Below are 54,931 nucleotides of genomic sequence, written 5' to 3' on the forward strand. Positions count from 1 at the left end.
GGTTGTCTGCGCGTCAACGGCCGTGAACCATGGTTCGACTTCGGTCGGCGTCCCGGTGACGTTCCAGGTCACTGTGAAGCCGGCAGGAGGATTCCAGGCCAGGTCCAGCAGACCGCGCAGCCGGAGACCTCCTGGTCGGGCCGTAGGACACCCTACTCAACGGGTCAGTTCGGTGGTCACTCGCGGAGAGCTCAGCCACCGACGTCAAGACAGGGTATGTGAAGCCCTCCGCTTGGGATGGAACGAAGAGTCGATGATCGGCCTCAGGTGAGGGCGCCAAGGACGGCAACGATGTCTCTGTGGTTGAGGTAGGCGAGGATTCTTGGCCCGCCGTCCTCTCGGCGGAGCAGGAAGGTGGACTCCAACCGCAAAGGTTCCTCATCGCCACGGTCGGCGTCCCAGTCCGATGTGACGAGAACGTGGCGGTCATCGAGGTCGAGTTGTGCTGCGCCGACGCATCGAGCGTTTCCGACACCCGCCGTTTCGAACATCCCGCGCCGATAGGGCAACGAGGCGACGAACGCCTCGCGCGCGAGCACCATCGCACGGTTGGGGTCGGCGACAACGAACTGATCCGCGAACTGCTCGCCGCTGTCCGATTCTGGTTCCGCGCCACGGCGCTCGAACTCGGTCAGGAATTCGCGGATATCGGAGTCGAGTGGTTTCCAGGCGGAGGTGATCACAGTTCTGCGGCCACTTTCTCTAGGAGGTGGATGGTCGTGACAAGATGGGCGCGTTCGGTGTCGTTGAGCTGGCTCTGTAGGACCTCGTGGATGCGTTCGAGCACCACGGCGTCACGATCGCCCAAGGATCGGCGCCCGTCGTCCGTGATGGTGACGACCACACGGCGCCCGTCCGAGGGGTCCTTCGTTCGTTCGACGAGTCCGAGGCGTTCGAGGTGCCTGAGGGTCTCGGCGATCGCAGGCCCCGTGACTCCCTCGCCCTCGGACAAGGCCCCCGGCGACGTCGGCCCTGAACGGTCGAGACGGTCGAGGATGCCGAGTTCGAGGAAGGCCAGACCCTCCCCGCCATCAACGAACAGTCGCCGTATCCGGCGGGCCAGTCGCCCGACCGCGAGCCGAAGTTGCCGTGCGGCGACCGGATCGACCCCGCTGCTATCTGCCATATACCTAGTCTAGCTTAAGTAGTTCAGATTAGCTAATGACGACGTCACGGGCTGACGCCGCGAGGGAGGATGGACGGGCCCGCCTTCGTCTCCGCGACCGGCGTGCGCGTGGTCCGTTCATTACCGCGAACCCCATCGCGACCAGCCGCTCATTCACCTTGTCCGGCCCGGATCCGGCCCTTCGACGTCTCGACGTCGGCCACGTGGTTGGTGCCTACGACCCAGAACTGGGCAACGAAGTCGTCGGCCTCCATGGTCCCGGGCGGGCTACCGCCCTCGCGCAGCGGCGTCGCGTATCGGGTCGATCGCACCCGGCGCAGCGTCTTCGGTTCTCGGAGCACGCCCCTACTCTGCCGGTCCGACTGCCGGTCCGACTGCCGGCTCAGGCTGCCGGCTCAGGCTGTCAGGTCGACGAATCGGGCCCAGCCCCGTTGTGATCATGGCTAGCCCTCCGGCTCCGAATGGAACGGAGGCCCCGTTCTACCCCGGTCACGCGATTCTTCAGGCTGGCTACCTGGCCGTTCACTTTGTGCATCAGAATGCGATTACTACTTATCCGCATTCGCGCCATCGAGCAGCTTCACTCCTTCCTGACAGGTGGTCCAGTTCAGCACTCACCAACCCTCCGAGCATCGAGCCGGCACCCGGCGGGCCGCCCACCAGGTCGGGCTCAGCGACCCGGCCAGCACCGCGCTCGCCGGCCCCGGCTCCACCCAGGTGTCTTGCCTGCTGATGCAGGACGCCGTCGCGGCGAAGGTCCTTTCCGCGGCGCAGGGTGCGAACCCCGGCATCCTGACCGGCAAGGTCGCCCTGTTCGCGAACCCCTTCCTGGACGGCAAGGAGGAGGCCCTCGTCGTCGACACCAACGACCGGCTGACCTACCTGCAGCGCTCACCCACCGAGACCAGCTGGCTCCAGGTGCTGGTCACCGACAGTACCGGGGTGCTGAAAGCCGACGAGGTCGTGGTGGTGGTCCATCCGCGCGATCTCACGATCTGGGCGATCTACACTCCTGGGAAAGGCGGTCCACCCGAGGCGCTCAAGCTCGTTGCCACCACCAAGGACGGCGTGACGAGCTGTAGCTGGCAGAGCTTGCCCGACATGATTACCGGCGGGCTGGGGTACCCGGTCGTTGGTCTCAGCAAGATCTCTGTCTCTTACGACGCGCGGACCCCGTGGATCACCGGCATCGACACGAGTACCGGCCGTGTCGTAGCGGTCTCGGCGATGATGAGCGGAATTTCCTGGTTCAGCTGCGTCGCCTACGGTACGTCGTTCACGACGCAGGGGCCCGTGTCCGAGCTGGCGGGTGGCCGGGCGGGCGTGCGGCCGAGCAGGAAGGGCGGTAATGCCTTTTCCCCCTTGTGCTACCTGCGCATCGGAAACAGGCTCGTCCGCTACGACCCCGCCACGGAGGACCCGCAGACGATCGCGACCGACGTGTCCCGGATCGTCGGGGTCTTCCGGTCTTACTCGGTGCCCGACGTCGGCTGTGTCTACCTCGACACAGCTGGGAACCTGATTACCGTCAACTTCTACCAGGGCGGCTTCCCGTCTCCGTACCCGGTGACCAGCACGACGCCCGGCCTGGGCTTCGTCACGGCGAGCTCCTGGGTCGACGTCAACCAGATGCTGCACGTCTACGGCATCGACGCCGCGGACACGCTCAAGGTGCTGCACCAGGTGTCCTGGGCCGCCAAAGGCATACCCGTCTGGTCCCGGTCGCGGGTCGAGAATCCGGCCGCGGGCACCGTCACCGTGCCCTCCTGCGTGGGGCTGGTACCCAAGGTGGCGGCGTTTGCGCTGGACCCGTTCCCGGACGAGCTGCCGAACCAGCTGGTGAAACTCGCGGACACCGCGTCGCCCGACGAGCAGGTCAGCTTCTACACCCAGGACATCACCTCGGCGCGCTGGTCGCGGGACAAGGTCCGGCTGCCGTCCACCGGCGACCCGCAAAAGGTGACCCACTACGTCAGCTCGGTCACCGTCCTGGACCGGCGCGGCACGGCGATGCCCCTCCTCCCGGTCAAGGTGTCCGCCGAAACCCTCGCCGAGATCCAGGTGGATGGGGCCTCCTACCTGGTCGGCCCCGGCCACAGCGCCTCGCTGGCCACCAACGCTTTCGGTCGGATCACCATCGCGACACCCGCCGACAGCCTGCTGCCCGCCACCTTGCACGTCGACGCGGTCGGCCTGCGAAACGGCGCGGTCATCCAGCCCGCCGCGGCGGTCCACGACTACCTCGGCGGCACCGGGACGCTGCCCTCCCAGCAGGGGTTGTTCGACGAGGAGGCGCTCAAGAAAGCTAAGATCGTCGAGCCGGGGCACGAGGACTCGATCCACGCCGTGGTGACGCATTCCAAGCAGGTCTTCGCCCTCGCGGACGGCAAGCCGCTGGTCTCGCACCTGTTCACCGGGGCTGGCCCGGCACCGGGCATCCACGGCTTCGCGGTCGGCCCCACACCCGGCGCGCATCTGGGCCAGGGGCCGCACCCGGTCGTCTACCGCGAGTTCGACACGCCAGAGGCGCTCGCCGCGCACCTGGACGCTATCCAGGCGCTGCCCCAGTACGGCGGCGTCTGGGAAGACTTCGCCAACTGGGCCGGGGACGTCTGGCAGGGGATCAAGAACGGCGCGATCCGCGTCTACGACGTCGCCGTGGGCGCGGTCACCACGGTCTTCATCTGGGTCGGGGAGAAGATCCTACGGCTGGTCAACTTCGTCATCAACACCGTGGAGACCGCGGTGCGTGCCGTCGAAGCGGTGTTCCGCCAGGTCGTCGAGACGGTCGGCAAGGTCGTCGACTGGCTCAAATCCCTGTTCGCCTTCAAGGATATCTGGGAGACCAAGCAGGCCCTGACCGACGGGATGAAGACCATCATGTCCTACGGTGCCGCGACGATCGAGCACTTCGGGGGCGTGGCCGACGGCTGGTTCCAAACGAAGGAAGCCGAGGTCACCCGGTACTTGAACGAGCTCAAAGTCCAGTATGCCGGGCGTCCCCTCGGTGACGCCGGCAACCGGGTCCCGGCGCTGACCGACGCCTCGGGCCATGGCCTGACCGCATCCGACCTGCGGGGCAACTCCACGGCGCGGGGCCGCTCGCCGACTCGCCAATACTCGCGGCCTGGAACGCCTTCCTGAAAAAGCTGTCCGAGACCGGTATCACGGACACGGTCACCAGAATTCTGGGCGACCTGAACGTCATCATCACCTCGATCGTCGACCCCCGGGACTCCGACGGCGCGGCCAAAACCACTGTGCCCGCGTTTATCGACATCCTCGAAACACTGACCGTCAAGGTCCTGCAAGCCCTGGACAGTCTGTTCAAGCTGTTCGTGAGCCTGATGCGGGTCATCGCGGACCATCTGGCGGACGTGCTGGACCATCCGCTGCCCGCCGGCCCGCTCAACACCCTCTACCGTTGGATCCAAACCGAGAGCGAGATCGCGGATCCCGAGGACGTGACGCTCGGCGGTCTGGTCTTCCTGATCGCCGGGTTCGCCGTCACCACGTCATACAAACTCATCCACGGCGTCGACCAAGCGCCCTTCCCTGGCGGCCGGTTCCCCGCCATCCCGGCCCCGCCGTGGCACTCCGCCTATGATCCGTCCCAGGAGCTCGAGACGGTCCCGGACCCCGAGATGAACGCACGCATGCAGGGGCTTCAAGGCGTGTGTGGTTTTTGCGGCCTGTTCGGCGGTTTCTTCGATCTGGCGGCTGACCTCGTCCCTGCCGTCGGCGCAGGAACGCTCCCCAAGGGGTTGGACGCGTTCGTCGCGGCCGGCTCGACAATCCTCACCGGATTCATGTTCGGCGCGGTGACCTCCTGCCCGCCGGTCACCGGCACCAGCTGGAGCGCCGCGGGCGGGAAATGGTCGCAGGCGTTTCTCGTCTCCTGCATGAGCGTGCTGGCGTCCGCCGGCGCGATCTTTGCCGACCGGAAGGACGATGCCGACACCTCGATCCTGAGGAACACCGGCAAAGTGGTCATAGGGCCAATCACCGTCGGGACCCTGTCCGTCGCCTACATGATCCTCTGCGGCCTGGCCTCCGATATCGACGGCACCAACCCCTACACCGAGGCACAGATCCTCCTTTCAGCGCTGCCCGGAGGGTTCCAGTTCCTCCGGATCGGGATAGGCAAGGGTTCCCTGATGCGAGCCGGCGCCGTCGCGGCGCTAGACGTCGTGTCGACCGAAGCCTCGGCCCTCATGCTCATAGTGGCCGCCCTCACAGAGGGCCCGGCAGTCGACAAGAGCCAAAAGCTGCCGAAGGGCAAAATCGGGAGCCCGTACTCGACCCCGATCAAGGCAACCGGCGGCACCCATCCCTACAACCAGCCGCTGAAGGACTGGCAGATCCGCACCGGCTCGCTGCCCCCGGGGCTACGCCTTGACGCGAAGACCGGTGTGATCAGCGGAATCCCCACGACCGCCGGCACGTCGAGCTTCTCGGTCTGGTGTTCTGATTCCTACGGGCCGCCGCAGTTCTCGAAGCCCGTCACACTGTCCATCCAGACCGAGGCCTGAGCGCATGTCGCCTCCGCTGGTCCACACTGCGTCGTCACGAACAGTCGCACCCCGGTGAGAGGAATGCTTGGAACCTGTGGATCGGTCGGGAAGGTACGGTCCGTGTTCACGGTGGTCGAAGACGGTGGATCGGATGAGAGCGGCTCGGCGGGGAGACCGTCGCTGATCGATGAGATCGTGCGGGAAGGCGCCTGCCGGATGCTCGTGGCGGCGTTGGAAGCGGAGGTGGATGCCTCCCTGGCCGGTGAGCGGGATGAGCGGGGCCGGCGGCTGGTTGTGCGTAACGGTCCATGCCCAGCCCAGGACGGTGATGACCGCCGCCGGCGCGGTGCAGGTGACCGCACCGCGGGTCAGCGACAAGCGTGTCGACCCGGTCACCGGCGAGCGGCGGCGTTCCTCCTCGGCGATCCTGCCGCCGTGGTGCGGTAAGTCCCCGAAGATCGCCGAGGTGTTGCCGTTGCTGTACCTGCTGGCACTGATCGGGGTCCGTGCGGATGGCCGCAAGGAACTGATCTACAGGTCTTGACAATTTCTTACTTCTACCTGCCAGCTGAGGCACCCGGCCAGGAACTGGGAGAAAAGGTTCGACCACTGTACGGTTCGGTGCCCCTGGCAGGAATCGAACCTGCGGCCTACCGCTTAGGAGGCGGTCGCTCTATCCACTGAGCTACAAGGGCGGGTGGGTCGCGAGGAGGTGCCGAACGTCGGGCAGTACCTGACGACGCTCAAGCTTACGCATCATCGTCGTTCACGTGCGCCCGGCATGTCGCCGACCCCGGTCGGTCACGAAGGCGGCACCGGAGGCGGCACCGGAGCCCGTCCGCGACGACACGGACGCCGAAGTCCTCACGAAGATCGAGGACGTCCGTGCCGTGGCACGTCGCCCGTCCGGTCAGCCGAGCTGTTCGGCCATCTCGACGAGTTCCTTGCACCTCGGGCACACTGGGAACCGTTGGGGATCACGCACCGGCTCGAACTTGTAGCCGCAGAGCGCCGTCACCCTCCCGCCTTCGATGGACGCCCGGACGATCTCCTCACGGCGTGCGTAGTGCGCGAAGTCGTTACCCTCGTCCGTACCACTGTGGGTGGTCTCCGGAACGATCTGAGTGGAGCTCATACCCCGAGTGTAGGACGCCCCAAGGTTGTGGAGACCGCCGAACCACCCTGCCCGCACGCCTCCGGCGACCCGTCGGCCGATGCCCTCGACCCGCCCTCGATCGATTCCACGCCCACCCGTCGGTAGACCGTCCGACGTGCACCCGACGGCCTGCGTCCAGCCTGGATTCCCGCTGACGGGCGTACTCTGGAAGCTCGACGAAGGAGCCCGGTGACTGGACTAATCGACAGTACCGAGATGTACCTCCGCACCCTCTACGAGCTGAGGGAGGAGGGCATCCCACCGTTGCGTGCCCGCCTTGTCGAAAGGCTCCACGTCAGCGCGCCCGCAGCCAGCGAGTCCACCTCTCGGCTGGCGAGCGAGGGTCTGGTCGCGCTCGCCGATGACCGCACCGTGCAGTTCACCGAGAAGGGGCTGACCCGGGCTACCGCGGTCATGCGTAAGCACCGCCTTGCGGAGCTTCTCCTTACCAAGGTCATCGGTCTTGACTGGGCGCTGGTCCACAACGAGGCGTGCCGGTGGGAGCACGTGATCTCCGACGAAGTGGAGACACGGCTCACCAAGATCCTTGGTGACCCGAAGAAATGCCCGTTCGGCAATATCATCCCGACCGGCTCCTTCGACCGTTCGGCAGGCCCGCGCCCGTCCGCGCCGCTGAGCCTGCTGGCCGCCGCGGACATCGCGGGCTCCAGGACGACCCCGGTTACCGTCAGCTGGATCTCCGAACGGCTACAGACCGACGAACGGGCCATGCGCCAGCTCCGCGACGGTGGCGTCGTACCAGGTGCCACGCTCGCCGTCCGTGGACACGGTGACGTCATCGAGATCACCTCGCCGGAGCAGACAGCGGGGAAGGCTGCTACCGCCATCGAGATCCCTCGTCGGGGAGCGGGACTCGTCTACGTCGAACGTTCCACCGCGAACGCGGCCTGACCCCCCGGCTCCCCTGCCGGGCCATCCCGCCTCGTCCGGAGACGGGGTTCACCCACCGGGCCGGACCGCTCCCACGTACGTCGTCCACCAGACCGGTTCAATACGGATCACGGTTCCCGTACGCGGCGCATCGATCATCTCCCCATCGCCGATGTAGATCCCGACATGGTGCAGGTCCGCACCGAAGAAGACCAGGTCCCCCGGTATCAGCTCGTCCCTGGAGATTCGGCGTCCCTCGTTCCACTGGGCACCGGTGAAGTGGGACAGGGCGACTCCCGCCTTCGCCCACACCCACTGGGTGAGCCCCGAGCAGTCGAAGGTGTCCGGGCCGGCCGCGGCCCACACATACGGCTTGCCGAGTTGTGCGCGGGCCTCGGCGACCGCGACGGCCGCGCCGCCTCCGCCGCTGACCGCGGGCGGCATCGACGCCGTGATCGTGGCGGCGGTGAACCCGCGGCTGGCACGGTCGGTCTGCTCACTCAGGCTGCGTAGCCGCTCCTGCTCGGCCGCCGCCTGTTGGGCCTGGACGGCGGCGGCTTCGGCGGCTGTCTGCTCGCGAGCCTGGCGCGCGGCGGCCTCGAGTTCCTGCGCCTGACGGACGAGGTCGGCCTGCCGCGCAACGAGTTCGTCCAGCAGAACCTGCTGTGCTGCGACGGACGCCGTGATGCGCTTCTTCTGTTCCTCGAGGGATGCGACCTGCCGGCGTTGCTCGTCGAGGGTCGCCTCGGCGACGGCACGGGCATCGGTGAGGTCGTGACGAGCCGACCGCAACGCCACCTCGGCCGTCTGCCCGCGCCGGGCGAGCGCATCCATTGCGCCTGCCCGGTCCAACGCGGTGCCGGGATCACCGGACAGCAACACCGACAGCTGTTCAAGGCCACCGGACTGATAGGCGATCGATCCCAGGGCGCGGCGCTTGTCCACGGCGGCCCGGACAGCGGTGTCAGCGCGCTGGACACTGTCCGCGGCAGCCGACGCGGCCTCCTCGGCGGTGGCGAGACGTAGCCGCCCGGCGTTGAACGCCTCGGTCGCGGCCTCGGTCGAGCCGGCCAGTTCGGTCAGGCGCTCCTGAGCACCGGCCACGTCGCCGACGATCTTGTTCATGTCGTCGTCGGCCCGGGCTGGAAGTGCTGCGGCCGGTACAAGCATGATCCCACCGGTGATTGCACCGAGCAGACCGACGGCAACCGGAGTCCCCGCGAGAGCGCGGCGTCGGGGTCTCAGAAGATCGGGTGGCCGTCCACGGGATCGCACAAAAGCATATGAATCCCCATAACCGGTATAATTACATTCGACGTCCGAGGTGTCACACACAGAGAGGCACGGTAACTCCTGGCGGCGGTAGCATCACGCAAACGCGCCGGTCGACACAAAGAGTCATGCCATGTGCGACACATAGCTACCCGATCAGACCATGGGCTACCCAATTCGGCGATTTCACACATCAGAAACGATAAAGCTACCAATTCGCAACAGATCCAATCGACTCTTCGGCCGAAGGATCCGGGACGGCGGATGTGGCCTCGAACCGGGGCGAGCATAGGCCGCGCAGGCGCGCGGGGCGACCGACAGGAGAGATATGAACCCACAGGAGATACAAGCGGGCATCGCAGGCGCGCTCTCGGCCGGCAACACCGCATGGATTCTGGCCGCGTCGGCGCTGGTGCTACTCATGACCCCCGGTCTGGCGTTCTTCTACGGTGGCATGGTCCGGTCGAAGAATGTCCTCGGCATGCTCATGCAGAACTTCTTCTGCATGGGAATCGTAAGCGTGGTGTGGGTGCTGCTGACCTACAGCATCGCTTTCGGTGACGCCAACCAGATCATCGGCGGCTTCCACTTCGTCGGTCTCCAGCACATGACCGAAGCGGTACCAGGCGGACTGGGCGCGACAATCCCTCCGATCGTGTTCGTCTCCTTCCAGCTCATGTTCGCCATCATCACGCCAGCACTGATCACCGGCGCCACCGCGGACCGGTGGAAGTTCGGGCCGTTCATCGTCTTCGTCACGGTATGGGCGATCCTCGTCTACGCCCCGGTGGCGCACTGGGTGTTCGCGCCCAGCGGCTGGCTCGCCAAGCGCGGCGCCGAGGACTTCGCGGGTGGAACGGTCGTGCACGCCAACGCCGGTGCCGCCGCTCTCGCCGTCGCACTCGTCCTGGGTAAGCGGCGCGGCTGGCCCGGTGGCGACTTCCGGCCCCACAACGTCCCGTTCGTGCTTCTCGGTACCGGTCTGCTGTGGTTCGGATGGTTCGGCTTCAACGCCGGATCCGAGCTCGCCGCGGACACCCGCTCCGGCTACGCGTTCATCAACACCAACACGGCGACCGCCGCGGCGCTGCTGGGCTGGCTGATCGTGGAGAGGATCCGGGACGGCAAGGCCACCGCACTCGGCGCCGCCTCCGGCGCGGTCGCCGGCCTCGTCGCCATCACTCCCGCCTGTGGTTTCGTCTCCCCCCTCGGCTCGATCTTCATCGGACTGATCGCCGGCTCCGTGTGTGCCCTGGCCACCGCCATCAAGGGCAAGGTCGGCATCGACGACTCGCTCGACGTCGGCGCCGTCCATCTCGTCGGCGGTGTTCTCGGCGCTCTCCTGATCGGTTTCTTCGGCACCAGGGACACCTACGACAACACGACTCTCAGCAGCCACGGGGATGGCATCTTCTACGGCGGTGGCGCCAGCCTGCTCGGCAAGCAGGCGCTCGCCGTCGTTGCGGTGGTCGCCTACTCGTTCGCGGTGTCCTACGTCCTCGCCTTCCTGCTCAACCTCGTCTACAAGATGAAGCTGACACCGGACGAGGAGCAGGAAGGTATGGACACCGTGCTGCACGACGAGTCCGCCTACGAGTTCGTCTCGCTCGGCGGCGGCTCGGCGGCGTCCCTGTCCGCGGCCAAAATCGCTGAGGAGTCAAAATCGTGAAACTCGTGACCGCGGTCATCAAACCGTTCAAGGTGGAGGACGTGAAGGCCGCGCTGGAAACCCTTGGGGTGCACGGCCTGACCGTCTCCGAAGTCCAGGGCTTCGGCCGGCAGAAAGGCCACACCGAGGTCTACCGGGGGGCGGAGTACAAGGTCGACTTCGTCCCGAAGATCAAGATTGAGGTCGTCGTGGATGACGAAGCCGTCGAGGATCTGGTGACCGCCATCGCCACATCCGCACAGACCGGCAAGATCGGCGATGGCAAGATCTGGGTGGTACCGGTCGACACGGTCGTACGGGTCCGCACCGGCGAACGTGGATCGGACGCGCTGTAGACCTTGCGCCTGCAATGGCGACCACCCTGCGAACGGCCTCGGTGACGACCCTGCGCATGCAGCGGTGACGAACCGACTCGCAACACTGCTGGGCCGGTCCGACGAGTTCAACGGAACCGTCGGACCGGCCTTGCGTCACGCCCTGGTGGAAGTGGCCGACAGTGCGCTGCTCGATCTGTTCGGCGACCCGGGCGCCGGCATTGCCCTCATCGCGGTCGGCGGCTACGGGCGCGGCGAACCCGCCTTCGGCAGCGACCTCGACCTCGTGCTCGTCCACAACGGCCACCGGGACGACATCGCCCGGGTCGCCGACGAACTCTGGTACCCGCTCTGGGACGTCGGCGTCGGCCTCGATCACAGCGTTCGCACCATCGAGGAGGCCGTCACCGTTGCGGAAAATGACCTCAAGGTCGCTCTGGGTCTACTGGATGCCCGCCTGATCGCCGGTGATCAAACCCTCGCGGCATCCCTGCGCGACCGCGTCCGGACCCGCTGGCGTGCCGGAGCACCCCGCCGGCTACCCGAACTCGCGGACATGGTTGCCGAGCGGGCCCGGCGCCACGGCGATGTCGCCTTCCTGCTCGAACCGGATCTGAAGGAGGCCCGCGGCGGGCTGCGGGACGTCCACGCCCTGACCGCGTTGGCCGCCGCCTGGGTCGCCGAAATGCCCTCCGAGCGGGTGCTCGCCGCCTACCGGATGCTCCTCGACGCCCGCGGTGAGGTGCGCAGGCTCGCCCGCGGCCGGGCCCACGACCGGCTTCTCCTACAGGACCAGGACACCATCGCCGCCGCCCTGGGCTATCCCGACTCGCTCACCCTCGCCCACGCCACCGCGGACGCGGGCCGCACGATCTCCTGGACCTGGGACGTCACCTGGTACCGCGTCGCCTCCGGTTTGCGGTCGTCCTCGCGGTGGCGCCGCGGCCGTCCGGTCCGCCGTCATCTCGACGACGGTGTGGTCGAGCAGAACGGTGAGGTGCAGCTCGCCCGGGAGGCCGACCCCACCCGCGACCCGACCCTGGTGCTGCGAGTTGCCGCCGCGGCCGCGCGGGCCGACATTCCCATCGGGCGGTTCGCACTCGACCGGCTCGCCCGGGAAGCCCTACCGATGCCTGCGCCATGGCCGGCCGCGGCGCGCGACGCACTCGTGACCCTGCTGGCGACCGGAACACCCGCGGTCGGTGCCCTGGAATGCCTTGACCAGGTCGGACTGCTCGTCCGGCTGATCCCCGAGTGGAGCCGGGTACGCAGCAAGCCGCAGCGCAACCCGTATCACCGTTTCACCGTCGACCGGCACCTGATGGAGACCGCCGCGGGGGCGGCGGCGTCAACCCGTACCGTGGACCGGCCCGATCTGCTGCTGCTCGGCGCTCTGCTGCACGACATCGGCAAGGGCTGGCCCGGCGACCACACCGACGCTGGCGTCCGGGTCGTGGGTGATCTCGCCCCTCGGCTGGGCCTGCCCCCCGAGGACGCCGATGTCCTGGTCACGATGGTGCGCTACCACCTGCTGCTTCCCGACTCCGCGACCCGCAGGGACATCGACGACCCCGCGACCATCGAGGCGGTCGCGCGCGCCGCAGGCAGCCCGCGGGTACTCAGCCTGCTGCATGCCCTGACTGAGGCCGACTCGCGCGCCACCGGCCCGACGGCCTGGAGCCCATGGAAGAGCCGACTGATCGGCGATCTGGTGACACGTGCGCTGGCGATCTACCGTGGCGAACAGGTACCGAGTCCGCCCGCGCTCAGCGACCGGCAGCGGACGCTGCTCGCGCTCCCCGACGACTGCACGGACGACTACGTGGTGGAGGTCAACCCGCTCCCGGACGACGGGATGTTCGAGATCGTCGTGGTGGCGCCCGACCGGCCCGGGCTACTCGCCGCCACCACCGGGGTGCTCGCCCTGGGCCGCCTGGACGTGCGTCGCGCGTCCGCCCGAAGCGCGGGTGGACGCGCCCTGCTGCAGGCGGCAGTGGCGACCACGGCCGGGTCGGCGAGGATGCCCGGCGAAGCGCCCAGCCCAGCGAAGCTACGCGGTGACCTGCGGCGGGCCCTTGACGGAACACTGGACGTGGAGGCGAGGATCGCCGGCCGAGAACAGGCATATGCCGGGGTGCGACGCTGGTCCACACCCGCACCACCCCAGGTGATCTTTGACGACTCCGCGTCCCTCACCGTGGTCGAGGTCCGCGCCCCCGATCGTGCCGGCGTGTTGTTCCGGATGGTCCGCGCGCTGTCGGACGCCGGGCTGAACGTCCATACCGCGATCGTTGCCACGCTCGGCCTCGACGTGGTGAACGCGTTCTACGTCCGGGAGACCGGCGGCGGCACGGTGACCGGCCGGACCCGGCGCGAGGAGGTGGCGAGCACGGTCCTGGATGCGCTACGGGTACCGTCCGAGCCCTGAAGGTCGGACCTGCCGTGGGTACGGCCTGCTCCCACACGCCGGGCCCGTGCCAGATGGTTGCTGGGAGACGGCACCACCGATGATCCACGTAGTGTGCGTGACACAGCTCACAATAGTGGGAGGATGCCAACAAGATCGCGGCAGACGTGGTGGCTATACTCAGAACGCACGTTGGAGGCTTCGCCTAGTCCGGTCTATGGCGCCGCACTGCTAATGCGGTTGGGGGTAACGCCCCCTCCCGGGTTCAAATCCCGGAGCCTCCGCCCTTGGTTACTGTTGTCACAACTCTCGATCAAGGCTCTGGCCAGGAGGAACGTCAGCCCCGGTCGGGGCCTTACTCGTCTCGGCGGTCGTTGTGGGCACGTTGTGGGCACGTCTGCGCGGGACGGCAGCCGCGACGACCTCGGCCGCGCGCTGGCCGGACGACCTCAGCAGGTGGACGTAGAGGCTTCCCGTGATCGCGGGCGACGAGTGACCGAGGCGCTTGGACACGAGGGCGATGTCGACTCCTTCGGCGAGCTGGATGCTCGCGGACGAATGGCGAAGATCATGAAGCCGCCGGCGTGACAGCAGCCGCTCGCCGAGATCGTCACCCACCCCGAGGTCGACCGGCAACGGCTCGGCCAGGTGCAGCAGCGCCCGCGAGCCTCGCATCCCGGTCACCCCGATCACGGTCATCTCGCCGATCGCCTCCCGGTCCCGGTAGAGCGTCCACGTACCCTCGGCCGGGCGGTAGCGGACACCCACGACAACCTCTGTCGCCCCCGCCGGTGCCGCCTCGCGGATCGTGGTGCACAGGCCCACGCGCCGCGCGATCTGCTGCATCCGCCTGGTGACGAACTGCGGGTCGAGGTACCGGCCGTCCGGCCGGGTGAACATCAACCCGGACAGCTTCACCGGGTGCCCGTGCTCGTCGGGCAACGTGCCATTGTCCCAGCCCGGACCGACGACATCTCGTTCGTTGTCCTGGCGCAGCTTGTGGGCCAACAGCGACCCGAGCGTCGTCGCGTCGAGATCGACCAGGCGCTTGCCGCTACGCGTCTTGGGCGGCCACACGCCGTACTCGGTGTCGCGCTTCACGATCTGCTGCGTGATCCTTAGAACCGACCTGTCGACGGCCAATCCCGGCCAGCTCGCCCCGCACGCCTCGCCGCGTCGAACCCCGTGTAACGCGATCAGCTCGTACATCGCGGCCAGGCGGTCGCTCGCGGCCTCATCCAGGAACGCCCCGACCTCGTCGGCCTCCCAGGGCTCGACCTCTTGCCGGGCGTACTCCGGCAGCTCGACGCCGTCAGCCGGATTGAACGGGATCATCCGCTGGTGGACGGCATCGGTGAGTGCCGTCTTGAGCATGGCGTGCACGTCGGCGATCGTCGCTGGACCTACCGGCCGGGCGCGGGTCGCGTTGGACTCCTCGATGCGTTGGTAAGCGGCGGCGAGGTGGTCGGACCGCAATGCGGCCAGCGGCATTATGCCGATGTAGGGGCGGATATGGAGTCGGATGTATTGCTCGTACCGACTCAGGGTCGTCGGCCGGAGCCTGCGCTTCCCCGGTAGCCACAGGTCCGTCAAATAGGTGTCGACGGTCAGGCCGCCGATCGAGCGCTGCCCAGCGCGAACCTTTGCCAACTGCTCGAGGCCGTCGTCCTCCGCCGCTTTTGACGTTGCGTACCCCGAGCCACGCAGCCACTGTTTGCCGACCAGAGGGACGAGTTCGTCGGGCACTCGCAGCCGGAACGACCACTTGCCGTGGCCACGCTGCTTGAGCTTGGGGCATGCAAGGCCAAGCTGCTTGCCCAATTCTGAGCGGCACCCACATCGCTTCTCCGTGGTGACCTTCACCGGGCCACCCCGACCAGAGAACCGCTGTAACGGATGTCGAGCTTCATCAAGGTTTCTCCTCGGTCTCGGGGCGAGAAGGCCAACCACCCTCCGCCGCCCCGTTGTGCGTTACTGTGCGTAGCCGCATGCGGTGGCGTTTTTCTTCTGTTTTTCGGTGGGCGGTGCGCGAACGAGGCGAAACACCCCCCGCAACCCCCCGCAGAGGCCGAAAAACCGTCTGCTACCTGCGGAGACTGGTGCGGGGGGTTGGCCCGGGAACCCCCCGCAGTGCCGCACAACCCCCCGCAAGATCGGCGATCTGCGGGGGGTTACCCCCCGCACTGCGGGGGGTATGCAGGGCCAACCCCCCGCACTGAAAACCGTTGCGGCACAAAGCTTTCCAGTCGGTTGCGGGGGGTTGCGGGGGGTTGTTGCCGGTCGTCTGGCAGTGTGGAACGGTTCGAGAATCTTTCCCATGATCATGTGTTGTCGTCCCGTTTCTCGACCTTCCACCGCTGGACCTTGCTGTGACTGTCCGCTGTCGCGCGCCGGAGGACGTACGGGCCGTACCAGCGGCCGACGTGGCCGCCGAGCCGTCGGCCGAGTTCGACGGCGGAGGGCAGGTGGCGGCCGCTCATCAACGTGTCGGGGACGGTTCCTTCCCACGGGTCGGTGCCGTCGGGTTCGCGGTCGAGGCTGGCCCGGGCCGTGGCGGAGGTGAGTGCCTGGGTGCCGAACTTCTGTTCCCACCGGGCGAGGAACGCCTGCCACATGGCGGCCTGGTCGTCCATGTCGCGGACGTCGGTGGTGTTGTCGAGGAAGCCGGGCAGGCCGTGGTGGGTGACGAAACCGCCGGCGGCCTGCGCCCAGGGGGTGAACTGGCGCATCACGTGGCTGGAGCGGGGAGCGCCGGCGGCGACCCAGTCGGCGACGAGGACGAGGACGTTCCACATCAGCTCCCGGCGGTTTGCCGGTGCGGCAAGCCATGTTTCCAGGTCGGGGATCGCGAACCCGGTTCGCTGGTCGGGGTTGGGCATGTTCGGGTCGAGTCGGACCACGGCGGTGCGTGTGGCCATGTCCCCGCCGAGGCGCACGTTGTTACCGGTCGCGAGCCACATCCGGTCGTTGGCGCGTTTGGCGGTCTTGGACGAGCCGAGTAGCCGGTCGGACCATTCGGTGGCCGTGAGGAGCCCGGCGAGGATCGGGGATTTGACCTGCGTGCCCTCTTCGACGTTGTCGAAGACGATCACGGCTTCGGGGTTCGCGAGTACCGAGGTGACGACTTTGCGGAGTTCGTCGTCGGTTTCGGGCCACGGCTGTTGGCGTTTGCCGTGCAGCGCTCCGGCGATGTCGGTGAGCAGGGTCTTCCCGGATGCCTGCGTGGTCGCGGTGACGAGGCCGAAGGGGGTGAGCGCGCGGGTGTGGGGCCGCAGGATCGGTGAGACGAGGAGGCCGAGATAGTTCGCCTTGTCGGCCGGCGCCACCCAGGGGAAGTCGTGCAGGACCCGTTCGACGAACTGTTTCGCGGTGACGACCTCGGCGCGGGAGGGTCGTTCGGGGACGGGTCGTAGGGTGACTTTCGGGGCGTAGTGCAAGCCGGTCGCCGGGTCGTAGCCGGGGGTTTGGAGCAGGGTGCCGTCGGGTCGCAGGACGGGGGAGCCGACGATCCCGCGCAGTGTTCGGACCCCCGGCCAGTGCCGGGCGGACAGGACGGCGGCCAGGACTCTTTCCGCCGGGACGCATTCCTCTTCCCAGGTGGTGCCGTTCGGCCCGCGGGCGGTCCGGTAGACATAGGCCTGGTGGGCGAGGGCGGCGGCGAACCGGGCCGGGGTCAGTGGCGTGGCGGCCAGCGGCAGGGGGTCGTCGGTGCCGATGGCGGTGTCCCCGGAGACCGGGCCGACGTGGACGATCTCGCCGTTGGTGACGTACAGGTCGTCGAACAGCCCGTCGTCAACGGCGGCGGTCAGGTTCCGGATGCCGTCGGGTGCCCCGCCCGCCTCGATATGCGGTTTGCCGTGGGGCCGGTCGGCCGCCGGTCCCGGGCGAGCGGCGCTGGTGCCCTTCGCTGCGTCCCGGGTGTCGGTCACCCCGGCTTTGTGCGCTTTGTCGAAGCTGGTCCTGCTGAGGAGTTTGTCCGCGGTGAGGGTGTCGCGGTGTTCGGCGACGGTGAGCTCGTCGGCGCCGTGGCGGCCGAGGAGGTAAGCGTGTTCGCGGGCTGTTTTGGCGCGGGCCAACTCGTCGACCTGTCCCGTCAGCGTGGCGACGACGGCGGTGAGATCAAGCTCGACGGGGGGCAGGGTGGCCGGCTCCACCGTCTCGGCACTCATCCGGCACCGCCTGTGGTCCGCGGTGACCGCATCCCCGCCGCCAGTCCGGACATGACCGTCCGGGACGCTTCGGTTTCGGACAGGCCCGCCGTGACGCCGGCGTGGACGAGCGCGCCGTGGACGTCCTGCTCATCCAGCAGGCCCCCAGCAACGAGACGGCCCAACTTGTACGCGGCACCGTTGAGCGCATGGTTCCGGCCGCTGTCCGGGGGCATCGCGGCGATGTCGGCGCACTCGCCGTGCAGGGCGGCCAGCGCCCACCGTTCCCGTCTGCCCCCGTTGGACGTTTGCAGCCGCCGGACGTCGACGGCATCTCCCTTTCGGGAAACCCCCCGGGTGGTTGGCCGCTCGTCGGGTTGTGGCCGTTGGTCCAGCGGCACCCACGGCGGGATGATGGTCATCGGGTCGCCTCCACCCGACACCAGCTGTACCGGCGGCCGGAGATGTGCACGGACGGCGGAGCCACGACATAGCCGGATTTCCCCCGGTAGTCGAGTCCGGGGAGGAACCGGGTCTTGTTGGTGTCCCCGGAGACGGGCACGAACAGGTGCCAGCCGATCTCACGGCCCGTTTCGGCGATCCCGAGGATGTTCGGGCGGTAGCCGGCACGGTCCATGCCCGCGAGTCCCGCGAGCCCTTCCGGCCCATCGACATCGATCACGTCGAAGTGCACACCGGTCGGCAAACCGATGTTGGCCTGCGGCCAGCGGGACCACCACGACCGGATCGTCTCCGGGTCGAGGCTGGCGTCATGCAGCCCGCGGGGTGCGGCTCGCCCGATCGGGTGCTTCGCCGGCCGGTCGCAGTCGGGTTTACCGCAGGCGCACCGGCCGCCGTTCGGCCACCACAGCGGGAACACCGGCCAGCCGCGCCGGGTGTACGCGAGAGCGGCGCTCACCCGGCCGCCAACCGGGTGAGTCGCTGCGGTGACCTCGGGGGCTTCGATGGCCATGCCGGTTCAGCCAGCACGAGCGCTGAGGTAGACGACAGGAGTTCCGGTCTGGTGGGCGTAGGCGATGTCCCTCCACGCCCGGCGGATGCGGTCGGGGAACGCCGGGCGTTTGTCGCCGGGCCGCAGCGGGAAGACGTGCCAGCCGCGGGCGGCGGCGTCCAGCGCGGCGGCGAGGAGACCGCCTGGTGGGTGTGGGGTCATGCGGTGGCTCCGTCCAGCGTGGACAGCAGGTCGGTGGCGGGGGCGGCTGGTTGAGGGTTGGTGGAGGGTGACCCCGACAGACAGCGACGCCCGGTGATCGTCGTGGGCGGGGCAGCGCACGCACTGCTGGGTGCGGTCGGTACGGACGTGGCCGGCGCCGAGGAGCTCGTAGGCGGCGGCGAACGCTTTCAGCGGCGACCGGGTGCCGGGTGTGGGCGGGGTCATGCGCTGGCTCCGTCCAGCACGGAGAGCAGGTCGCCGGTGGGCGGGGGCTGGTTGAGCCACAGCACTTCGACGCGTGCCCGGCGGGTGTGGGTTTGGCCGGTGGTGGTGGGGATGGTGATGCGGGTCCAGTCGGCGTAGAGCTTCTGGTAGAGCGGGCTGTCGTAGCCGGACAACACGACCGTGGCCTGGGCCGCACGCAGCGCGTCGGCGAGTTCGCGGTGCTCGTTCTCGCTGGTCATCTCGTGCCGGTAGTTGCGGGCCCGGGTGGAGCCGAGATAGGGCGGGTCGGCGTAGAGCAGCACATTGGGGTGCCGGCCGTAGGCGTCGATCACTTCCAGGGCGGGGCGGCATTCCAGCGAGACGGCGGCGAGTCGTTCGGCGACGGCGGCCATCCGTTCCACATAGGCGGCGAGGTAGCCGGGCATGGACGCGGAGGATCCGGACGGGTCGACATAGTGCCGCCAGCCGGTGCGCCGCAGGGTGCCGGTGCGGGTCTGGGCGATACGGACCCAGACCCGGCGGGCCTGCTCGATCTCGTCGTGGGCTGGGGTGTGGCAGGCGGCGAGCTCGGCCCGGGAGTGCGGGGTCAGCGCGCATGCACGGGCGAGGGCGTCCGGCCGGTCGCGCAGCACCCGCCAGAACGTCATCAGGTCGTGGTCGAGGTCGTTGACCGTCTCCATCCGCGACGCCGGTTTGGCGAGCAGGACCGCGAGGCTGCCGGCGAACGGTTCGACGTAGTGGCCGTGCGGGCCGAACAGGGCCACGATCCGTTCGGCCAGCGTTGTCTTCCCGCCGTAGTAGGCGAACGGCGGCTTCACAATGCCACTGCGTGTGCTCACCGGCGGATCCTGTCGGTGAGTGGCAGCACGCCTGCGTCCGCCGGATGGTCGAGCCGGACTGTGTCGTAGCACCGCAGGTCCTCGCCGATGTCCTTGGTCAGGACGTCCACCGCGGCTTCGGACCACGGCGGGGTGTCCTCGTCCACCGGGTTCCGACTGCCGGCGGGCAGCGGCGTGCCGGTGGTGTCGAGGACCGCGGTGACTTCCAGCCGATAGTCGTCGGCGGTCAGCCGCAGCGCCGCCGCCTGCGGCCACCACGTCCGTACCCGTGCGGTGATTCGCCGCAGCAGGAGGTCTGCGAGGTGGCGCCGGGCGTCGTCTACCAGCCGGTCCAGCACCGACGTTCCCCCGTTCACTGGGCACCCCGGTTGGCGAGGTCGTGTAGCCAGCCGGGCCATGCCACGCCGCGGGCGGGTAGGCAGATCACGACGGCGTGGCCGGCGGTGAGCCGTTCGGGCAGGTCGTCCGGCGCCCAGCCGAGCGCGGTTATCCGGGCAGCGTCCAGCCCTCGGGCAGGCCGATCGGCCACTCGACGGCCTCGGGCGTCGGCCGCCACCCGCCCGTCGCCGGTCAGGAGGCGCCTGAGAACGTCCTGGCGCTCGGCGTGGCCGCCGGGAAGTGCGCGTTCATGACCTGGGCAGAACGCGGCCGCCTCGCCCGCGAACCAGTTCCACGAGGCTGCCTGGGTGAACCGAGCGGCATCCTGCGGGTGGCGGTCGGCTTCGGCCCGGAGCCAGGCGATGACGTCCTCGGTGGTCGCGGGGGGTGCTGGGTCTGCGGTGGTCATGGGTCTCCTGTCGGGGCTCTTTCTCGCGGTTCGGGGAACGGTGCGGGCGGACGCCCACCCGTCTGGCGTGGCTCCGGCTGTGGTCATGCCTGGCGGCTCCTGTCGTCGGGGTCAGGCGGCGCGGGCGGTGGGTTCCCACTGGCCGTGGCGGGGCTGCCTGATCAGGCCGTCGGCCGCCAGGGCGTTGAGCACCTCGTGGACGCGGGCTTTCGAGTAGCCGGACTTCTCACGGATGTCGCCTGTGCCGCCGACGCCGTCGCCGATGAGGGCGTAGATCTGCTGGCCGGCGTGGGTGGCCAGCGACGGGTAGCCGCCGGCCTCGGCGGAACCCGTCTGGTGGGTGTCACGGGCGGCGAGCGGGACGACGGTCGTCCAGGGGGCGGCGGTCAGGGTGGTGCCGGTGGGTGTGGTCCGGGTAGCGGGTTCCCGGTTGGTGGGCGGTGGTGTCCCGGGTGGGGTCCATAGTTCGGTTGACGGGATGAAGAGGTCGGTGTCGAGTGCGGATTGGCGGGAGTGCCGGTCGGTGAACGTGGCGCCGAGCGCCTGGATGGCGCCGGGTTCCAGCCGGGACCGCAGCGGGCTCGGGCCGAGTGCGTCGTAGGCGGCGCGTAGGGCGGGCTGGGTTTTCATGTCGGAGCCCAGGTCGAGGGGTTTCCAGGACCGGGCGGGGACGTCTCGGGTGGCGGGGATGCGGAAGCCCTGGCCGGGCAGGGTGAGTTCAGCGGGGTTGCCGCGTAGTCCGGCGAGCAGCTGCGGGCCGATCTTCGACAGGATCATCATCACGAATGCGTTGCCGCGTAGCACATTGCTGCGGATCTTGTCGCTGCCGCCGAAGACGCCGAGTTCGGTCATCTGGCTGGCGAGCAGGACACCGAGGCCGCATTTGCGGTACATCGCTGCCAGCCGTTCGATGATTTTCGTGTGGGGGTGGTTCTTGTCCGGCAGGACCTCGTGGCACTCGTCGATGATCAGGAGCAGCATCGGTGCGTGCGGGGTGATGGGGTGCACGGAGCGCTTGTGGCGGCGGTTCTCGAGCTGCCGGTACCGGCCGAGGGTGTCGACGGCCTGCATCATCAGACTGATCTCGGTGGGGTCGGTGGCCGCCCAGGGGGCGTAGTCGGTCAGGACGGGGAGGGATGTCCCGAACTGCGGGTCGATCATCCAGATCTCGACCAGGCCGCTCTCGATCAGTGTCAGAGCGAGCAGTTCGATCATCCGGGATTTGCCGCTGCCGGTGCCGCCGAGGACCAGGCCGCTGAACGCGCCCCAGTCGTCGCTGAAGACCCGCCAGGGCAGGAGTTCCCCGTCGGCGTAGCGGCCGGTGTAGGCGGTGGCTTCCCCGTGGAGCAGTTCGAAGGCGGCGGCCACGCCGGGGTAGGTCATGTCGGCGGCGGCGTCGGATCGGTCCAGGACGAGGAGCCGGGCGAGGTGTTCCCGGCGGTCGGGGTGGACGTCGACCTGGCATTCGTCGAGGCCGAGTTCCAGCGCGCTGGCGATTTTCGTGGCCTTGGCTTGTAGTTCGGTGCGGGTCATCTCGCCGGGTGGGATGAGCACGGTGTAGGTCTCCATCACCTGGCCGGCCGGGGTCAGGTTCCAGTCGGTGAGCGTCGCGCCGGGGGCGACGCCGCCGGGGCAGCTCACTCGGGCGTCCCATAGGGCGACGGTGCGGGGCCGGCGGTCGACGACGACCGGCGGCGGTGCCGCGTCGGGTTCGGGTTCGGGTGCGCTGTGGGCGGGCGGGTCGGGGATGTGCCGGCGGGCCCAGTGCGGGGCGGTCAGCGTGTAGCCGCCGGCCCACAGCACGACGGCCCGCCAGCCGCCGGCTCCGGTGGCGGCGGCCCACCACAGCCAGCCCGACCCGGCGAGGGCGATGAGGGTCGTGTACCGGCGGCGCTGGCGGCGGCCGGCTGGTTCTCGCCGGCCGTGTGCCCACCAGCAGGCCACCGCTACGGTCAGGGACAGTTCGGCCAGCCCCGGGCCGGAGCCGGGGGTCAGGTGTGCGGCGGCCGCGCCTGCCCACAGCACGCCGATCACGATGATTGGGATGATCTGTCCGTGGATCCGTAGCACCCGGCCCGGGTGGCGGTCGAGTGCCTGGTGGGCGGCGGCGAGCAGCCGGGCGGCGTCCTGGTCGCGGCCGTCGGCGGCCGCCTGTTCGGCTTTCGCCAGCAGTTTTTGGACCAGTGGGTCGGTGCGGGCACGGGCGGTGGCGGCGTCCTCGGCGGCCTGTTCCCGGGCGTGCCGGCGGGTTTCGGTGGCGGCGGCGAGCAGGCCGGTGGCGGTGGCGGTGTCGCTGATGGCGGCGGCCCGGGCCAGCAGGTCGCCGGGGTCGCGGCCGGTGCCGGCGTGGTGCGGCCGGGTGGTGTCGGTGCGGGCCACGGGAAGCCTCCTGTCGTGTCGTGGTGTGGTGGGTGCCGGGTGGTCTGCGTGCGGCCCGCGCACCCGGGAATGGGGTGTGCGGGCCGCACGGGCACGGCCAGGGATCAGTGCTGGTGGGGGATCAGTGCTGGCGGTAGAACTCGGTGTCGTTCGCGGCGTCGACCGCGGCCACGGTCTCGGCGACGGCCGAGTGGCCGCCGTCGAGTGCGGCCAGTGCCGCGTCGGCGCCGTCGCGGGCGCTGGACAGCAGTTCGCGGAGGGTGGCGATCGGGCCGAGGACGGCCGGGTCGGTCAGGCCGGCGTTGGCCAGCCCGGCCAGTACCGTCTCCAGCTCGCCGGTGACGGTCTGGTCGATGTTGCCGCGCAGGCCGGACAGGTAGTCCTTCGTGCCTTGCAGGTCGACGATCTCTGTTGCGGTGGTGTTCATGGTGGTGCTCCTTCTCGTGCGGGTTCGAGTGTGTGCGGTGCGCCCCCCGGGGGGTGCGTCTCCGTTCGTCTCGTCCGGGGGTCGTGGGTGCCGGCTGGGTCCGGCGCCTCCAGGTCGGGTCACGCCCCGCCGTCGGGGCGGTGGGTGCGGACCGACGCCCAGCCGCCAGCCGGGTCCGCCGGTACCAGCGCCAGGCGCGGCGGGGCGCCGGCGGTGGCCGAGTCGGTGGCCGCCGACTGCTCGGGCAGCGCAGCCGAGGGGGGCGAGGAGTTGGTGGGGGTCGTCGGGTTGCCGGCGGCGTCGATACCGAGGTGGTCGTTCACCAGCTCGGCGATCCGGCGGGTGACCCGGTCGATCTCGGCCGGGTCGCCGTGGCGGTTGGCGGCGACCGTCCGGTCCCACAGGTCGCGGTCGGCGGGCGGCATCTGCTCCCACCCGACGCGGTCCACGCGGCCGGTCTGGGTCCGCACGGCGCCCCGGTCATCGACGGCCCAGTCGACGGCGACGACGTTCGCGCCCCTTGTGGTGGTGGTCCAGGCCGCGAACGAGCGCCGGGGGGTGTGACCGGTCGCGGTGCCGTAGCCGTCGACGTGAACGACTGGGTCAAGGTGGATCCACTCGGCGTCGTCGAGGTCGACGGCTACGCCGGTCTTGACGTGGGAGCGGTGGACCCATGCCCCGCCGTCGAGTACCAGCGGGTCGCCGTCTCGCGGGCTGTGGCCGCAGGCCGCGCAGTGGGTGTCGAAATGGACGCCGCAGACCGCCCCGCCGTCGACGTAGCGGACGGATGAGTTCTCGTCCAGCTCGGCGCCGCAGCGGGCGCAGCGCCACACGCCGTCGTCCTCGTCGTCCTCGTCGTCGTCCACCACGTCCTGCGGGTCGATCCCGTTCTCATCCAGATCGTGGGTGTCCGGCGGTGGGATGGTGCGGGTGTCGGGAGTCGGTACGGCGCGCTTCGCGGCGCGCCGGGCACGGAACTCCTCGGCCTGTTCGCGTGCCCAGGGCCGCCCGGAGTGCCAGCCCTCGACGAGGGACTGCCACAGGACGCCGAGGACGGTGCCGAGTGTCCGGCCGGCGCCGGAGTAGGTGCGTGCCCGGTCGCCGCCGCCGACCGTGACGTCGCGGCCGCGTGCCAGGCCGTAGCTGTTGACGGCGGCGGTCAGGCTCGCTTTGTACATCGCGTACGCGAAGTACAAGATGATGATCAGATCCATTTGGTGCCCTCCTAGACAAAGATCCACAACATGGACAGCAGGGTGGCGGCGGCGAGCAGCCGGCCGGGCCGGGCAGCCGTCCAGGCCATGGCGTAGGCGGCGGCGGAGACCGCGACCACAAGACAGCCGGCCAGCCGCCGGTGGGTGGTCGGCGCGTCGGTCACGGCGCCGGCGGTGACGTCGGCCAGCGGCGGGGGGTGCGGCAGCGCCGCCGCCCACCGCTCGACCCGGCCCGCCGCGACGCCCACCTCGCCGGGCAGCCATACCGGCCCCAGCCCGGCCGGGGTCTGCACGAGACGTGCCAGCCCGTACGCCACCGCGGTGACCGGCAGGCCGACCAGGAGAACGTAGGCCACACCGGCGCGGCGCCAGCCGACGGCGTAGTCGGCGCACCAGGCGCCCCGGGTGGCGTAGCGGACCAGGGCGGGCGGGGTCGCGGGTGGCTGCGCGACCGGCGTCCACCCGGCGACCCGATGGCGCAGGGCGACTGTCCACCGGTCTGGGGCGGCCGGACTTTCCAGACCGGTAGCCTCGCGCGCGCGGGCCTGCGCGCGGTGGCCGTCCGCCGTCGGGCCGCCGTCCCCGACGGAGGCGTCGATCAGACTTTCCGGACTTTCACGCATCGTGGTCACAGTCCCTGCTCGGCGGCGAGCCGGGCGGCGACGGCCGCCAGGTGGTCGGCGACCTCGGCGGCGACCCGCAGCCGCCGGGGTTCGGGGGTGTCGCCCAACGCGCCGCGCAGGTAGTCGTAGGCGGCCACGAGCCGGGCGTCCGGCCCCGCCCCTGCCCGGCGCCGGTCGTAGCGGGCCCGGCGCCGCGCCCAGCGGGCCTCAAGCCCCGACCGGGTCTGCGAGGTTGTCCGCGGGGCGCTCATGCCAGCACCGGGCTGTCCGCGGACCGGGCGGCCGGTACACCATGGACGGGTACGGCCGGCGGGATGGGTTCGGCGCGCAGGACGGCGAGCAGGGCACCGGCGCGGCGGGTCGACGCGGGATGCCCGCGCTCCTGCAACCCGGCGAGCAGGTTGTCGCGGGTGAGCCGCTGGCCGGCTGCGGCCAGGGCACGGGCGACCGCACGGCCGGGCACGAGAAGGTCGGTGATGTCAGGCGTCGTGCCCGCCGTGCCCGCCGTGCCCGGCCCCGGCCCCGTGCCCGTCGTGCCCGTACTCGTCATGCCCGGCCCCGTGCTCGTGCCCCGTGCCGGAGAGCGCATCGCGTTCGTGCCCGTCGTGTTCGTGTTCGTCCGGCGGGCACGGGGCTCGGTGGCGTCTCCCGGTGCTGCGCCGAGCGGGCCCGGCGCGGTGCGCTGCCAGTCCGAGACCGGGACGACCACCTCGACGACCGGAGCGGCCGCGGTCTCGGTCTCGGTAGTGCGGCCGGGCAGCCAGCCGACGGCCGCGGTCGCCCCGCGATCCGCGATGGCCGGGTCCGGGGACGCCGGGGCGGTGCCGGTGGCCGCGGGCGGCCGGGCGGGTCCACGAGTGCCGACCAGGGAGAACGCGAGCAGGTAGAGGCCCGGGCCGAGCAGCGCCACCAGCACACCCCAGCCGCCGGGCGTGGCCGTCTCCAGGTTGCAGGCGATCGTCAGCCCGACCCCGACCAGCAGGACACACGCCGGCCACGTCGTCGCCTGTCCCAGCCGGGTACGCCGGCGGCGTTCGAGGAACGACACGATCGCCAGCGCCTCGACCCCGATCGTCAGCGACCACGACGACACGTCGTCGGCGCCGTGCTCGACCAGGACATGGCGGACATGGCGGAACGACACCGCGAACGCGAGGACACCGAGCAGTTCCGGGAGCACGGTGCTCACCCCGTGCTCCACCCGGCCGCCGGCGGCCGGCACGCTCATGCGACACCCCACGCCGCCACGGTCACCGACCGGTCCGCGACGGGCCGGTCGGTGACGGCTGTCATCAGGCGGCCCCGAACGCCAGGGACAGCAGCCACGCGAACGCGCCGCCGACCACGTTGAGGACCGTGAGCACGACCGCCCCGGCCGACCCGGGGATGGTGACAGCCACCGACGGCAGCACCAGACCGACCCCGGCCGCGCCGAGCTTGTCCGGCACCCGCCCCCGGATGCGCGTGTCGTAGCGTCGGGTTGACCCCGACCCGAACGGCACCAGAGCCCGCGGATCGTCCCGCAGCAAAGCCAGCTTGCCGACCGTGTCCGGGCCGGGTCGCAACGCCACCACAAAGTAGATCAGTAGGACGATCGCCAGGGCGCCGTGCACGACCCCGCCGACCGTGTGCCTGCTCACCAGATCGATCAGTTGGATGATCCAGCCGAGCAGGTGGCGGATCGCGGTGTGCAACCAGCCGGCCGACAGCGCGGCGCCGGCCACGAGAGCGAGGCAGGCGGCGGCCCGTGGCAGTCTTCGTAGGCCCATCAGCACCCCCATGACGAACAGGGGCAGCGCGGCGGAAATGGCCTGCGGGGACGGCAACCCCAGATCGGCCGCGGTGACCGGCGCGAAAGCAACACTCATCATGAGGGTTCTCCGATCAGATCAACGAGGGTGACAGCGGCCGGGCGAGCGGACACTGTCGCGGGACGGGTCGCGGTGGCGACCATTGCGGTGATCGACCGGACGTAGGTCGTGGTCTCCGGGAACGCCGGAACGCCACCCGCCGCCCACACGGCACCGAACCCGGCGTTGTAGCCGGCCAAGGCGAGCTGGACAACATCGCCGTGCAACCGGCCGGCCTCCCGGCCGCGGCGTGCCTGCGCCGCCAGAGCACACATGAACCGGCCCTGCGCGGCGATCGCGTCGGCCGGGTTCCACACGTCGGCGATGCCGTCGCCATCGCCGTCCGTCGCCCACGTCTCCCACGTGCCGGGCATGAACTGGGCTATCCCACGGGCACCGACGGAGGACACCGCACGCGGGTCGAATCCGGACTCCTGGCGTAGCTGCGCGGCGAGCAGCGCCGGGGTGATGTCCGTGCACCGCGACCCGGCCCGGGTGATCCACGGCCGGTACACGGCGGGCACCGCCGTGTCCGCCGCCCACCCGCCGCCCGCCGGCCCGTCGTCGCCGTGCCGGGAGGACAGCACGGCGACGACGACCACGGCCGCGACCACCAGCACCACACCGGCCGCCGTCGGCGTCCCCGACCGTCTGCCCGGCCGGGGCCAGCCGGCCGCCCGCCGGACGGTGACCGCCCGACGGCGCACGCGCACCACCCGGGCCGGACGGCGTACCGGTCGACGAACCGCCGGCCGGCGGGGCAGGATCCGGGCGGTCACGACCCGACCCGCTTGCCGTCCCGCAGGACGAGCCGAACCTGATCGTCGACGCCGATCAGGAGCCGGGCCGGTTCGCCGGTCTTGTACCGGGTGCCGAACACCAGCCGGACCGGGATGTCACCAGGAACGTCCGGGTTGTGCTTCGACAGGGCGGCGCCCAGCGTGGACAGGCCGACCCGGTCGACAACCACACGTATGTGCGGGTTGAACAGCGGCGAGACGACGTCACCGGCGCGCAGCCCGCGGGGATCGATGCGCCGGCTCATGCCGCACCCCCACGCGCGACGCCCGGGTCCACGCCGGTGCCCCCGCAGCGGCGGCAGCCGCCGGGGCCGGGCTCCCCGACGCACAGGTAGCACTTCTCCGCGGCGACCAGCGGCCAGCGCCGGGTGGGAACGGGACGTACGCCCGCGGCGGGCCGGGCAAGCAGCGCCCGGCGCTCCTGCTCGCTCAGCCCACCCCAGATCCCGGACGGCTCCCGGGTCGCCAACGCCCAGCCACGGCAGGCGCCGATCACCGGGCAGTGGCCGCAGACCGCTTTCGCCGCCGCGGTCTGCGCCAGCGCCGGCCCGGTCGTCCCGACCGGGAAGAACAGTTCCGGGTCAACACGGGCGCAGGCGGCCCGCTGCCGCCAGTGCACGGCCGGCACGGCGTTCACCGCTTCGCCCCGGCCAGCTCGTCGGGATGGGCGTCGGGGGCGTCCTGGTGACAGCCGGGGTGCTCCGGCCCGTAGCCGTACAGCGGGTGGATCACCGGGTCGTCACAGTCACAGTCGCCGATCGGCGCGCCGCAGTCCGCGCAACGTTCTATGGTCACGACCTGCTCGAACTCGTCGAACTCGTCGGGCTCGTCGCAGTCCTCGCCGGCAGCATCGGACATCTGCTCTGCCAGCCGGGTGAAGTACTCGGTTACTCGGGCAATCAGTTCGTTATCTCCAGGTTGCGGCACGTAGCCGAACCGGCCGGTGTGCGCGCAATGCGCCCGGAAAACCTCAGCATCGGTGGGAATGGCCGACGCGGTCTGCGCCGCGATGGTGTCGAAGCAGGCCCGAGCATCCCGCCACCGGTCGGCGCACTCGCCGTGCAATGGACCCACGCCAAGATCCTCAACAGGGCCGTCAATGCCGCGAGTGCAGTGGACGCAGATCAGGGTGTCGACGGCGGTCATGCGGCCACCTCCCGTGCACGGGGGGGCAGGGCCGCTGCCGCGCCGCCGACCGGCCACCCGGCCGCGGCCCACAGGTCGGCGCGGGCAGCGACCAGCGCGGCCGGGAGGGTGGGGATGCCGGCCCGACGGCCAGCGGCCCGGCGGGCCGCGATCGTCATACGGCGGATCCGCCGGGCCACAGCGATCTCGTGGCCGGGCGCACGGTCGGCGAGCGCGAGCGCCAACGCGACCGTGGCGTCAGCTTCCGCGCTCACCGCATCGGTGTACTCCCGCAACACCGGGTCAGCGGTCACGTCCGCGGCGGTGCGGACCGCGGCCCAATGGTCGGCGGCGGCCGTCAGGAAACCGGCCAGCGCATCCGCGAGCGGTGCGGCGGCGGTCATGCCGCACCGCTCGCGGATGCGCTGGCCGGCAGCAGTTCAATCACCCCTTGCATGATCAGTGACGGGTGGCGGTCCGCGAGTGCGTCCCCGGCCGCCTGCGCCGCCGGCTCCGAGGCGTGCAGCCCGGCGGTATACCGGCCGCCTCCCACTTCAACAACCGGGGCGAACACCGGCGGAAACGGAACATCCGGGTCGGTCGGCAGCACCAGGCCACCCGAGGTGCTCATCGCTTCGCCTCCTCGGCGAGGCGGCGGGCGTGGGCTTCGTCGGCGGCGGTGAACAGGTTCGGGAGGTGGCGGCGCTGCTCGGCCACCCAGGTGAGAAAGGCCGTCTTCGCGTCGGCCGGGCTGCTGGCGGTTGCCTCGCTGATCTGCCGCCAGGTCGCGCCCGCCATCAGGGCCCGCAGAACACTGGTCTGCAGCCCGCGCCGTGTGGCGCGGGCCAACGCGACCTCGGTGGCCAGTAGTTCCAGCACCTCGTCGGCGTCAACCCGCTGACCACGGGCGTAGCGCACGGCGATGTCCAGACCCAGGTCGGAGGCCCGGGTCGCCAGCATCAGCGGTGTCGTCGCCCGGCCCGGCCCCGTGTTGAGGATGTCCTCGGGCCGGCGGTGGCGGCTCACTTCTCACCACCGCGGCGCAGCAGTTCCCGGGCGATCCGCTCAACCTCACGGACCGTGGCATCCGCGAGATCCTCTGCGGCGTCACCACCCGATCCGGGAATGAGGATCGGCAGCGACCGACGGCCAACCATCCGCTGGCGGTTCATACGGCACCCCCCGCAGGCACGGGGGCCAACTCCGCGGCAACGGTCGTCTCGAGGCCCAGCAGCCGCAGGATCGGCGCGACGGGCACAACCCAGCGACCGCCGGCCCGGATCGCAGGCACCGGGAACGCGCCAGCGGCGGCCAGGGCGTAGGCCTTTGTCTCTTTGATGCTCAGGACTGACCCGGCGGTCCGGAGGTCGGTCGTCACGCCGAGGGCACGGACTCGGTCCGGTGTCCAGGCAGGTTCTGGTTGGCGGGTGGACAGGTCGGGCATGCTGGTAGCCACGGCTCGGGCACTCCTTCAGATGGCGGGTTCTGGGTCGAGGCCCCCGGCCGGTGTTGCACCACCGCCGGGGGCCGTGTTCTGTCTCGCGGAGCCACCGAGGATCGCGGCGATCTCCGAACTCCGGTAGCGGCGGTGCCCGTTCGGGAGCGCGATCGAGGCGATCCGGCCGGTCCGCGCCCAACGCGCCAGGCTCACCACGCCGATCCGCAGTGCCTTCGCAACCTCGACCGGGGTCATCAACTCGTCCGTCTCGTCCGCGGGCGAGACGGTGGGCATCTCGGTCATGACGTGGTTGCCTCACCGGCGATGGCCGCCTGCAGCGAGGTCATCGTGCTGTCGACTTCGTCGATGCAGGTGCCGAGGTCGAGGAGCAGGTCCCCGTCGTACTCGGACTCGTCGAGCGCCTTGATGGCCTCCATCAGGGTGCCGATCGCGGCGAGCAGGTTGCCGCGGATCGAGACCCGGTCCAGCTCGGGCACGTGACTCACGGTTGCGATCTCCTTTCCTTGATCGGTATGACGTAGGACGTAGGACGTCCTGTGTGCTGCACGGTGTCACACGGTTTGGGCGTTCGTCAAGAGAGAGGTAGGACGTCCTGCAGGACTAACGTTGGGTCCGCGGGAGCAAGCAGTTGATCCGGAGAGATGAGGTGCAGGTCGGGATGACCGTTGAGGCTCCGAAGTCTCGGTATCGGCAGGTAGCCGATCTGATCAGGCGGGACATCACCCTCGGTGAGTACCCACCTGGCTCTACGCTGCCCAGTGAGCAGGAACTGGCCAGCAAGGTGGGCGTGTCCCGGGTGACGATCAACCGGGCTCTCCAGATCCTCCGGGCAGAGGGCATGGTGCGGGTTCTGCGCGGACGCGGGACGGTAGTGCGGTCCGTCCCACCGATCTCCCGGCATAGCAACCGGCGCTACGCGCGAGCGGTTCGCGAGGAACACGGTGCCCGTGGCGCGTTTGATGCCGAAATTCGGAAACTTGGGTTGATACCTCGGTCCGACATTGTCCAGCTGGAGCCGGTCGACCCGCCCGAAGCGGCGGCGAAGGCACTGGGGCTTGCCCCAGGAGAGCGGGTCCTCGTGCGCAAGCGCCACATGTATGCATCTGATGAACCGGTGCTACTGGCGACGTCCTACATTCCCTGGCCACTCGCAGAAAGCGCCGGCCTGACCAAGGTGGACACCGGTCCGGGCGGAACCTACTCACGGTTGGCGGAACTTGGACAGGGGCCGGTGCGGTTCACTGAGGACATCCGGGCACGCATCCCGACGGACGACGAGGAAGTGTTCTTCGGCCTGGCTGAGAATCAACAGGTTTTTGAGATCATCCACATGTCATGGACGGCCGACCATCGGCCGGTAGAGTACCGCGTCGATGCGCTACCCACGTTCCAATGGGTCCTGCACTTCGAGTGGCCGGCCGAGGTCGTCAACCCGGGCAGCCCGTCGTGACGGTCCGGCAGATGGAAGTTCGTGTTGCCGAACTGCCGGCTCAGGCTAGGCAGGGCCAGGACCGGGTCCTGATCGGTGACAACGTTGTTGTTGTCCTGGACGGGGCGTCCGGATCTGACGGCACAGTCAGCGTGGCCGCCTATGTGGATACGCTCGGCGTTCAACTGCTTGGGGCACTCGAGCGCCGACCGACGGCTCCACTGCGAACCGGGCTGCGCACGGCACTCATGGGTGTCACGCAGGTGCTGAACCTGCAGCCGGGCGATTCACCGTCCTCAACCGTCAGTATCATCCGGTCCGCTCTCGGCCACGTCGACGTGCTCGTACTCGGCGATACCCCCGTGTACCTGGCAACCCGATCCGCCGGCGTTCTACGCATCTTCGATGACCGCCTCGCCCAGCTTCCCGTAACGCACCGGCCGGCGGCCCTCGCCAGGCTACAAGCCGGAGGGGGGTACGACGACGAACATCAGCGCATTCTCCGCAAGATGAGGAACGAGAAGGCGCCCTACCAGAACGCCACCGGCGGCTACTGGATTGCCGCGGCCGACCCTGCGGCCGGCTGCGAGGCCCTTGTGCGATCTTTTCCCGCTGAGGATGTGCTATGGGGCGCCATCCTCACCGACGGCGCCGAAGACCCGATGCGACACCTCGGCATCAGCATCGACCACGTAGCCGAACTCAGCGAGGGGGATCTCGGCACTCTGCTCTCCCAGTTTCACAACTGGGAAGAGCGTGAAGACCCCCAGGGTCAGCTACTGCCACGGTTCAAATGCCACGACGACAAGTCGATCGCCGTGGTGACCTTCCGATGACCGCGACCACCGCCACACCCCCCCGACACTCGGTCAGCGTCGCCGGCGTCGTTGTGAACGAAAACGGCCGCGTTCTCGCCATCCGCCGTCGAGACAATGGCCAATGGCAGGCACCGGGTGGCGTGCTCGAACTACAGGAAACCTTCGAGCAGGGCGTTCGCCGCGAGGTGCTCGAGGAGACCGGCGTCACCGTTGAGGTCGACCGGCTCACGGGCGTCTACAAAAACCTACGGCTCGGCGTCGTGGCCCTGGTTTTCCGCTGCCGACCGATAGCAGGTACGCCGCAGCCGACAGCCGAGAGCAGCGAGGTGCGTTGGCTGACGGAGTCCGACGTACAGCAGAGCATGAGCCCGGCCTTCGCCGTCCGAGTGACCGACGCGCTCGCGGGCGATGCGCCCGTCGCCTTCCGCGCCCACGACGGTGTCAACCTCATCAGCTCGCAGATCCCGACTTGACACCCCGGCCCAGGACTTGCCATCGGCGACAGACCACAGTCTCATCCCGCAGAGATCTCGTTCGCCGGAGTCGCCGACGACGACACGCCAACCACCCTCCACCGCCCCGTTGTGCGTTACTGTACGTAGCCACATGATCTGACGGGACACCAAGCGCATCAAGAGCGCCTACGGACGGTTCTTCGGACTGGCTGCGCCACTCTTGACCCGGACCGGCGACCCGCGCAGAGGAAGCCCTCCGGAGGGTCGGACATGTCGACCCCCGAAATTCAAGATCGCCGTGGGCACGTGGTGGACACGGGACGTCCGTCGACCATCGTTCAGGACTGGTGGTACGGACGACGAGAGTAGGCGGTAGTGACTGGTACGTAAGGACTCCTGGCGCCAGCCGTTTACGGCTGGCGAGCGGTTGGGCGGGTTCAAATCCCGGAGCCTCCGCCCTTGACCTGGGAGTTCACGCAGATGCGCGGGCTCTCAGCGTCACGCCGAAGATCATCTATTCACCTCGGCTGGCACATTGATGGCACCAACGGCCGTGGAACGCTGCCGGCGAGGCACAAACGCTGAGATCGCTGCCGCAGCCTGCTCGGCCAGTTCCTCGGCTACCACGGCGTACACGTCCGAGGTGAACGCCACCGAGGCATGCCCCAGCACATCCGAGACCAGCTTCATCGGCGGACCCGCGGCGATCAACATCGTCGCTACGCCATGTCTCAGATCATGGAAGCGGATCGGCGGGAGCGGCATCGTCAGCGCGATGTGCACCGCATCCACCGGCACCCGGTGCCGACGCGCGATCCGCTCAACCGGCCAAGCCTCCGCATGCCGGCGACGGATCGCCGCGTACCGCTCGATCGGCAAGGCGAAGCGCTGCGAGACGTACGCGGGCCGCAGAGAACGGCCGTCCTCGTAGGTGAAGACCCGGCCGGAGTCGGTGTACGCCTCACCCCAGCCCACGCGCTCCTCAAGCTGCTGTTTGCGGCAGGCCAGCAGGATCTTCGCGGTTTCCTCGTCGAAGACGATCTGCCGGTCGCCGTTCTCAGTCTTCGTGTCGTCCAACTCGTCGTCGGCCTGCGCCTGGCGGACGTGCATACGCCGGGTGTTGACGCTCAGGTCCGCCCGTTCCAGGACCACCAGTTCGCCACGTCTCAGCCCCCAGTAAAGGAAACGGCTCTGGCACAGGCGCTGCGCGCCAAAAGACACCCACTCGCGTCGAGCCGGGTCCGCCCGCTGGCCGACGCCGTGGCCGCCGAATGAGCCAGCGCCGGACCAACCCTCATCCCCGTTCCGGCAAGACCGGCGGAGTTGAACCTTCCGCCTGGAGTTGCTGTGCAATGCGTGCAACGGACGTACTACGTGGGTGACCGTCCGGTGGAAACGGCAGACATCGCGATGGCCGGGCACCGGACAGTGCTCGCGAACCGGTTTACAGTCGTGTAACGCGGCGCCTCTACCGCTCGAAGATGTCGTGGGTACCGATCCGCAACCAGATGATGTGCGGGCCGGGCTTGCCCGGGATCGGATCCCCGTACCGCCACAGTGCCCGGCCGTTGCGCGCCCACGTCATCTCGTACACGCCAGGCTCGGACTTGAAGCCCTTCACGCGGAGTCGGGGATCAAACTGGCCAGTCGCCACGCCCGCGATGAACAGCGGTAGCGCCGCGCGAAAGGCGGCCTTGTCCTTCTGGCTCAACCGGTCGTACTCGGCCCGGAAGCGGCCAAGCGACTGGAATGTGGGCACGACCGGACCGTACCGACCTGCCCGCGGTTATCGCCATAGAAGTGCGGTACTGCGTTGCGCGTGTCGCGCCTAGCTTGCGCGGGGACGCGCCTCCAGCTCGCCAAGGAATGCGTCGAACGAGTCGAAGTCGTCGTGGATGACGAAGTCGCCGGCCGCGATGTCCTCGCGCGCTTCGTCGATCGCCTGCTGGGTGACGGGGTCGGGTTCATCCGCCCACTCGTACGGCTCTGGGTACGGCCAAGCGTCGGGTTGTGTCACGTCCCTCCTCGCCTCCCCTGGGCAGTCGGCTTCCGGATCGTCCCCACGGGCGTGGGGACGGCCCTCCTCGTTGCAATCCCTCGTAGGGGCGATTCGAAGAGCATGCCCACACATGAGGGCACTTACAAGAACCGCGCGGGGTGACTCTCGCGCTGCCGCACAAGGGATCCAAACGAGGGTCATCGGTCGCGCCCTGCGAGCGTCAGACCGGTGACGTACCGGCGACCGATCTCCGACAATGCTGCGTCGAACAGACGGAAACGTTGCGGTGGCTGTCTGCCCGGATCCAGGGAGGCCAACCACTCGTGCGTTCATGGCCGTGGATGCGGACCGCGGGCCGGGCGATGATCCGACCGAGCCTTCCTGCTCCGCGGGGGTCATGGTCGCGCCTCCGCCCGATGGCACACGGATCTATCCGCCACCTGAACGGATCGCGGACGGGGTGCGACGGTTGGCTCAGGTGATCCGCGATGAGCTTGACCTGCGGGAGACGTTCACCCACGCGGTCCGAGCTGACCGCGATGCACAGCTATGGAGGACACGACGATGACCGACCTGGGCCGAGTACTCATCCTCGCCGGCGGCCTGTCACCCGAGCGGGAGGTCTCCCTACAGTCTGGTAGACGCCTGCGGGAAGCGTTGAAACGCATCGGCGTCGACGTCGAACTCAGCGACGTCGACGCCATGACCCTGCCCGCGCTCGCCGGTGACCCGCCAGCGGTCGTGTTCCCTGTCCTCCGCGGGACCTCCGGCGAGGACGGCACCATCCGTGAGGTCCTCGACCTCTACGGCATCCCCTACGTCGGCGCGTCACCGACGGCGTGCCGCACAGCCTTCGACAAAGCGACCGCCAAGGCTGCCTTCACCGTCGCAGGACTGGCGACCCCAATATCGGTAACCTTGCCGCGTGAAGCATTCCATGATCTGGGCGCGACGGTGCTCATCGAACGGATCGTGGACCGACTCGGCCTTCCGGTCGTCGTCAAACCCCGCTCCGGAGGATCCGCGCTCGGCGTCACCTATGTGGCCGAGGCGGACCGGATCGCCGAGGCGCTCATGGCCTGCTTCGGCTACCACGACTGGGCGCTGATCGAGCAGGCGATCAGCGGTGTGGAGATCTCGATCGGTGTCATAGACTGCGACGACAGCCCAATGGCCCTGCCCGCAATCGAGATCGAACCGACGAACGGCGTCTATGACTACGCCGCCCGATACACCGCCGGCGCCACCACCTTCTTCGGCCCCGCCCGGCTCAACGCCGCCACCGCGCGAACCGCCGCCCACGCCGCGCTCACCGCCCACCAGGTACTCGGCCTGCGCGACCTGTCCCGCACCGACCTCATCGTCACCATCGACGCAACAGCGCACATCCTCGAGACGAACGTCGCACCAGGCATGACCTCAACCAGCACCTGGCCGATGGGCCTGGACGTAGCCGGCATGGACTTCTCCGTGGTCTGCCGGGACCTCGCCACCCGCGCCCAGAACCGCCCACCCGCCGCCTAGAGCCGGGGGTCGGCTCGCTTTCCCGGCCCGCAAGGCCTACGGACCCGTATCGAGTTGCTCACCTTAAGTTGCGGGATCTCACCTACGAACAGCCATCACCAACCATCGGCACCTATACGATCACAGTAGAAGAACTACAAACCCTCACGGCTCACATGTGGTCGCCCCCTTCGCAGGACACCATCACGCTCGGGAGCGACGATCGCTGCATCCGGGCGGACCGGACCGTCGGGAAGGGTGGAATCCGGTGGCAACCGATGACCTGGCGTCCGCGGTTCTCGACACCCTGCCGACAGCGGTTGCGGTACTCGACTCCGACGGAACGGTTCTGCGTCTCAACCAGGCATGGCGACACAGCGCTGCCACCGCAATCGCGCTCGCCCCCATCCGGCCGGGCGGAAGCCTGCTTGCCGCGTGCGAGGCCGCGAGCGACCGGCTTCCCCATCTCGACCGGCTCGCGGCCATGACCCGGCAGTTACTCGACAACCGTCGCGATCAGGCCACCATGGAGGTCTCCTACTCCGGACCCCATGGACTCCGGTGGCTAGATGTCCGGCTGCGTCCCCTGGCCGGCGGCCGTGGCCTCGTCATCATGGTCGACGATGTCACCGAACGTCACGAAATTGAGAACAGGTTGCGTCATCATGCGACGCACGACCTGGTGACCGGTCTTGCGAACCGGCTGGCGGTCACGGAACGGCTCGCCGCACTCGCGAACGAGCCCGCCAGCGGGCACGACGACCACCCGGCCGCGTTGTTCTTCCTGGATCTGGATGCCTTCCGAAACATCAACAACACGTTTGGCTACCGCACCGGAGATGCGGTCCTGCGCGCGGTCGCGGACCGGCTGGGGTCCGCACTGCGGCCGACCGACCTGGCAGCCCGGTGGGGCGGAGACGAGTTCGTGGTAGTCGCGAGCCACTTGACCAGCACGGATGCGGCGGCATTGGCCGAACAACTGACCCAGACCCTGACGGAACCGCTGCATGTGGACGGTCACCAGATCAGGATGTCGGCGAGCATCGGCATGGCCCTGTCGGTCGCCAGGCCTGATGTTCCGGACAGAATCGACAGAGTTGACGGACCGCGTCGCTCAGCCCACGGCTTGTTCGAGGCGCCATCGTCAGGAGACGCCGTTGCCCTCGTCCAGTTGGCGAGCGAGGTGCTCGTCCGCAGCCGCGCCCAGGCCCAGCATCGGCGACGGCCGCGACCACGTTCATGACGAGATGAGTGTTCGTTATGAGATGAGCCATTTCGACGAGACGGGATATGCTTTGCCGGTATTGCACCGTATCGTACGTATATGCGCCTGACGCTGACCGTAGCCGATCCGGCTGGTGATGTCAGCGCGACCGTGCTGCTCGACACCGACCCCGACACGCCTGTCTCAAAGATCGCAGACGTGCTGGTGAGGCAGGTCCGTCCCACCGGCGTCGTGCCCGCGGAGCCGGCCGTGGGCCTCCGGGTGACATCGAAGCCCCCGGTGAGGACGAGCTCCCGGCCGGCATCACCGACCGGTCATGGGACCTGGCTGCCCGGTATGGATGACAGCGACACACCCGCTACTACCAACAGCGGCATTAATATTACGCATCGCTTCGACCGTCCGGCCCTCGCCACAGGTCGGCCGGCGCTGTTCATCGACGGCCATCGGGTGATCGAGACGCTTACCCTCGCCGAATCCCCGATCCGCGAAGGCACCCTGATCAGCGTCGGTTCACCGGCAGGATGCCTGCCCCGCGAACCACCGGGCCTGCTCGAGGTCCGGGTGGTCGGCGGACCGGGCGCGGGGGTGGTCCACCGGCTCGGTCCCGGCGAGCACATGGTCGGTGCCGGAGCGATCTGCGCCGTACGGCTCGACGATCCAGATGTCGCCACCGAGGCCTTGACAATCACCGTGATGGTCGACGGCTCGTGGAGCATCACGCCGACGGGCACCCCGAACGACCACACGCCCGGTGGGGTACTGATCAACCGCGAACCTCTACGCACGGCTACCGCGATGCCCACCGATGCTCAGATCACGATCGGGTCCGTCCTGCTGGAGCTGGGCATGCCCAGCCGAGCGGACGCCGCATTGAAACCGTCCGACGACGGGGTGGGGCTCGACTTCAACCGGCCGCCCCGCCTGCTCCCCCCGATCCGGCGGACCCGGTACAAGCTGCCGGGCGAACCGTCCGAGCCGGAACGGCGTCCCATGCCGATCCTCATGGCGACGCTTCCGCTCGCCGGGGGTGTCGCGATGGCCCTTGTCTTCAAGCAGTACTACTTCCTGCTGATGGCCGTGGTCGGCCCGCTGGGGATGATCGGGATGCACATCTCCGGCGCCCGGCACGGCAGACGCAGCTACCGCAAGCAGCTGGCCGACTACCGCAGACGCCGGAAGGAGGTCGAAGCCGACGCGCGGGACGCACTGGTCATCGAACGCGGGGCCCGGCGTGCCGACTTTCCCGACCCCGCGACCGTCCTGCTCACCGCGGTCGGGCCCCGCGGACGCCTGTGGGAACGCCGCCGGGACAACCCCGACTACCTGCACCTGCGACTAGGCACCGCCGATCTGCCCAGCGAGGTCGTCATGGAGGACCCGGCCGCCCAGGAACACAAACGCGAGATCACCTGGACGGCGCCCGACGTCCCGGTGACCATCGCGCTCCCCGAACGGGGAGTGCTCGGCATCGCCGGCCGCGGCGAACTGCCCCGGGTGCTCGCCTGCTGGCTGATCGCGCAGGCCGCGACCCTGCACAGCCCGCGCGACCTCGCGATCTGCATCCTCACGGACAGCTCCGGTGAGCAGGCGTGGAACTGGGTGCGGTGGCTGCCGCACTGTCGGCCGAACGAGGGTCAGGACACCGTCGTGCTGCTCGGGACCGACGACGAGTCGCGGGCACGGCGCGTCGGGGAGCTGCTCGCCGCGCTGGCGACCCGCGCTGACGCGCAGGCGAAGTCGAACGGCACGGGTCTTCTCACCGACAGTCCGGACGTGCTGGTGGTCATGGACGGTGCCCGCAGGCTGCGGTCCATCCCCGGCATGATCTCGATCCTGCGGGACGGGCCGGCACTTGGCATCCGTTCGATCTGCCTGGACCGCGACATCCGGCTGCTGCCCGAGGAATGCCAGGCTGTGGTCGAGGAAACCCCGGCGGGTCTGCGTGTCGTGGAGATGCGCACCGAGATCGTCAACAACGTCCGCCCGGACCTCGTCGCGACAGCGCCACCCGGTGATCCTGGTGAAGCCGTGCCGGTCGGTTCAGTGACGGTCAGTTCAGTGACGGTCAGTGGTGTCGCGGCCTGGTGCGAACGTCTCGCCCGCGCCCTGGCACCGGTGCGGGATGTCGGTGGCGACGACGAAACCGCCATCCCGACCTCCGCCCGGCTGCTCGATGTGATCGGACTGGAACCCCCGACGGCGGCGGCGGTGGCCGCCCGCTGGCAGGTCTCCCCGCGTAGCACCGCCTTCGGCGTCGGAATGTCCCTTGACGGTCCGTTCGCGCTGGACCTGCGGCGGGACGGACCGCATGGGCTGATCGCCGGAACGACCGGCTCCGGCAAGTCCGAGCTGCTGCAGTCGATCGTGGCATCGCTCGCCGTGGTCAACCGACCGGACGCGATGACGTTCGTGCTCGTCGACTACAAGGGCGGCAGCGCCTTCGCCGACTGCGTGAAACTGCCTCACACGGTCGGCATGGTCACCGACCTCGACACCCATCTTGTGGCCCGTGCCCTGGAGTCCCTGTCGGCCGAGCTTCGACGCCGCGAGCACATCCTCGCCGACGCCGGAGCCAAGGACATCGAGGACTACACCCTCCTGGTCACCCTCGGCACCGCGCGGACTCCAGCCGGCCGGCCGCTGACGCCGCTGCCCCGGCTGCTGCTCGTCATCGACGAGTTCGCCTCCCTGGCACGCGAGCTGCCCGACTTCGTCACCGGTCTGGTCAACATCGCCCAGCGAGGCCGTTCGCTCGGCATCCACCTCCTGCTCGCAACGCAGCGCCCCAGCGGGGTGGTGTCCCCGGAGATCCGCGCGAACACGAACCTGCGGATCGCACTGCGCGTCACCGACACGTCGGAGAGCTCGGACGTCGTCAATGCCCCGGACGCCGCCCGCATCTCGCCGTCCACCCCCGGTCGTGCCTTTGTGCGGTTGGGACATGCCTCGCTGGTTCCCTTCCAGTCAGGCAGGGTCGGCGGACGCCGGCCGACCGGCGCGGCCGGGGTGGGGACCGCCACCGACGCCGGGACGGTGACCACCGAGCTCGTCCCGCCGTGGGTCACCGAGCTGAACTGGCCTGCGCTGGGTCAACCCGTGCCAAGGCCCCCGCGGCCGCGGACGTCGGACAATGAGATCACAGACCTCAGGGTGCTGGTCAACGCGATCCGGGAGGCCGCCTCGACCCTGCGGATCGCGCCGCAGCACAGCCCGTGGCTCGCGCCCCTGCCGGAACTGCTCACCGTGCAGGCGCTCCTCGGGTCCGTCTCCCACGACTCGCACAGCGGCGGCCCTCATACCGGCGGCCCTCATACCGGCGGCGGTCCGTATACGCTGCCGCCCGTCCCGATCGGCCTTTCCGACCACTGCGACCGCCAGGCGCAGCATCCCTACACCGTGGACATCGAGCACGGGGGGCATCTGCTGTTCGTCGGGTCGCCGCGGTCAGGACGATCGACGGCCCTGCGTACGCTGGCCGGCGCGATAGCCTCGACCATCTCCTCCAGGGATGTGCATCTGTACGCGCTGGACTGCGGCAACAACGCGCTGGCGCCGCTTGTCTCGTTGCCGCACACCGGCGCCGTGGTCAGCCGGGACACTCCGGAACGCGTCCAGCGGCTGTTCACCCGGATCATCGCCGAGGTCGTCGAACGCCAGGAGACCTTCGCGGCCCGCGGATACTCCGACCTTGCCGAGCAGCGATCCGTCGACCATGACCACCCGCTGCCGTACCTGCTCCTGCTCATCGACCGCTTCGAGGGCTTCCTCGCGTCCTTCGAGGACGTCGACGGCGGAACTCTCGTGGAAATGCTGACCCGGCTGCTGAGGGAGGGGCCGTCCGTCGGCCTGCGAATCATCATGACCGGTGACCGGCGCAGCGCGTCGGGCCGGTTCAGTGGGGCGATCGAGAACCGATTCGTACTGCGGATGGCGGACAGATCCGACTACACCATGGTCGGCCTTGCCTCAGGCACCGTGCCGGACGGCCTGCCGGCAGGCCGCGGATTGCGCGTCGAGGGTTCGGTGGAAACGCAGCTCGCGCTGCTTGCCGAGGATCCCTCCGGCCGGGCGCAGGTGGCGGCCCTGCAGGAGCTGGCCCGAGCCGCGGCCGTGCGTGACGGTGTGCCACCGGGACCGGCCGCCGGAGCCCGAACCGACTACCGGCGGCCGTTTCGGATCGACATGCTGCCCGGACGCATCACCGTTGCCGAAACCGAAGCGCTGCGGCCAGCTCCACGAACACGACGGGTCACGGACGTGACCGGACCGCTTGTGCCACTGATCGCCCTGGTAGGTGCGGGAGGTGACGAACTTGCGCCCATCGACATCGACCTCGCCTCCGACGGGCCGGGTTTCGTCATCGCCGGCCCCTCACGATCCGGCCGGAGTTCGGCACTGCTGACCATGGCGGAGTCTCTGCTGGCAGGTGGTGCACAGCTACTACTGGTAACTCCACGTCGGTCACCGTTGTCCGCTCTCGCGAACCGACCTGGTGTCATCGAAGTGCTCGGGGCGGACGCGAAGGCCGCCAGCATCGATGCGGCCTGCCTGTCGGTCGGACCCGCAGGCGGCCTGGTTGTCATCCTGGACGACGCGGAACTGCTGGCGAACGCATCCGTCGCAGATCGCCTGACCGAGTTCCTGCGGACCGCGCGCGATGCCGGATGCGCGTTCGTGGCGGCCGGCACCACCGAGGACCTGACCAGCCAGTACCGGGGGTTCATGGTGGATGCCCGGCGATCGCGCTGCGGGGTGATCCTCGCTCCGAGCACACCGAACGAGGGGGATCTGTTCGGAATGCGGCTGTCACGTAACACCGGTGGGGCCATGCCGGTCGGCCGCGGGCTGTTCGTGCACCGGGGCAGGACGACACCGGTCCAGATCGCCTTCCCCGTGTCCACAAGGCCTGCTTCTCACCACGGATGACCAGCCCACGGTGGGCGGCCGGGCGCCCCTACGAGGGAATTAGCCGAAATAATCAAAAAAGGGTGTTACGACCATTTTCTGACAGTATGATTACATCGAACAGTCAACACGTTCTGTGTGCATGTTCCCGTCCGGCGACGTCAACCCCGATCCACCGGAAGGAGTGTCGATGCGGACCGTGACCACCTCCGCCGCGCAGGATGCTGCCCGCCAGCTACAGTCCGAGCTTTCCGCTCTGAGGACGACCACCGACAATCTGCTCGACAAGGGGGCCATGCTCAGCAACCCACTGACCTGGGACGGCCCCGGGGCACAACTCTTTCGAAACCAGCTCTGGCCGAATATCGATCAGACGCTGCGCTCACTGGGCCAGGAACTCACCGAACTCGCCGACACGATCTCCATGGTCAACAGGCGTACCGCGGATGCCGGAAGCTGACCGACCTCTGGAAGGAAATGCCCATGCCAACCTCCGCGCCCATGACCGTCGTCAGTTCCCCGGAGGCGCTGGCCACGATCGATGAGATGGCCGGGATCATCAATGGAGCACTGCAGACGCATTTCGACAATCTGAGGCGACATGCGGGTGTCCTGCGGGATCCCGCGAACTGGGACGGCATAACAGCGGTCAACTTCCGCGACACCGTCTGGCCGTCCTACGAAAGAATTTTGAACGACGTCCACGCGCAGCTGGACAAGCTCCGGCTTCGGCTGAACGAGATGCTCAACGAGATCCAGAACGCTGGCTGAGTCCCCGCACGGGCAGCTCTCCCGCCCACCGAGAAACGGCAGGTATGATATCGATGGGTAGGTGAGCGACGACTCTCCACCTCCCACCGCGCGAGGCTGGGAGGTCACGGCATCCGTCGACATTTCCACCCCCGGCCAACCGGCCGATGTCGACCGGGCCGGGCAGACCAGCACACTCAGGCGGCATCTTGGTCTGGGCAACGCGGTGATTCTCGGCCTTGGCTCAATGATCGGCGCGGGTATCTTCGCCGCGTTCGGGCCGGCGGCCCGCGCAGCCGGAACAGGTCTTCTCGTCGGCCTCGCGATCGCTGCCGTAATCGCCTACTGCAACGCCATATCGTCCGCCCAGTTGGCGGCCCGCTACCCCGAGTCCGGCGGCACCTACGTGTACGGACGACACCGCCTCGGCGCCGGCTGGGGATACCTCGCCGGCTGGGGATTTGTAGTCGGCAAAATCGCAAGCTGCGCGGCCATGTCTCTGACCGCCGGCTCATACGCCTGGCCGCAGCATCCGCGTCCGGTCGCGATCGCCGCCGCGGCGCTTCTCACCACAGTCAACTACTTCGGGGTGCGCAAGACCGCGGGGCTAACCCGCATCCTGGTCGCGCTCACCCTGGTCGCTCTTGCCGGAGTGGTCGTCGCGTGCCTGGCCGGTGGAACCGCCGATGTCGGACGGTTGAGCCCGTTGTGGTCGGGCGACGGGCTGGGCGCGGTCCATGGACTTCTCCAGGCCGCGGCGCTGCTGTTCTTCGCATTCGCCGGCTACGCGCGAATCGCCACCATGGGCGAGGAGGTCCGCGACCCGGCTCGGACGATCCCGAAGGCAATCCCGGCCGCGCTCGGAATCACGGTGGTCGTCTACTTCCTCGTCGGGTTGTCCGCACTCCTGGCGGTCGGCCCGAGCCGGCTGGCCGGCGCCGTCGACCCACTGGCTGTCGCGACCGGCGCCGGCAGCCTTGGTGGATTCACTCCCGCCGTCCGCGTGGGCGGAGCACTCGCAAGCCTTGGAGTACTGCTGTCGCTGCTCGCGGGTGTCGGGCGCACCGCCCTCGCCATGGCACGCGAACGGGATCTCCCGAACTGGCTCATCGCGGTGCATCCCCGGTACGGCGTTCCGCACCGTGCCGAGCTGCTACTCGGCGGCATCGTCATCGCCATCGTTGCCGTCGCGGACATCCGGGGTGCGATCGGGTTTTCCAGCTTCGCAATCCTGGTCTACTATGCGATCGCAAACGCCAGTGCCTTCACCCTGGACGGTCCGCAGCGCCGGTGGCTGCGTCCGTTGACGCTTGTAGGTGCCGTCGGCTGTGTCGTCCTCGCATTCACCTTGCCGGCCACCAGCATCCTGACCGGCTTCGGCGTCCTTGCTCTCGGCATCGTCGTCCGCGCCGCACACCGCACGCCACGCGCAGGTCGTAAGGCGTAGATCAGATCTCTTACCTCGGGCCCGGCCGATCACAGGGGCGCGGCGAATCCCCTGCCATCAAGGACGAACCGGAAGGTCGAGGTCACCGCGTCGAACAGGTCGTGCAACGCATCGACAAGCACCAGGTTCGGACTGGAACAGGAGATCAGGGCAACCCGGTCCGACTGCGGGATCGGGATGAAGGTCTGCATCATCGTCGTCCTGATCCAGCCGGCCCGGTCGGGCAGGTTGACATCCTCCACACCATAGGAACGCGCGGCCTGCCCGACATGCGGAAGATCGACGAAAGTCACCGTGGTCCATGTGTCGTCCGGCGATCGGGCAGCCTTCTCCGACAGGGTGGCCATCACCGCGGCCGGGGTCACACCTACCGTCTGGTCACCGTCAGGCGCCGGAAGGACCGAGACGGTCACGCTGGCGGACAGCCCCGCACCCTCCACCGCCTCAGCCATAACGCCACAGAACAGCGCGCCGCCGGCCGCGGCATCACTCGCGGCGGTGCGCAGCATCCGGGAGATCGCCGCACGGTTCGCCGCAAGCTCGGGAACGCCTCGGGTGCGCTCACGGACCAGAGTGTCGATGGAAGCGCGTCGGGTCACCGGGTTCAGGTCGATCTCGAACCAGGTATCGGGAACGGTGATCGAGAATCCGTCGGCGACGGGACGGCTGGAGGCGGCGTACCTGCTCAGGCCCCTCGCCCCCCTTCGTCCGCCGGTTGCGACCCCCGCACCAGTTCGGCGTTCAGGTCGGAGTCAACCTGGCGTAGAGCCTGTGCGGACTCCGACGCCATCGTGGCCAGCTTGTTCGCATTGTTATCGATCTTCTTGCGCCCGTCGCTCCAGCCATGTTCGAAATCGTCGAGGGCGTGCTCGACCTCCGCCGACCCCGTCTGACCGCGGTAACTCTCGAGGGTGGAACGGGTCGCGTTCATTGTCGAACGGATCGAGTTCAAGTTACCGGCAAGCGAGTCCAGCCCCGGAAGATCGACTGATACCCGGTCAGTGGTCATCGAAACTACCTCCTGTCCACGCGAAGAGCCGACGACCGGTTACAGACCATCGGAGCGGGACACGCACCCCAACGGTCAGCACATGATCTCTCTACCTCTGGCCAACTCGGACCATGATCGAGGCCTCCGGCGACGCGAAAAAACCATGATCGCACCGCCTTTGGCCGGCTAGCCCTGACCGCGCAACGAGTTCGCGAGCTGAGTGTCCGCGGTCCGGAATGCATCTGCGGCCTTCTTCAGGTAGTCGGCCATGCCGTCCAAACCGGCAAGCGTGTTGGTGACACCGGTGTTGAACTTCTCGTATGAGTCCTGGAACTGCACACTCGACTGGTCGGTGACGTAGCCGCCGGCGACCAGACCGTCGACCGTCTTCTTCAAAGCGCTCAGCTGCGACTCGATGTCGCTCTTACCGTTACGGAGCCTGGTGCTCGCATCGTCCATCTCCTGATATGTGACGTTGAGGTTGGGCATGTTCCGGGGCCCTCTCCTGTAGGTCGACTTCCTGGTGACGGACCCGGATGGTTTCCGGGACCCGTGGTCGCGGCGCTGGCTCACCTGAAGGCTGTTGATCATCCGAAGAGCGCGGATCACGTGAGCATGGAGGATCACTCGGTCACAGCCATGCCGAGACCCACGCTCACATCGTCCAAGAGTGGTACGTCCAGTACGTTGCGTGCCACAGTAGCGATAAACTTCCCCCATGTCCGGATGACGACATGTCGTGTTACATCCCTACCGTGGTCTCGATCATCCCGGTGGCCGCGTCGACCCCCGGCATCTCGTCCGGATCCGTTCCGTAGCAGCTTTGCCGCGGTAAGCATCTCATACAGGATCGATGTTGGCATAGTTACACACGATTTGTACCGATCCGCCGCTTCGAACCCATCCACCGGGCTGCTCCTGGTGGCCAGGCACGTTATCCACAGGCAGGAAGAAGTCCTGGCCGGTCCGGTCACGGGGAGGAGACGATGAACGCCGTGACGACTCCTCGCCGTGAGCATGCCGGGCCATCCGGCCGCAAGCACGCGCGGCGGCCCGGGCAGCCCCGTCCCCGGGTCGCCCGTAAGCCGGAACGGTTGCACACCCTTGGGGCTTTCGTTCTCCTTCTTCTGATCGTCGTCGGTGTGCCGACCGTGCTGGTGCTGTTGGTCGGTTCACCGGTTCCGACGTCGTGGGTTCCCGCCAACGAGCTGACGATCACGACCGACGCCACCACCGTGATGGCGGCCCTGTCGGTCGTGCTCTGGCTGGCATGGGCACACTTCGTCGTCTGTGTGGTGGTCGAGTGGCGGTCCGGGCGGGGCGGCCCGGGCGTCACACCCCGGATCCCGATCGGAGGCGGTCCGCAGACACTGGCCCGCAGCCTGGTCACCGCGACCGTGTTGTTCTCCGGCACGGCAATCCTTCTCACCCCGGCCGTGGACGGGTCGGGGCACCGTCCCGCCATCGCCACGTCGACAACCGGTCCCGCGGCTGACGACGCGCCTCGACCCGCGACAGTGGGTGCGGACGCATACGACGTGCGCGCGGTTCCGCCGTCGGGCACGGAGACCGTCTCCGGCCAGGTCCACGCTGCCGACATACCGTACCGGGGGCTCACCGGACCAGCCCTGCTGGCGGCAGGGATGGTCGTCGCACTGAGCAGGCGACGGCCACGCTCCAGCGACGGCGATCCGGTCGACGATGTCGAGACCGCACTCCGCCTCGCCGCGGATGTGGAGGCCGCGCGGTTCGTCGACCAGACGCTGCGGGCGCTTTCCGGGGAGCTGACCGCGGCTGGCCGCAGCCTGCCTGCGGTATACGCGGCGACCCTCACCGACTCCGCGTTCCACCTGCATATGGCCCCGGCCGAATCTGAGGGACCGCCCGCGCCATGGCGGGTCGGCGAGATACCGAATCTGTGGTGCGTGGATCGTGTGGCCGGCACGTCGGACGGTCCGCCCGTCGGCATTGGATCGGGAGTTTCAACGAGCACCCCAGCGCCCTATCCCGGCCTGGCCACCATCGGCAGGGATGACGCAGGAGCCACCGTTCTCATCGACGTCGAAGGCGCCCCCGGAATCATCAGCCTTGGTGGAGACCCTGCCATCGCCCGCGAAGTGGCCGTGTCCATCGCGGTAGAACTGGCCACGAACCTCTGGTCGGACGATCTGCGGGTATGCATGATCGGATTTTCCGACGACCTCATCGCGATCGCTCCGGACCGGCTACGAACCAGCGCCAGCCTCACGGAGGTTCTGGACGAGGTGGAGGACCGAGAGCGGCGACGCGGCGATGTGGTCCGGGGTGGCCTGATCGGTGGCGTCGGTGCGGTTCTTCGTGGCCGTCAGGCCACATACAGCCAGGCTTTATGGGCGCCGGACCTGCTGGTTCTGTCCGCACCTCCGACCGATGACGAAGCAGCGCGGCTTGCAGCGTTCGTCGGAGGACGCGACTGCGGGGTCGGTATCATCACCGTCGGCGACACAACTACGGCACGCTGGCGTTTTGTGGTACGCCCTGATCGCAGGCTGTCCCTGGGCGTTCTCGGACTGGACGTCATTGCCCAGACACTGTCGGTGCACGAATACTCCGCCATCGTCAAGCTGTTCCAGCAGGCGGAGGTAACCGAAGTCACCGGACCTCCCAGGGAAAACCGACCGGCCGGCGCGGTGGCCCCAGCACCGACTCCGACTCCGACTCCGACTCCGTGGGTACCCGAGATCCCGCCATGGATGCGGCCACCGGCAGTCAGCACAGCATCAGCATCTGTTCGTCCAGATCATCCGGCGTTACCACCGGTTCCCCGTTTTCCTCCCCCACGGACTCGGCCTCTGTCCCAGCCTGCGCACCCAGCGGCCATCACGCCTGCAACCACCCGACCGCCCAGACCTCCAGCACCCTCCGGAAAAGCGGATTCGACCACCTCTCCGTCCGCGGGTTCTCCGTCCGCGGGTTCTCCGTCCGCGGGTTCCCAGACGATCCCTACAACCGGCGAACCGGCCTTTCCACCGCCACGTTCATTCCCGAACCGGATAGAACCAGCCAGTCCGCCACCGGACACACCGCCACCACCCCCAACCATGGTGACAGCGTCGTCCCTGTCCGTGCCTCCGATGGCTTCACCCCAACCGTTACTGCTGGCAGGCACCGCCTCCGGCAACGACACCCTGCCACGATCGGGTTCGCCCGGTATCCCACCACGTTCGGCTTCGACAACACCAACATCGGTTCTGCCACCACCAGTTGCGGTTCAGACGCTTCCGCACGCACCGATTCCACGTCCGGTGGCGCTACCACCGGTGAGCGTGGACCTGTGCCAACCAGCGAACGCCGAGATCCGCGTGCTGGGAACCATCACCGTCGACGCTCCTGGTCCGCTGGATTCAGGGCGACAGGATCTGTTGACCGAACTGGTCGTCTATCTCGCCCTACATCGCGGCGGGGTACATCCGGATGCCCTCACCACGGCAATCTGGCCAGACGGGGTGTCGGACAAGGTGGTGGCCGCGACTCTCGATCACGCTCGCGACTGGCTCGGACCGGACAGCGTCGGTAACCCACGCCTCACTGCCGACGACAAGGGGTACTGGGAACTCGCGGACGACATCCGGTGCGACTGGGACCTTTTCGTCGGCTACACCCACCGGTCCACCCAACCGAACGCGGACACCGAAGCCGATCTCACCACCGCACTACGGCTAGTCACCGGGCCTGTGTGGACGAACCTGCCCGAAGGGCGCTACCGCTGGCTGGCCTCGAGTCCGATCGAGACAACCACATCAGCCGCGGTCGTGGATATGGCCCACCGACTCGCCATGCTGACGTTGGGCTACGGCGACACCCTGACTGCTGTCGCGGCGTGCCGGACCGGCCTTCGCGCGGTGCCGACGGCCGAGATTCTCTGGCGGGACCTGCTACGCACGGTTGCCGCCCGCGGTGACCGAAAGGCCCTGGATGCCGTGGTCAGCGAGATGTACCGGGTGATCGCGCCGCCACGAACCGGCCGGCAGGCCGAGGCGGAGACGAACCTCCTGGTGAAGAAACTGCTGCCTGGATTCCGTCGTAGGTAGGAACCATAGATAGGAGTCCGACGCGACGACATCCCAGACATGTATTACGTTGCATCGCGTTACATCAGCCATACGGCCCGTTGGCGCGGTACGGCGAGGGCGCAGGCGGTGGCTGCCACGGCGGAGACATGGGCGGCAGTGGTCCGCGGGCACGCGCCGCAAGAAGCGCCAGCACCACGATGATCCCGAACGCGGCGACATGAATACTCGGCAGGTCAGGCCTGGCTCCACTGAAGATCAGCGAACCGGGTGAGGTCGTCTTGAGGCGTAGCAGTGCCACCGCCACCGTCACCCGTGCCGCAAACAGGAAGAACCGGTCGGACCGCCGATCGGCGAAAAGGCCTATCGCTACCAGCCCGATCACCACTGCAAAGCTGTCAACCGAATAGACCCGGAAGTCGGGCTGAAACATCTCGAAGGCGCAGAGACCCGCGGCGACCACCGCGATGAAAAACGGGGAGCCACCGGACGGCGCGAGCAACATGGCGAGCAGCAGCATCCCCCCGACGGCGACCGTCCCGACCAGACTGGGCTGATCCGCAATGGCATAGTTCTTCCAGTGGAGATACGCAGGAGCGAACAGGACGACACCGAGCCCGACCATGAGCAGGGCAAAAGCCGTCCAGCGGCCGGAGCTCCAACCGGCCGTCCAGCCCCGCCAGCCAAGAACGGTGACGAGGGCCGCTGCCGCACCAAGCAGAATCAGCCACCAGCCCGCGCGCAGTGGCCAGTGGGTGGCCTCACCAATCCAGCCGAGTTCCGCCAGCGACGTGACGGACAGACCGACGACGCATCCCGCGGCGAAATCACGGCACGAACCCCAGCGGTTTCCCGCAACAAGACCGACAATCGCCACCGGCAGCGCCAGGAGTGCAATTCCGAATTCGCCGAAAATGTTCCATACATCTCTTCCCGCGATGATTGCGGGTGCACGAAACACCGAAGGGATTGCTGCCAGCATGGCTGCTACGAGCAGGCCGACCAGGATCGGCGTCGGCATCGGGATGGAGCGGCCGAACCAGCCCTGCTGCGGCGGGCCGGGCGGTGCAAGCGCGCTACGGACGTCAACGGCGCCCGGCGGCGGCGGTTGGGGGGTCCGTAGCTCACCCTGGGCAGGCCGTTGCCAGGCTCCCGGATGCGGGAGTGGGGGTCCGGTCCGGGGGTTCGTCCCGGGTGGGGGTGGTGGGGTCTGCCAACCTGGCCACGGGACACCCTGGCGGGTGGGCGGGGGCTGCGGTGGTCCGAAGGGATTGACAGGTGGTGGGGCATCTGCACCACGGACGAGACGCGTAGCAATCTGTTCTGATTCGGTGACACCATGTATCTGTCGACCGGTGAGGCCGGCCACCACATCCGCGGCGGCGAGGCGCTCGGCGGGCGACTTGGCCAGCGCCCGAGCAATCACGGATCCGAAGGGTTCAGGGATACCCTCAAGGTCAGGATAGCCGCCGAGGACCCGGCCCATCGATGCGGTCGGCGTCTCGGCCGCGAACGGGTGCCGACCGGTCGCGGCGTAAGCGACGCAGGTACCCCACGCGAAGATGTCAGCGGCCGGTCCGGCCCGCTCACCGGAAAGTTGTTCAGGTGCCATCCAGGCGACAGTTCCCACGCTGAACCCGGTTTTCGTGTTCACCGTGGCGTCGGAAAGCCGGGCGATACCGAAATCGATGACCTTCGGCCCGTCCCACGCCATGATGATGTTCGCGGGTTTGAGATCGCGATGCACCACCCCGGCCGCGTGGATGACAACCAGGGCGTCCGCAAGTCCGACGGCGAGGCTCATCAACGCGGTGCCGTCCAGACGGCCACGACGACGCACGGCGTCCGCCAGGCTTACCCCGTCCACATAGGCGGTTGCCATCCAGGGACGGGGTGCGTCCACGTCCGCGTCCAGTACTTCGGCAACGAAAGTGCCACGAACCCGCCGGGCGGCAGTGACCTCCTGCCGAAAACGGGCCCGGAACTCCGGATCCGCGGCCACGTTCCGGTGCGGGAACTTGATTGCGACAGGGGTGTCGTCCGGGGCGAAACCCTGATAGACGACCCCCATGCCGCCTTCGCCGAGACGACCGTGCAGCCGGTAGGGCCCGACAGAACGCGGATCGTCATCAGCCAGCGGCGCGAGCACCCGCTCCCCCCTCGCCAACCCGGATCATGTGCGGAGATTACCCGACCACTCCAACCGCCCCGCCATCCCGGTCACGAACCCGTCGGAGTAGGGGTTCGGGAAGGCGGTGGCAGTGACACCGCTTCGGCATCCGTGGTCAGTCTGACAGGACCGGCGCGAGGACCGCGACCGTCGCGGTGAGAACGACGACGACGAGCAGCGCAGTGTGAAGACCGGCCAGTTCCGCAAGTCCCCCGACAAGCGGCGGACCGATCAGCCAGCCCACATAACCGAAACTGATGACCGCGGCGACAGCCGCTCCGGCCGAAGGTCCCGAACCACTGGCACCGACCCGACCCGCCGCGGAGATCGCGGACGGTACGACACAGGCCATTCCGAGGCCGATGGAGGCGAAGCCGATGATCCCACCGAACGTGCCGATGCCGGTATCGCCGACGGCAATCGCCAGAACGAACACCATGCTCGTCGCCCCGGCCGATACGCGGACCGTGCGGGCGGCGCCGACAGCACCGATCACCCGGTCCCCCAGCAGACGCGCGACCAGCATGGTCACGGTGAACATGACGAAACCGATTCCGGCGACGCCGGCAGGGGCGTCCGTCACGTCCCGCAGGTAGAGGGTGCTCCAGTCGGCGGAGATGCCCTCGCACAGAAAGCTCGACAGGCAGATGAGGCAGAGTGTGGCAACCTGACGATTGAACCGGGCACGGCCAGCTGCGTTCCGCGGAACATAGGCGTGCGTCGACGCAGGGATCACCGTCGGTCCGGCCGGGGTGTCGCGGGGCAGCATCGCCCGGGTCGGCGGGATGCCGATGACGAGCCCGAACACCCCGATGCCGACGAGCTGCCAGCCGAGGGGTATCGAAAGGGCGGCTCCGGCTGCTCCCACGCCCGCGCCGGCGAGGGCACCGGCCGTCCACATCGCGTGCAGCCCCGACATGATCGGACGTCCGCAGCGCTGTTCCACGTCCGCGGCCTGGGCGTTGAGCGCCACGTCAACACCGCTACCGGTCGCCCCCCAGAGCGCGAGGACCGCGAACAGGACGGGCGGGGAGCCGGCTGCCGCCACGAGGACGCCGACGAGGCAGTACGCGAGGAGTCCGACGCTGATCACCGGCACGGTACCGACACGGCCGAGGAGAAGGCCGACGGCCCACATTGTCAGCACGGCGCCGGTGGGCGCTCCGAGCAGCGCCAGCCCAAGTTCACCGTCACTGAGCGCGAGCTTCGCCTTCACCTCGGGAATGCGGGGTGCCCAGGAGGCGAACACCAACCCGAGGACGAAGAAACCACTCGACGTCGCCAATCTGGCCGTGCGTAGCGTCGGTTTACCCGGTAGCGGCAACTCCGGCGCCGACTGGCGAGACATCTCACGCAGCGTACCTTTTTGAACTCTATCCGTAAAGGAAATATTGGTGGTCCTGCATGGACCGTCCGCCGCGTTCCGCCCAAGGCCATAGCCGTAGCTCTCGACAGTCCCGGTCCGCAGCGGTCCCGGCTCCCGGCTCCCGGCTCCCGGCTCCCGGCTCCCGGCTCCCGGCGCAGACTCGGTTGTCGTACACGAGACCGGTACGGCGTCCGGGCGCGACCGGCGGGTCGCGGACGCCTACCCCGACGCCGACCTGGTCGTCTTCGGGCACTCACATATTCCCTGGGACAACAGGGTCGACCGGCCGGATGGTGGCGGGCAGATGTGGCTCCTCAACCCGGGCTCGCCGACGGACCGCCGCCAGCCGTCCTGCACCTTCATGACCGCGATGATCGCCAACGGCCGACTCGTGGATGTCGAGCTGCATCGGCTACCGCCACGCCGATACCCGTTCGGAGATCGCGGGCCGGTGTTGTAGTCTTGCCAAGTCGGTTCGCCATGGCGGTCCGACGGGCGCTCGTAGCTCAACGGATAGAGCACTTGACTACGGATCAAGAGGTTGGGGGTTCGAGTCCCTCCGAGCGCGCGCCGGTTGAGGCAGGTCAGAGCCCCGTACGGGATCACCAGTACGGGGCTTCTGATCGTTATGTAGCAACGGGTGTAGCGACCAGGCTTTCAGACATTCGCACAACGGATGCGGTGCAAGGACCTCCTGATCAGTGCAGCCAATGAGCTTCTCGTCGAACATCGGTGTCAGCGTCGACCCCGAGCGCGGCAAGCCGACCGCCAACGAGACTGGGCACGCCACACCGGAGCTGCTCGATGAGCACCGCTACAGAAGCAGCCATGCTATCGTGATCGACAATTCTGATATCAAACTTGTGAGGTGACGTCGGTGGCCGACATCCTCGTGCGTGACGTCCCCGATGTGGTTCTTGCCGAGCTCGACGCTGCCGCCGCCCGAGCCGGGATCTCGCGTGTCGAGTACCTGCGTCGCACGCTGGCCGCTGAAGCCGAGCGGGCATCGCGCGACACCCACCCCCCGCTCGCCCGGGAGGACTGGGCACAGCTCAACGAACTGATCTCGGACCTCGCCGACGAGGATGTGATGCGCGGTGCCTGGTCGTGACCGAAGGCTGGCTTATCGACAAGTCGGCGCTGGTCCGCATACCGACCCATCCCGACGAGCCCCTCTGGTCACGGCGAGTTGATCAAGATCTGGTACACATATGCGCAGTTACGCTGCTCGAAGTAGGCTACTCGGCCCGCAACGGAGTTGAACACACCCGCCTCCTCGGCACCCTACCGCTCGCACGCATGGTCATCCAGTGGGACATGCCGGTCGCCGTGGCCCGACGCGCCTACGAAGTCCAGGGCATGCTGGCCGCGGCCGGCCATCATCGGGCCCCGAGTGTCCCCGATCTGCTGATCGCCGCGACG

At 68.7% G+C, this 54,931-nt stretch carries 58 protein-coding genes, 3 tRNA genes and 2 pseudogenes; 23 read left to right on the forward strand and 40 right to left on the reverse strand.

Annotated elements, in window-relative coordinates:
• Positions 1-263: 263 nt before the first annotated feature.
• The 3 genes from NBW77_RS09930 to NBW77_RS22795 form a co-directional block, all read right to left on the reverse strand.
• Complete coding sequence (locus tag NBW77_RS09930) at positions 264-683, reverse strand: hypothetical protein (RefSeq protein ID WP_131748908.1); 420 nt, start codon at positions 681-683, stop codon at positions 264-266.
• Positions 680-1,126, reverse strand: a complete 447-nt coding sequence (locus tag NBW77_RS09935; RefSeq protein WP_131748906.1) for a MarR family winged helix-turn-helix transcriptional regulator — start codon at positions 1,124-1,126, stop codon at positions 680-682. Before NBW77_RS09935 ends, NBW77_RS09930 begins: the two co-directional genes overlap by 4 nt.
• A 149-nt stretch (positions 1,127-1,275) precedes the next feature.
• Complete coding sequence (locus NBW77_RS22795) at positions 1,276-1,467, reverse strand: hypothetical protein (protein ID WP_207387199.1); 192 nt, start codon at positions 1,465-1,467, stop codon at positions 1,276-1,278.
• A 256-nt stretch (positions 1,468-1,723) separates the two neighbouring features.
• Between NBW77_RS22795 and NBW77_RS09945 the strand changes: the two genes are divergently transcribed.
• The 3 genes and pseudogenes from NBW77_RS09945 to NBW77_RS09955 all read left to right on the forward strand — a co-directional run.
• Positions 1,724-4,270: a hypothetical protein gene (locus NBW77_RS09945; protein ID WP_131748904.1), complete on the forward strand. Its 2,547-nt coding sequence runs from the start codon at positions 1,724-1,726 to the stop codon at positions 4,268-4,270.
• Positions 4,271-4,386: 116 nt separating this feature from the next.
• Positions 4,387-5,658, forward strand: coding sequence for an Ig domain-containing protein (locus tag NBW77_RS09950; RefSeq protein WP_131748902.1), 1,272 nt, complete (start codon positions 4,387-4,389; stop codon positions 5,656-5,658).
• A 102-nt stretch (positions 5,659-5,760) separates the two neighbouring features.
• A pseudogene (locus tag NBW77_RS09955) lies at positions 5,761-6,136 on the forward strand (transposase); the annotation flags it as partial.
• 126 nt (positions 6,137-6,262) lie between these two features.
• On the opposite strand, the gene NBW77_RS09960 reads toward NBW77_RS09955, so the two are convergent.
• Positions 6,263-6,335, reverse strand: a tRNA-Arg gene (locus tag NBW77_RS09960).
• A gap of 215 nt (positions 6,336-6,550) precedes the next feature.
• On the reverse strand, positions 6,551-6,775 hold the full coding sequence (locus NBW77_RS09965) for a DUF3039 domain-containing protein (protein ID WP_131748962.1): 225 nt from the start codon (positions 6,773-6,775) through the stop codon (positions 6,551-6,553).
• A 210-nt stretch (positions 6,776-6,985) separates the two neighbouring features.
• Here NBW77_RS09965 and NBW77_RS09970 point away from each other — a divergent pair, with 210 nt between their 5' ends.
• Positions 6,986-7,708 (forward strand): metal-dependent transcriptional regulator, encoded by a 723-nt coding sequence (locus NBW77_RS09970; protein ID WP_250279614.1) that lies wholly within the window; start codon positions 6,986-6,988, stop codon positions 7,706-7,708.
• Between the two features lie 48 nt (positions 7,709-7,756).
• Here NBW77_RS09970 and NBW77_RS09975 read toward each other — a convergent pair whose 3' ends face one another.
• Positions 7,757-8,857: a C40 family peptidase gene (locus NBW77_RS09975; RefSeq protein WP_131748900.1), complete on the reverse strand. Its 1,101-nt coding sequence runs from the start codon at positions 8,855-8,857 to the stop codon at positions 7,757-7,759.
• 430 nt (positions 8,858-9,287) lie between these two features.
• On the opposite strand from NBW77_RS09975, the gene NBW77_RS09980 reads away from it, so the two are divergent.
• From NBW77_RS09980 to NBW77_RS09995, 4 genes are all read left to right on the forward strand, one after another.
• Positions 9,288-10,628 (forward strand): ammonium transporter, encoded by a 1,341-nt coding sequence (locus tag NBW77_RS09980; protein WP_131748898.1) that lies wholly within the window; start codon positions 9,288-9,290, stop codon positions 10,626-10,628.
• Complete coding sequence (locus tag NBW77_RS09985; RefSeq protein WP_284346915.1) at positions 10,622-10,963, forward strand: P-II family nitrogen regulator; 342 nt, start codon at positions 10,622-10,624, stop codon at positions 10,961-10,963. Before NBW77_RS09980 ends, NBW77_RS09985 begins: the two co-directional genes overlap by 7 nt.
• 64 nt (positions 10,964-11,027) lie before the next feature.
• On the forward strand, positions 11,028-13,370 hold the full coding sequence (locus tag NBW77_RS09990; RefSeq protein ID WP_131748894.1) for a [protein-PII] uridylyltransferase: 2,343 nt from the start codon (positions 11,028-11,030) through the stop codon (positions 13,368-13,370).
• Positions 13,371-13,543: 173 nt separating this feature from the next.
• Positions 13,544-13,633: transfer RNA gene (locus NBW77_RS09995), tRNA-Ser, on the forward strand.
• Positions 13,634-13,649: 16 nt separating this feature from the next.
• On the opposite strand, the gene NBW77_RS10000 is transcribed toward NBW77_RS09995, so the two are convergent.
• From NBW77_RS10000 to NBW77_RS10125, 26 genes are all read right to left on the reverse strand, one after another.
• Positions 13,650-15,170: a site-specific integrase gene (locus tag NBW77_RS10000; protein WP_250279615.1), complete on the reverse strand. Its 1,521-nt coding sequence runs from the start codon at positions 15,168-15,170 to the stop codon at positions 13,650-13,652.
• Positions 15,171-15,670: 500 nt separating this feature from the next.
• Positions 15,671-17,518, reverse strand: coding sequence for a hypothetical protein (locus NBW77_RS10005; RefSeq protein ID WP_250279616.1), 1,848 nt, complete (start codon positions 17,516-17,518; stop codon positions 15,671-15,673).
• Positions 17,515-17,919, reverse strand: a complete 405-nt coding sequence (locus tag NBW77_RS10010) for a hypothetical protein (RefSeq protein WP_131748890.1) — start codon at positions 17,917-17,919, stop codon at positions 17,515-17,517. Before NBW77_RS10010 ends, NBW77_RS10005 begins: the two co-directional genes overlap by 4 nt.
• Positions 17,916-18,470: a bifunctional DNA primase/polymerase gene (locus NBW77_RS10015; protein WP_131748888.1), complete on the reverse strand. Its 555-nt coding sequence runs from the start codon at positions 18,468-18,470 to the stop codon at positions 17,916-17,918. Before NBW77_RS10015 ends, NBW77_RS10010 begins: the two co-directional genes overlap by 4 nt.
• A gap of 6 nt (positions 18,471-18,476) precedes the next feature.
• Positions 18,477-18,896 (reverse strand): bifunctional DNA primase/polymerase, encoded by a 420-nt coding sequence (locus NBW77_RS22800; protein ID WP_207387190.1) that lies wholly within the window; start codon positions 18,894-18,896, stop codon positions 18,477-18,479.
• Positions 18,893-19,735: a DNA adenine methylase gene (locus tag NBW77_RS10025; RefSeq protein WP_217497613.1), complete on the reverse strand. Its 843-nt coding sequence runs from the start codon at positions 19,733-19,735 to the stop codon at positions 18,893-18,895. Before NBW77_RS10025 ends, NBW77_RS22800 begins: the two co-directional genes overlap by 4 nt.
• Positions 19,732-20,091, reverse strand: coding sequence for a hypothetical protein (locus NBW77_RS10030; protein WP_131748886.1), 360 nt, complete (start codon positions 20,089-20,091; stop codon positions 19,732-19,734). Before NBW77_RS10030 ends, NBW77_RS10025 begins: the two co-directional genes overlap by 4 nt.
• A complete protein-coding gene (locus NBW77_RS10035; RefSeq protein ID WP_131748884.1) occupies positions 20,088-20,522 on the reverse strand; it encodes a hypothetical protein in 435 nt (144 codons plus the stop codon). The genes NBW77_RS10030 and NBW77_RS10035 overlap by 4 nt, the downstream gene beginning before the upstream one ends.
• Positions 20,523-20,633: 111 nt before the next feature.
• Positions 20,634-22,901: a type IV secretory system conjugative DNA transfer family protein gene (locus NBW77_RS10040; protein ID WP_250279621.1), complete on the reverse strand. Its 2,268-nt coding sequence runs from the start codon at positions 22,899-22,901 to the stop codon at positions 20,634-20,636.
• Positions 22,902-23,022: 121 nt separating this feature from the next.
• Entirely contained in the window at positions 23,023-23,328 is a 306-nt protein-coding gene (locus NBW77_RS10045; protein ID WP_131744620.1) for a hypothetical protein, read from the reverse strand.
• Between the two features lie 119 nt (positions 23,329-23,447).
• On the reverse strand, positions 23,448-24,542 hold the full coding sequence (locus tag NBW77_RS10050) for a hypothetical protein (RefSeq protein ID WP_131744619.1): 1,095 nt from the start codon (positions 24,540-24,542) through the stop codon (positions 23,448-23,450).
• Between the two features lie 11 nt (positions 24,543-24,553).
• Positions 24,554-25,174 carry a hypothetical protein gene (locus tag NBW77_RS10055; RefSeq protein ID WP_131744618.1) on the reverse strand — a complete coding sequence of 207 codons (621 nt, stop codon included), beginning with the start codon at positions 25,172-25,174 and terminating at the stop codon, positions 24,554-24,556.
• Positions 25,171-25,416 (reverse strand): hypothetical protein, encoded by a 246-nt coding sequence (locus NBW77_RS10060; protein ID WP_131744617.1) that lies wholly within the window; start codon positions 25,414-25,416, stop codon positions 25,171-25,173. Before NBW77_RS10060 ends, NBW77_RS10055 begins: the two co-directional genes overlap by 4 nt.
• A complete protein-coding gene (locus tag NBW77_RS10065; protein ID WP_250279617.1) occupies positions 25,413-26,393 on the reverse strand; it encodes a DUF2637 domain-containing protein in 981 nt (326 codons plus the stop codon). Before NBW77_RS10065 ends, NBW77_RS10060 begins: the two co-directional genes overlap by 4 nt.
• A gap of 64 nt (positions 26,394-26,457) precedes the next feature.
• Positions 26,458-27,036 carry a hypothetical protein gene (locus NBW77_RS10070; RefSeq protein ID WP_131744615.1) on the reverse strand — a complete coding sequence of 193 codons (579 nt, stop codon included), beginning with the start codon at positions 27,034-27,036 and terminating at the stop codon, positions 26,458-26,460.
• Positions 27,033-27,794 carry a lytic transglycosylase domain-containing protein gene (locus NBW77_RS10075; protein WP_250279618.1) on the reverse strand — a complete coding sequence of 254 codons (762 nt, stop codon included), beginning with the start codon at positions 27,792-27,794 and terminating at the stop codon, positions 27,033-27,035. The genes NBW77_RS10070 and NBW77_RS10075 overlap by 4 nt, the downstream gene beginning before the upstream one ends.
• A complete protein-coding gene (locus tag NBW77_RS10080; RefSeq protein ID WP_131744614.1) occupies positions 27,791-28,060 on the reverse strand; it encodes a hypothetical protein in 270 nt (89 codons plus the stop codon). The genes NBW77_RS10075 and NBW77_RS10080 overlap by 4 nt, the downstream gene beginning before the upstream one ends.
• Positions 28,057-28,452, reverse strand: a complete 396-nt coding sequence (locus NBW77_RS22805; RefSeq protein ID WP_502799464.1) for a WhiB family transcriptional regulator — start codon at positions 28,450-28,452, stop codon at positions 28,057-28,059. Before NBW77_RS22805 ends, NBW77_RS10080 begins: the two co-directional genes overlap by 4 nt.
• Positions 28,449-28,961 (reverse strand): hypothetical protein, encoded by a 513-nt coding sequence (locus NBW77_RS10090; RefSeq protein WP_131744613.1) that lies wholly within the window; start codon positions 28,959-28,961, stop codon positions 28,449-28,451. Before NBW77_RS10090 ends, NBW77_RS22805 begins: the two co-directional genes overlap by 4 nt.
• Positions 28,958-29,344: a hypothetical protein gene (locus tag NBW77_RS10095; RefSeq protein ID WP_131744612.1), complete on the reverse strand. Its 387-nt coding sequence runs from the start codon at positions 29,342-29,344 to the stop codon at positions 28,958-28,960. The genes NBW77_RS10090 and NBW77_RS10095 overlap by 4 nt, the downstream gene beginning before the upstream one ends.
• Entirely contained in the window at positions 29,341-29,571 is a 231-nt protein-coding gene (locus NBW77_RS10100) for a hypothetical protein (RefSeq protein ID WP_131744611.1), read from the reverse strand. The genes NBW77_RS10095 and NBW77_RS10100 overlap by 4 nt, the downstream gene beginning before the upstream one ends.
• Positions 29,568-29,966, reverse strand: coding sequence for a hypothetical protein (locus NBW77_RS10105; protein WP_131744610.1), 399 nt, complete (start codon positions 29,964-29,966; stop codon positions 29,568-29,570). The genes NBW77_RS10100 and NBW77_RS10105 overlap by 4 nt, the downstream gene beginning before the upstream one ends.
• Positions 29,963-30,112 carry a hypothetical protein gene (locus tag NBW77_RS10110; protein ID WP_165485714.1) on the reverse strand — a complete coding sequence of 50 codons (150 nt, stop codon included), beginning with the start codon at positions 30,110-30,112 and terminating at the stop codon, positions 29,963-29,965. The genes NBW77_RS10105 and NBW77_RS10110 overlap by 4 nt, the downstream gene beginning before the upstream one ends.
• Complete coding sequence (locus NBW77_RS10115; RefSeq protein WP_242605453.1) at positions 30,109-30,396, reverse strand: hypothetical protein; 288 nt, start codon at positions 30,394-30,396, stop codon at positions 30,109-30,111. Before NBW77_RS10115 ends, NBW77_RS10110 begins: the two co-directional genes overlap by 4 nt.
• Before the next feature lie 15 nt (positions 30,397-30,411).
• The gene (locus tag NBW77_RS10120) at positions 30,412-30,681 is read right to left on the reverse strand and encodes a helix-turn-helix domain-containing protein (protein WP_217497576.1); all 270 of its coding nucleotides are present in this window, start codon (positions 30,679-30,681) and stop codon (positions 30,412-30,414) included.
• Entirely contained in the window at positions 30,678-30,884 is a 207-nt protein-coding gene (locus tag NBW77_RS10125; RefSeq protein ID WP_131744609.1) for a hypothetical protein, read from the reverse strand. The genes NBW77_RS10120 and NBW77_RS10125 overlap by 4 nt, the downstream gene beginning before the upstream one ends.
• A gap of 173 nt (positions 30,885-31,057) precedes the next feature.
• Here NBW77_RS10125 and NBW77_RS10130 point away from each other — a divergent pair, with 173 nt between their 5' ends.
• The 3 genes from NBW77_RS10130 to NBW77_RS10140 are packed head-to-tail and all read left to right on the forward strand — an operon-like array spanning position 31,058 to position 33,119.
• The gene (locus tag NBW77_RS10130) at positions 31,058-31,849 is read left to right on the forward strand and encodes a GntR family transcriptional regulator (RefSeq protein WP_131744608.1); all 792 of its coding nucleotides are present in this window, start codon (positions 31,058-31,060) and stop codon (positions 31,847-31,849) included.
• Positions 31,850-31,860: 11 nt separating this feature from the next.
• Positions 31,861-32,664, forward strand: a complete 804-nt coding sequence (locus NBW77_RS10135) for a hypothetical protein (protein WP_165485716.1) — start codon at positions 31,861-31,863, stop codon at positions 32,662-32,664.
• Positions 32,661-33,119: an NUDIX hydrolase gene (locus tag NBW77_RS10140; protein WP_131744606.1), complete on the forward strand. Its 459-nt coding sequence runs from the start codon at positions 32,661-32,663 to the stop codon at positions 33,117-33,119. The genes NBW77_RS10135 and NBW77_RS10140 overlap by 4 nt, the downstream gene beginning before the upstream one ends.
• A gap of 492 nt (positions 33,120-33,611) precedes the next feature.
• Here NBW77_RS10140 and NBW77_RS10145 read toward each other — a convergent pair whose 3' ends face one another.
• The 3 genes from NBW77_RS10145 to NBW77_RS10155 all read right to left on the reverse strand — a co-directional run bounded on the left by NBW77_RS10145 (position 33,612) and on the right by NBW77_RS10155 (position 35,118).
• On the reverse strand, positions 33,612-34,523 hold the full coding sequence (locus NBW77_RS10145) for a tyrosine-type recombinase/integrase (protein WP_131744605.1): 912 nt from the start codon (positions 34,521-34,523) through the stop codon (positions 33,612-33,614).
• Between the two features lie 46 nt (positions 34,524-34,569).
• Positions 34,570-34,860: a hypothetical protein gene (locus tag NBW77_RS10150; RefSeq protein WP_165485715.1), complete on the reverse strand. Its 291-nt coding sequence runs from the start codon at positions 34,858-34,860 to the stop codon at positions 34,570-34,572.
• A 69-nt stretch (positions 34,861-34,929) separates the two neighbouring features.
• Positions 34,930-35,118: a hypothetical protein gene (locus NBW77_RS10155; RefSeq protein ID WP_131744604.1), complete on the reverse strand. Its 189-nt coding sequence runs from the start codon at positions 35,116-35,118 to the stop codon at positions 34,930-34,932.
• 546 nt (positions 35,119-35,664) lie between these two features.
• On the opposite strand from NBW77_RS10155, the gene NBW77_RS10160 reads away from it, so the two are divergent.
• The 6 genes from NBW77_RS10160 (at position 35,665) to NBW77_RS10185 (ending at position 44,933) form a co-directional block, all read left to right on the forward strand.
• Complete coding sequence (locus tag NBW77_RS10160) at positions 35,665-36,624, forward strand: D-alanine--D-alanine ligase family protein (RefSeq protein ID WP_131744602.1); 960 nt, start codon at positions 35,665-35,667, stop codon at positions 36,622-36,624.
• Positions 36,625-36,871: 247 nt separating this feature from the next.
• A complete protein-coding gene (locus tag NBW77_RS10165) occupies positions 36,872-37,846 on the forward strand; it encodes a sensor domain-containing diguanylate cyclase (RefSeq protein ID WP_131744601.1) in 975 nt (324 codons plus the stop codon).
• Between the two features lie 81 nt (positions 37,847-37,927).
• On the forward strand, positions 37,928-42,757 hold the full coding sequence (locus NBW77_RS10170; protein WP_242605451.1) for a type VII secretion EssC family protein: 4,830 nt from the start codon (positions 37,928-37,930) through the stop codon (positions 42,755-42,757).
• Between the two features lie 169 nt (positions 42,758-42,926).
• The gene (locus NBW77_RS10175) at positions 42,927-43,196 is read left to right on the forward strand and encodes a pyrophosphorylase (protein ID WP_131744600.1); all 270 of its coding nucleotides are present in this window, start codon (positions 42,927-42,929) and stop codon (positions 43,194-43,196) included.
• 23 nt (positions 43,197-43,219) lie between these two features.
• Complete coding sequence (locus NBW77_RS10180; RefSeq protein WP_131744599.1) at positions 43,220-43,507, forward strand: hypothetical protein; 288 nt, start codon at positions 43,220-43,222, stop codon at positions 43,505-43,507.
• Between the two features lie 61 nt (positions 43,508-43,568).
• Positions 43,569-44,933 (forward strand): APC family permease, encoded by a 1,365-nt coding sequence (locus NBW77_RS10185; protein ID WP_242605450.1) that lies wholly within the window; start codon positions 43,569-43,571, stop codon positions 44,931-44,933.
• Between the two features lie 29 nt (positions 44,934-44,962).
• Here the strand turns inward: NBW77_RS10185 and NBW77_RS10190 are convergent, their stop codons facing one another.
• The 3 genes from NBW77_RS10190 to NBW77_RS10200 all read right to left on the reverse strand — a co-directional run bounded on the left by NBW77_RS10190 (position 44,963) and on the right by NBW77_RS10200 (position 46,413).
• Positions 44,963-45,532, reverse strand: coding sequence for a hypothetical protein (locus tag NBW77_RS10190; RefSeq protein WP_207386732.1), 570 nt, complete (start codon positions 45,530-45,532; stop codon positions 44,963-44,965).
• 86 nt (positions 45,533-45,618) lie between these two features.
• Positions 45,619-45,942: a hypothetical protein gene (locus NBW77_RS10195; RefSeq protein WP_131744597.1), complete on the reverse strand. Its 324-nt coding sequence runs from the start codon at positions 45,940-45,942 to the stop codon at positions 45,619-45,621.
• 168 nt (positions 45,943-46,110) lie between these two features.
• Positions 46,111-46,413, reverse strand: coding sequence for a WXG100 family type VII secretion target (locus tag NBW77_RS10200; protein ID WP_131744596.1), 303 nt, complete (start codon positions 46,411-46,413; stop codon positions 46,111-46,113).
• 497 nt (positions 46,414-46,910) lie between these two features.
• On the opposite strand from NBW77_RS10200, the gene NBW77_RS10205 reads away from it, so the two are divergent.
• On the forward strand, positions 46,911-49,994 hold the full coding sequence (locus NBW77_RS10205; RefSeq protein WP_131744595.1) for an AfsR/SARP family transcriptional regulator: 3,084 nt from the start codon (positions 46,911-46,913) through the stop codon (positions 49,992-49,994).
• A gap of 64 nt (positions 49,995-50,058) precedes the next feature.
• Here the strand turns inward: NBW77_RS10205 and NBW77_RS10210 are convergent, their stop codons facing one another.
• Both NBW77_RS10210 and NBW77_RS10215 read right to left on the reverse strand, forming a co-directional pair.
• Complete coding sequence (locus tag NBW77_RS10210; protein ID WP_250279619.1) at positions 50,059-52,140, reverse strand: protein kinase domain-containing protein; 2,082 nt, start codon at positions 52,138-52,140, stop codon at positions 50,059-50,061.
• A 118-nt stretch (positions 52,141-52,258) separates the two neighbouring features.
• Positions 52,259-53,491, reverse strand: a complete 1,233-nt coding sequence (locus NBW77_RS10215; RefSeq protein ID WP_131744592.1) for an MFS transporter — start codon at positions 53,489-53,491, stop codon at positions 52,259-52,261.
• Positions 53,492-53,714: 223 nt separating this feature from the next.
• On the opposite strand from NBW77_RS10215, the pseudogene NBW77_RS10220 reads away from it, so the two are divergent.
• The 5 genes and pseudogenes from NBW77_RS10220 to NBW77_RS10240 all read left to right on the forward strand — a co-directional run.
• Positions 53,715-53,969 (forward strand): annotated as a pseudogene (locus NBW77_RS10220) (metallophosphoesterase family protein); the annotation flags it as partial.
• A gap of 35 nt (positions 53,970-54,004) precedes the next feature.
• Positions 54,005-54,077, forward strand: a tRNA-Arg gene (locus tag NBW77_RS10225).
• A gap of 133 nt (positions 54,078-54,210) precedes the next feature.
• Positions 54,211-54,381: a hypothetical protein gene (locus tag NBW77_RS10230; protein ID WP_165485713.1), complete on the forward strand. Its 171-nt coding sequence runs from the start codon at positions 54,211-54,213 to the stop codon at positions 54,379-54,381.
• Positions 54,382-54,386: 5 nt separating this feature from the next.
• Positions 54,387-54,620, forward strand: coding sequence for a type II toxin-antitoxin system VapB family antitoxin (gene vapB, locus NBW77_RS10235; RefSeq protein ID WP_165485712.1), 234 nt, complete (start codon positions 54,387-54,389; stop codon positions 54,618-54,620).
• Positions 54,617-54,931: PIN domain-containing protein (locus NBW77_RS10240; RefSeq protein WP_250279620.1), on the forward strand; the 315-nt coding region annotated here is incomplete at its 3' end. The genes vapB and NBW77_RS10240, both read left to right, overlap by 4 nt.

The organism is Frankia sp. Cppng1_Ct_nod, assembly GCF_920656135.1.
GTDB lineage: Bacteria > Actinomycetota > Actinomycetes > Frankiales > Frankiaceae > Protofrankia > Protofrankia meridionalis.

Excerpts from the sequence above, each read along its gene's own strand:
- NBW77_RS09935 (WP_131748906.1), bottom strand. The coding sequence starts at position 1,126 with ATGGCAGATAGCAGCGGGGTCGATCCGGTCGCCGCACGGCAACTTCGG.
- NBW77_RS09965 (WP_131748962.1), bottom strand. The coding sequence starts at position 6,775 with ATGAGCTCCACTCAGATCGTTCCGGAGACCACCCACAGTGGTACGGAC.
- NBW77_RS09975 (WP_131748900.1), bottom strand. The coding sequence starts at position 8,857 with ATGCTTGTACCGGCCGCAGCACTTCCAGCCCGGGCCGACGACGACATG.
- NBW77_RS09980 (WP_131748898.1), top strand. The coding sequence starts at position 9,288 with ATGAACCCACAGGAGATACAAGCGGGCATCGCAGGCGCGCTCTCGGCC.
- NBW77_RS10005 (WP_250279616.1), bottom strand. The coding sequence starts at position 17,518 with ATGAGTGCCGAGACGGTGGAGCCGGCCACCCTGCCCCCCGTCGAGCTT.
- NBW77_RS10010 (WP_131748890.1), bottom strand. The coding sequence starts at position 17,919 with ATGACCATCATCCCGCCGTGGGTGCCGCTGGACCAACGGCCACAACCC.
- NBW77_RS10015 (WP_131748888.1), bottom strand. The coding sequence starts at position 18,470 with ATGGCCATCGAAGCCCCCGAGGTCACCGCAGCGACTCACCCGGTTGGC.
- NBW77_RS22800 (WP_207387190.1), bottom strand. The coding sequence starts at position 18,896 with ATGACCCCGCCCACACCCGGCACCCGGTCGCCGCTGAAAGCGTTCGCC.
- NBW77_RS10035 (WP_131748884.1), bottom strand. The coding sequence starts at position 20,522 with ATGACCACCGCAGACCCAGCACCCCCCGCGACCACCGAGGACGTCATC.
- NBW77_RS10045 (WP_131744620.1), bottom strand. The coding sequence starts at position 23,328 with ATGAACACCACCGCAACAGAGATCGTCGACCTGCAAGGCACGAAGGAC.
- NBW77_RS10050 (WP_131744619.1), bottom strand. The coding sequence starts at position 24,542 with ATGGATCTGATCATCATCTTGTACTTCGCGTACGCGATGTACAAAGCG.
- NBW77_RS10060 (WP_131744617.1), bottom strand. The coding sequence starts at position 25,416 with ATGAGCGCCCCGCGGACAACCTCGCAGACCCGGTCGGGGCTTGAGGCC.
- NBW77_RS10065 (WP_250279617.1), bottom strand. The coding sequence starts at position 26,393 with ATGAGCGTGCCGGCCGCCGGCGGCCGGGTGGAGCACGGGGTGAGCACC.
- NBW77_RS10070 (WP_131744615.1), bottom strand. The coding sequence starts at position 27,036 with ATGATGAGTGTTGCTTTCGCGCCGGTCACCGCGGCCGATCTGGGGTTG.
- NBW77_RS10080 (WP_131744614.1), bottom strand. The coding sequence starts at position 28,060 with ATGAGCCGGCGCATCGATCCCCGCGGGCTGCGCGCCGGTGACGTCGTC.
- NBW77_RS10090 (WP_131744613.1), bottom strand. The coding sequence starts at position 28,961 with ATGACCGCCGTCGACACCCTGATCTGCGTCCACTGCACTCGCGGCATT.
- NBW77_RS10095 (WP_131744612.1), bottom strand. The coding sequence starts at position 29,344 with ATGACCGCCGCCGCACCGCTCGCGGATGCGCTGGCCGGTTTCCTGACG.
- NBW77_RS10100 (WP_131744611.1), bottom strand. The coding sequence starts at position 29,571 with ATGAGCACCTCGGGTGGCCTGGTGCTGCCGACCGACCCGGATGTTCCG.
- NBW77_RS10110 (WP_165485714.1), bottom strand. The coding sequence starts at position 30,112 with ATGAACCGCCAGCGGATGGTTGGCCGTCGGTCGCTGCCGATCCTCATT.
- NBW77_RS10120 (WP_217497576.1), bottom strand. The coding sequence starts at position 30,681 with ATGACCGAGATGCCCACCGTCTCGCCCGCGGACGAGACGGACGAGTTG.
- NBW77_RS10130 (WP_131744608.1), top strand. The coding sequence starts at position 31,058 with ATGACCGTTGAGGCTCCGAAGTCTCGGTATCGGCAGGTAGCCGATCTG.
- NBW77_RS10135 (WP_165485716.1), top strand. The coding sequence starts at position 31,861 with ATGGAAGTTCGTGTTGCCGAACTGCCGGCTCAGGCTAGGCAGGGCCAG.
- NBW77_RS10140 (WP_131744606.1), top strand. The coding sequence starts at position 32,661 with ATGACCGCGACCACCGCCACACCCCCCCGACACTCGGTCAGCGTCGCC.
- NBW77_RS10160 (WP_131744602.1), top strand. The coding sequence starts at position 35,665 with ATGACCGACCTGGGCCGAGTACTCATCCTCGCCGGCGGCCTGTCACCC.
- NBW77_RS10170 (WP_242605451.1), top strand. The coding sequence starts at position 37,928 with ATGCGCCTGACGCTGACCGTAGCCGATCCGGCTGGTGATGTCAGCGCG.
- NBW77_RS10175 (WP_131744600.1), top strand. The coding sequence starts at position 42,927 with ATGCGGACCGTGACCACCTCCGCCGCGCAGGATGCTGCCCGCCAGCTA.
- NBW77_RS10180 (WP_131744599.1), top strand. The coding sequence starts at position 43,220 with ATGCCAACCTCCGCGCCCATGACCGTCGTCAGTTCCCCGGAGGCGCTG.
- NBW77_RS10195 (WP_131744597.1), bottom strand. The coding sequence starts at position 45,942 with ATGACCACTGACCGGGTATCAGTCGATCTTCCGGGGCTGGACTCGCTT.
- NBW77_RS10200 (WP_131744596.1), bottom strand. The coding sequence starts at position 46,413 with ATGCCCAACCTCAACGTCACATATCAGGAGATGGACGATGCGAGCACC.
- NBW77_RS10205 (WP_131744595.1), top strand. The coding sequence starts at position 46,911 with ATGAACGCCGTGACGACTCCTCGCCGTGAGCATGCCGGGCCATCCGGC.
- NBW77_RS10215 (WP_131744592.1), bottom strand. The coding sequence starts at position 53,491 with ATGTCTCGCCAGTCGGCGCCGGAGTTGCCGCTACCGGGTAAACCGACG.